Genomic DNA, 57426 nt, shown 5'->3' on the forward strand with positions numbered 1-57426 from the left:
GGGCCGCGACCTCAAGGCGGTCCTGGACGCGGCCGCCCCCGAGGGGCCGCTGGTGCTGGTGGGGCACTCGATGGGCGGGATGACGGTGATGGCGCTGGCCGACCAGTACCCGGAGCTGATCCGCGACCGGGTCGTCGGCGTCGCCTTCGTCGGTACGTCCTCGGGCCGGCTCGGCGAGGTCAGCTACGGGCTGCCGGTGGCGGGGGTCAACGCGGTGCGCCGCATCCTGCCCGGCGTGCTGAAGGCGCTGGGCTCGCAGGCGGAGCTGGTGGAGCGGGGGCGGCGGGCCACGGCCGACCTCTTCGCCGGGATGATCAAGCGCTACTCGTTCTCCTCGAAGGACGTGGACCCGGCGGTGGCCCGGTTCGCCGAGCGGATGATCGAGGGGACGCCGATCGACGTGGTCGCCGAGTTCTACCCGGCCTTCGACGACCACGACAAGGAGGCGGCGCTCCAGATCTTCGCCGAGGTGCCCGCGCTGGTCCTGGCCGGCGACCGCGACCTGGTCACGCCCAGCTCGCACAGCGAGTCCATCGCGGACCTGCTGCCCGACGCCGAGCTGGTCATCGTGCCCGACGGCGGGCACCTGGTGATGCTGGAGCACCCGGAGACGGTCACCGACCGCCTGGCGGACCTGCTGGTGCGGGTCGGCGCGGTGCCGGAGGCGACTAACGTTGGCTCGTATGGAAGCACCGCACAGCCAGGCCACTGACGCCACCACCAGGCTCACGCTCGACTCCCCGGCCGAGATGCAGGAGTTGGGCCGCAAGATCGCCAAACTGCTCCGCCCGGGCGACCTCGTCCTGCTCACCGGCGAGCTCGGCGCGGGCAAGACGACACTGGCGCGCGGCCTCGGCGAGGGCCTCGGGGTGCGCGGCGCGGTGACCTCCCCCACCTTCGTGATCGCCCGGGTCCACCCGTCCCTGACCGGCGGCCCGGCCCTGGTGCACGTGGACGCGTACCGGCTCGGCGGCGGTCTGGACGAGATGGAGGACCTCGACCTCGACGTCTCGCTGCCGGAGTCCGTGGTGGTCGTGGAGTGGGGCGACGGCAAGGTGGAAGACCTCTCCGACGACCGGCTGCACGTGGTCATCGACCGGGTGGTCGGCGAGACGGACGACGACCGCCGGGTGGTGACCGTGAACGGTCTGGGTACGCGATGGGCGGGCGCCGGGATCGACGGCCTGTAGCCGCCTGGCGCGGGGCGGGGCGCGTGGGACACGTACGTTCCGACAAGCCGTCGGCAAAATGTTGCGCGGGTCCCGCCGGGCGTGGTCACATGGTAGGAGAGACCTGGTTAGGTCTACCTAACCACGCCTTCTCCAGGAGCCGGGAGGCCGCCATGACCGTGTCGGAGCGCGAAGCGCAGCCGCGGCGTACGCAGGGTGTGTCCATGAGCGATCTGCTGGCCTCCTGCGCGGCGGCGAACGCCGTCTCGACCCCGCCGAAGCGGGCGGAGCAGGACGCGGCGGAGCCGGAGGCGTCGGCCGAGGAGAGCGGCCCACGGCGCGACGCCGCCTGACCCGTATCACTCGTTCGGGTGTTTCTCGCGGTAGGTGAGCGTGCGCTCTACTGCACCACGACGATCTTCGAGCCGATCGTGGCGAACGTCCACAGCGCGTTGCCGTCCTCGCGCTTCATCCGGATGCCGCCGGTGCGCTTGCTCGGGTCGGGGCTGGCCACCTTGCCGTTGACCGCCGCGCTGAAGCCGATCGTGACCGAGTCGACGGTGGCGAACCGTACGACGTGCTCGATCTGCACCCCGTCCGAGCCGGGCACGGACGCGGCCCGCGAGGTCACCGCGTAGTTGCCGGGCCTGGGGCTGACCGTCGACGGCATGACCTCGAAGGTCTTGGGCGGCAGGCCCTTGAGCGTCTTGGTGCCGACCAGCCAGACGCGCTTGGCGCTCAGCGAGTACACGACGCGCGGGCCGACGCCGGAGTTCTCCGGCAGCGCCGTCACGTTCTTCGACGGCACCTTGCCCTTGGGGGGCACCGCCGACGAGGAGCTCGGCGCGGGCGAGACGGTGGTGCCCGGCGCGGCCAGATCGGCCTTCGACGGGGAGTTCGCCGACGCCTGATAGGCGAGGAAGCCGACCACCGCGAGCGCGGCCGCGGTGAGCCCGGCCACAAATCCCGAGCTGCTCCTTGCCACCTGGCTCGCCCCTTTCGTACGTACAGGCATACGGATGTGTACAAGCCTGCGGTCATATCTGCGGCTGACGGTAGCAGCCGGGGGCGGCGGGGGCGGGACGCCGTGCCCCCGGCGCCGTGGCCGTAGGCTGTTCGCGTGCTCTTGCTCGCCGTTGATACCGCCACCCCCGCCGTGACCGTCGCCCTGCACGACGGCACGGACGTCGTCGCCGAGACCAGCCGGGTGGACGCCCGGCGCCACGGGGAACTGCTGCTGCCCGCCGTCCACCAGGTGCTCGGGGACGCCGGGCGCACGCTCGACGCCGTCACCGGCCTGGTCGTCGGGGTCGGCCCCGGCCCGTACACGGGACTGCGCGTCGGTCTGGTGACGGCCGCGACCTTCGGCTCGGTACTCGGGGTGCCCGTCCACGGCCTGTGCACGCTCGACGGCCTGGCCTACGCCTCCGGCATCGAGGAGCCGTTCGTCGTCGCCACCGACGCGCGCCGCAAAGAGGTCTACTGGGCCCGCTACGACGACTTCCGCACCCGGGTGAGCGAGCCGTCCGTGGACCGGCCCGCCGACATCGCCGAGCAGGTCGCCGGGCTGCCGGTGGTCGGCGCGGGCGCGCTGCTCTACCCCGAGGTGTTCCCGGACGCGCGCGGCCCCGAGCACCAGTCGGCGGCGGCGCTGGCCGCGCTGGCCGCGGAGAGGCTCGCGGCGGGCGAGGAGTTCCTGGCGCCGCTGCCGCTGTATCTGCGCCGCCCGGACGCGCAGGTGCCCAAGAACTACAAGGTGGTCACTCCCCAGTGAGCGTGGTGCTCCGCGAGATGCGCTGGTGGGACATAGAACCGGTGCTCGCGCTCGAACACGACCTGTTCCCCGAGGACGCCTGGTCGGCGGGGATGTTCTGGTCGGAGCTCGCGCACGCCAGGGGCCCGGGCGCCACCCGGCGCTATGTGGTCGCCGAGGACGGGGCGGGCCGGCTGGTCGGCTACGCGGGACTCGCGGCCGCGGGCGGCCTCGGGGACGTCCAGACCATCGCCGCCGCCCGCGACCAGTGGGGCACGGGCCTCGGCGCCCGGCTCCTGACCGACCTGCTCAAGCACGCCACCGCCTTCGAGTGCGACGAGGTCCTGCTCGAAGTACGCGTGGACAACACCCGGGCCCAGAAGCTCTACGAGCGCTTCGGCTTCGAGCCCATCGGATTCCGGCGGGGCTACTACCAGCCGGGCAACGTCGACGCGCTCGTGATGCGCCTGATCGTCCAGGAACACAACCGAGGAACAGAAGAGACTGACTGATGGCTGACGAACCGCTGGTACTCGGCATCGAGACCTCCTGCGACGAGACCGGCGTCGGCATCGTGCGCGGCACGACGCTGCTCGCCGACGCCGTCGCGTCCAGCGTGGACACCCACGCCCGGTTCGGCGGCGTGGTGCCCGAGATCGCCTCGCGCGCGCACCTGGAGGCGATGGTCCCCACCATCGAGCGCGCCCTGAAGACGGCCGGCATCTCCGCCCGGGACCTCGACGGCATCGCGGTGACGGCGGGCCCGGGCCTGGCGGGCGCGCTGCTCGTCGGCGTCTCGGCCGCCAAGGCGTACGCGTACGCCCTGAACAAGCCGCTGTACGGGGTGAACCACCTGGCCTCGCACATCTGCGTCGACCAGCTGGAGCACGGGCCGCTGCCCGAGCCCACGATGGCGCTGCTGGTCAGCGGCGGCCACTCCTCGCTGCTGCTGGCGCCCGACATCACCGCCGACGTCCGCCCCATGGGCGCGACGATCGACGACGCGGCGGGCGAGGCCTTCGACAAGATCGCGCGCGTGCTCGACCTGGGCTTCCCCGGCGGCCCGGTGATCGACCGGCTCGCCAAGGAGGGCGACCCGACGGCGATCGCGTTCCCGCGCGGCCTGAGCGGCTCGCGCGACCCGGCGTACGACTTCTCCTTCTCGGGGCTGAAGACGGCCGTGGCCCGCTGGATCGAGGCGAAGCGGAACGCGGGCGAGGAGGTGCCGGTGCGGGACGTGGCCGCCTCCTTCCAGGAGGCCGTGGTCGACGTCCTGACCCGCAAGGCCGTCCGGGCCTGCAAGGACGAGGGCGTGGACCATCTGATGATCGGCGGCGGGGTCGCGGCCAACTCGCGGCTGCGGGCGCTCGCCCAGGAGCGGTGCGAGAAGGCGGGCATCCGGCTGCGGGTGCCCCGGCCCGGTCTGTGCACGGACAACGGCGCGATGGTGGCGGCGCTCGGCGCGGAGATGGTGGCGCGCAACCGGCCCGCCTCGGACCTGGATCTGTCGGCGGACTCCTCGCTGCCGGTGACGGACCCGCATGTGCCGGGCGCGGGCCACTCCCACGACCACGACCATGTGCACGAGGTCAGCAAGGAGAACCTGTACCCGTGACGGTCGCCCTGATGTGGGAGGCGCGGGCGGTCCAGGGCCGGGGCGGGGACCTCCTCGCCTGGGCCCGGGCCCAGACGCTGCCGTACGCGCCGGTGCGCCGGGAGGTCTTCGCGGCGCCGCAGGACCGGGTGCTCGTGATCACCTGGTGGGACGCGGCGTACGACGCGGAGCTGCCCGAACTGCCCGAGCCGGACGGGGAGTTGGTGGCCAGACCCGTCCACCGCTGGCGCTTCGAGTCACTCGGCGTGGAACCTCCGGCCTGAATTCTGCATCGATCTGTACGCAGGGGGCGTATCGGTCGGCGGTTCGGGGTTGGTTCACACAGTGGGTAAGAAGAGCGCGGCAGCGGCGGCACTGGTCCTGTCCGGGGTGCTGCTCGCCACGGGCTGCTCGTCCGGCGGCGGCTCCGGGGCGGGCCCCGCCAAGACCGGCGGCGCTGCGGCGCCCACGCCCTCCGCACCGGCCTCCGGGCCCGCCGGGGGCGCCGGGGACGGCCCCGCGAGCGCGGCCGCGTACCAGAAGTGGGGCCTCAAGCCGCTGCCCGCCGCCCCGGCGCCGCCCGCGCGCAAGCCGGTGCAGCCGAAGCCGGGCGAGGTCCCGGTGATCAGCGACATCCCCACCAAGGAGAAGGTCGTCTTCCTGACCTTCGACGACGGGGCCGAGAAGGACCCCAGGTTCGTGGAGATGATGCGGGACCTGAAGATCCCGTTCACGATGTTCCTCACCGACGCGGCGATCAGCGGGAACAAGGGCTATTTCAAGCCGCTCCAGCAGCTCGGCAACGCGATCCAGAACCACACCCTGACGCACCCCAACATGCGGACCGAGAGCGGCGACCAGCAGCAGCGCCAGATATGCGGCCAGCAGGAGAAGCTGGCCAAGGAGTACGGCAAGGCGCCCCGGCTCTTCCGGCCGCCGTACGGCAACTGGAACGAGGCGACGCGCGCGGCGGCCAAGGCGTGCGGGATCCAGTCGATCGTGCTGTGGCGCGAGTCGATGCAGATCCAGAACATGCAGTACCAGCGCGGCGACAAGAAGCTCCACCCCGGCGACATCGTCCTGGCCCACTTCCGGGGCAAGAGCGAGCTCAAGGGCCACACGATGACCGAGATGACGGCGAACATGCTCCGCCACATCCAGGAGCAGGGCTTCGCGGTGGCGCGCCTGGAGGACTACGTCTAGAAAAAAGTGGGGCGGAATTCCTCCCGCCGTGTCGAATCCGGGCCGGGCCGTTCGACGTAAGGGTGAGAGGCGGGGAAACGGCCCCGTCGCCACGGGGCGACAGCCCCGCCGCCACCCTTCCGGACTTCCGGACGCCACGAGGAGAACACCATGCCGCGCTACCTGTCCATGATCCGCGTCAACGAGGCCGACGCCCCCGCCGAGGGCCCCAGCGCCGAGCTGATGGAGCGGATGGGCCACCTGATCGAGGAGATGACCAAGGCCGGGGTGCTGCTCGACACCGCCGGGCTCACCCCCACCGCCCAGGGCACCAGGATCACCTGGGCGGGCGGGCGGCTTTCGACGACCGACGGCCCGTTCACCGAGTCCAAGGAGGTCGTCGGCGGCTACGCGCTCCTGCAGTGCAAGGACAGGGCCGAGGCGATCGAGTGGACCAAGCGGTTCCTGACGATCCACGAGGAGCACTGGACGGTCACCTGCGAGCTCCGCGAGATCGCCGAGGGCTGACACCGCGTCCCCGGCCCGGCGCCGATTGCCGTCGGGCCGCGCGGGTGCTCTCATGACTGCCCGTGAGCACAGAAAAGGACGCGGTCGAGGCCGTCTTCCGGATCGAGGCCCCGCGCGTCATCGCGGCCGTCGCCCGGATCGTCAGGGATGTCGGCATCGCCGAGGAGCTGGCGCAGGACGCGCTGGTCGCCGCCCTGGAGCGGTGGCCGGAGACAGGGGTTCCGGACAACCCGGGCGCCTGGCTCACGGCCGCTGCCAGGCACCGGGCCGTCGACCTGGTGCGGCGCCGCGAGACGTACGCGCGCAAGCTCGCCGAGATCGGCCGCGACCTCGACGAGGCGGCGGTGGAACCGGAGTTCGCGGCCGCCGAGGACCCGGACGCGATCGACGACGACCTGCTGCGGCTGATCTTCACCGCCTGCCACCCGGTGCTCTCCACCGAGGCGCGCATCGCCCTGACGCTGCGGCTGCTCGGCGGGCTGACGACGGACGAGATCGCCCGCGCCTTCCTCGCCCAGGAGCCGACGGTCGCCCAGCGGATCTCCCGCGCCAAACGGTCGCTGGCCGGGGCGGGGGTGCCGTTCGAGGTGCCGTACGGCCCGGAGCGCGCGGCGCGGCTCGCGTCCGTCCTCGAGGTCATCTACCTCGTCTTCAACGAGGGGTACGCGGCGACGGCCGGTGACGACCTGGTGCGCCCGGCGCTGTGCGAGGACGCGCTGCGGCTCGCGCGGGTGCTGGCCGCTCTGATGCCCGAGGAGCCCGAGGTCCACGCGCTGGCCGCGCTCCTGGAGATCCAGGCGTCGCGCATCAGCGCGCGCACGGACGCGACCGGCGCCCCCGTACTGCTCGCCGACCAGAACCGCTCCCGCTGGAACCGGCTGCTGATCCGGCGCGGCTTCGCGGCGCTGACCCGCGCGGGCGAACTCGGCGGCGCCCCCGGCCCTTACGCGCTCCAGGCCGCCATCGCCGCCTGCCACGCGCGGGCCGCCTCGTACGAGGAGACCGACTGGGCGGCGATCGCCGCGCTCTACCGGCGGCTCGCGGCGATCGCGCCCTCCCCGGTGGTGGAGCTGAACCGGGCGGTCGCCGTGTCGATGGCCGAGGGCCCCGGGGCGGGCCTGGCGATCGTGGACGCCCTCGCCGCCGACCCGGCCCTGCGCGCCTACCACCTGCTGCCGAGCGTCCGGGGCGACCTGCTGGAGCGCCTCGGGCGTACGGAGGAGGCCCGCGCGGAGTTCAGCCGCGCGGCGGAGCTGACCCGCAACGAGCGCGAGCGGGAGCTGCTGCGGGCGCGCGCGGCGGGCTGAGGCGGGGCGGCGGCCCCGGCCCGGCGATGAGTTTCCCCGGCGGCCCCGGCCCGGCGATGAGTTTCCCCGGCGGCCCCGGTCTACCTTCCACACCCGCCGGCAGCCGCGCCGGCGGGCCGGTCGAGAGGGAGGCAGCACCCATGTCCGCTCAGAAGATCACGACGTTCCTGTGGTTCGAGGACAAGGCCGAGGAGGCCGCGCGTTTCTATGTCTCCGTCTTCGGCGGGGACTCGCGGATCGTGGAGACCACGCGGTACCCGGAGGCCGTCCCGCACCAGGGCGGCTCGGTCATGACGGTCGTCTTCGAGCTGGCCGGCCAGCAGTACACGGCACTCAACGGCGGCAAGCAGGACTGGTCCTTCAACGAGGCCATCTCGCTCTCCGTCGACTGCGGCTCCCAGGAGGAGGTCGACGACCTCTGGGCCAAGCTGACCGCCGACGGCGGCGAGCCGGGGCCGTGCGGCTGGCTGAAGGACAAGTACGGCCTGTCCTGGCAGATCGTGCCGAGCTATCTGAGCGAGCGGATGAGCTCGGACGACCGGGCGGCGGTGAACCGGATGGTGGACGCGATGATGAAGATGGGAAAGCTGGACGTGGCGGCGCTGAAGGCGGCGTACGAGGGGGAGTGACGGGCTCACGGCCGGTGCAGCAGCTCCACCACTCCGGCCAGGTCCTCCTCGCCGTGCCCGTCCGCGACGCGGCGGCGCATCAGGTCGAAGAGCGGGGCGAGCAGTTCGGTGCTCACGCCCTGGGCGCGGCCGAGGCCTTCGAGCGTGTCCTGGGCGGCGACCTGCATGGCGAGGTTGGAGCCGGTCGACGCGTACGAGCCCTTGACGGCCTGGGCCGCCATCTCGGGCAGGACGCCCGTCATGGCGTGCAGCCACGGGACGAGCAGCGCGGTCGTGAACTCCTCCACGTCCGCGCCCGCCGACCGCACCAGCGCCGCCGACTGGAGGAACCCGGCGAACATCCCGTACATGCCGGTCAGCAGCGCCAGGTCGTGCAGCGGGGCGCGGCCCGCGTCGTCGCCGAGGTAGACGGCGCGGCCGAAGACCTTCAGCACCTCGCGGTGCGCCTCGAAGGCGGGCGTGGAGCCGCTGTAGAGCACGAGGGCCTCGGGTCGGCCGATCATCGCCGGGACGGCCATGATGCCGCCGTCGAGGTAGTCGGCGCCCAACGACCGTACCTTGTCGGCCAGTTCGCGGGCCTCGTCGGGCGACCCGTTGGTGAGGTTGACGACGAGGCGCCCGGGCAGGTCGTCCCGGGCGGCGTCCACCAGGGCATGCACATCGGCGTATCCGAGGACGCAGAGGACCACCACGTCGGCGGCCCGGGCGGCCTCGGCGACGCTCCCGGCCCGCTGCGCCCCGCGTTCGACGAGCGGGTCGGCCTTGGCGGGGGTGCGGTTCCAGACGGTGGTGGGGTGCCCGGCGGCGAGGAGGGCGTCGGCGAGGGCGGTGCCCATGGCGCCCAGGCCGACGACGGAAACGGAACTCATGGAGGAGGTCTCCTTGGCGGGGGTTGGTGAGGCGGCGCGATCGCCGTGGGTTCCGAGTCTCATGCGCGGCACCTGGGGCGACAAGTACCGACTTTTAAGTGCGTACTTACCGAAAGGTGCGTACGGGGGCGGAGTCGAGGAGCCGGGCCGCCGGTAATCTCGTGCACATGTCACCCCGCACGCCCCTGCCGCCGCCCCCGCCCCCGGTCGGGCTCCGTGCCTGGCCCGACCGGAACGCCCTGCTCGTGGACCGTGCGGGCGTGCTGAGCGACCTGGTGGCACGGCAGTTGGGGCCGGGGCGGATCGCGGCGCACTGGGGCTGGGCGGTGCTGCTCGCCACGGGCTGGGCGTTCGTGGGGACGGCGGTGAGCGCGTTCACCGAGTCGCTGGACGTGCTGTCGATGCTGTTCGGTGTGATCTGCCTGGTGATCGGTCTGGGGGCGGTGGTGCCGACGGCGGTGGCGATGGTGGCGGGCCTGCGCAAGGACGCGAGGATCCGCCAACTGCTCGTCCAGTGGGCCGCGTTGGACCGCCACCCGGCGGACGCCGGGCTGCGGGCCCCCGGCCTGAGCCTGGCGTGGCTGCTGCCGGGCGGGCTGATGTGCGCGCTGGGCCTGTTCGTGTGCGTGACGGTCCCGGCGGCTGCGCGGCCGGGCCACGACACGTACGGCATGGTGGTCCTGACGATGGGCCTGGGCCTGGTGTGCTGGCTGACGGGCCTGATCGCCGTCACCAAGGCGCTCGCCCACCGCCGCTGGGCCCTACGACTCCTGCCGTCGGCGCACCTATCCTGAACGCACGTGCGTACGCCGCGCGGTCTCAGGGGGAAAGGCGACAAAAATGGAATGGTACTGGTGGGTCCTCATCGTCTTCTGGATGGGAGGCTTCGGCTGGGCGGCCGACACGGGCCGCACGGCCCTGCGCACCCGCCACGAGCGCAAGCTCGAACGCCTGGAGGCGGCCAAGCGCGAACGCCTCGCCCTTGAGGCGGCCAACCGCCCCCCGGAGCCGGTCTGCGGCTGCACCCACCACCTCGCCAAGCACGACAAGCAGGGCAAGTGCCATGAGCGGGTGGAGATCCCGGTCGCCTGGGACGAGTCCAAGCACCCGGTCCGCTACGAGTCGGGCCAGTGCAACTGCCAGCAGTACGTGGGGCCGCAGCCGCTGTCCCAGGTGTACGCCGAGGAGCTCACGGACCTGGCGTAGCCAGCAGGTCCGCGACCGCGCTCAGCCACGCTCCCGGGCCGTAGGGGGCCGGTGGGTCGACTTCCATGCCCAGGGCTGCCAGCGCCTCGGCGCGGGCGGTGTCGTCCCGGAGTCGGCGAGGCCCACATCGGGCACCGGGTAGAACCCGCCCAGGCGAAGGCGCAGTCGGCCCGGCGGGTTCTTGGCGTACTCGCGCAGCTGGGCCTCGGTGGTGGCCAGGGCCCAGGGGCGGGTGTGCCAGGTGTGGCGCAGGCATGTTGTTCTCCGTACGGCTCACGAGTGCTCCCGGCGCATGTGGTCGTCCACGGCTCCGAGCAGTTCGCGCAGGGCGTCCGGTGAGCTCCAGGGGATGGCGGGCAGCAGGTTCTCCCGCTGCGCCGCCGCGTCCGGGAAGAGGACGAGGGCGCGGTGGGCCTCGGCGACCCAGGGCGCCAGGGAATCGGAGCAGAAGGGGTGCTCCGCCGCGATGTACGCCCGCACCGCGTCCGCGACCGTGGCGGATTCCAGGTCGTCGGTCAGCTGCGCGGTGAATCTGGCGAGATGAGGGAACGCCAGACCGGCTTCCCACGAGTTCATGGGGAGTTCGCCGTACTCGGGCGGAAGGTCCCGGTCCAGAATGCGTACGATCCCGGCGAGCGTATGCAGGTATTCCGCCGGGTCGGTGCCTTCGGAGGCGGCCGAAAGCTTTTCCGTGAATTCCTGGGGGACGTCGCCCAGCGCCTTCCTCTCCAGGAGGTCCCCGAGGAAGTCGAGAAGGGCCGCCCCGGTTCGGACCGGGCAGTTCTGGTCCGCCGTCCGCGAGGCGGCGACCAGCCGGGCGTATCGTCGGATCTCGTCGTCCAGGGACAGCGCCCCCTGGGACGCCTGCACCCTGATGGCCAGGTCGAGGAGGTGCGCCACCGGGCCGCCGGTGAACAGGGCCGCCGTGTACGACTGCACGTGACTGCTGCCTTCGCTGCTAGGGGATCGGCATGGACTTCGAGGTCCTGCTCGCTGAAGCCGTCCCGGCTCAGCCGGACCGCCTCCTCGATGACCTGGATGACCTCACGTATCCGCACGGCGTCCTTGGCCGCCCCGGTGCAGATCCCGGTACGCCGAGCCGGCCGGGCCGCGCCGGCCCGCCTCGATCCGGTCGACGATCCCGTCCATGCGGCGGACCTGGCGGTCGAGATGGCGCAGCATCTCGTCCAGGTCGCCCGCCAGCTTCGTCAGCCCGTCGTCCTCGGGCACGCCGAGGTCGGGCCGCTGCCCCCTGGTCCCATGTCCACCACCCCCGTCTCCTTTCACCTTGACAACGACCTCTGACAGCTCCGCAGTTGCGAAGTGGAGGTGATGTGACGAGGGTTACGCCGATGGCGCTACGCAGGTCAGCCCTGCGGAACCGGCCTGCCGATCAGCATCGTCGGAGCCCCCGCCACCCGGGTCAGGAACACCGTCGCCGAGGCCCGGCCCTGGAGCTTCATCTTGCGGCGGAGTTCCTCCGGTTCGACCGCCGAGCCGCGCTTCTTGACGGTGAGGACGCCGACGCCGCGCTCCCGCAGCAGGGCCTTCAGCTTCTTCATGTTGAAGGGCAGTTCGTCGGTGATCTCGTACGCGGTGGTGAACGGGGAGGCGTACGGCTCGTCGCTCGTCACGTACGCGATGGTCTCGTCGACGAGGCGGCCGTCGCAGGCCGCGACGATCTCGGCGACCAGGTGGGCGCGGATGACCGCGCCGTCCGGCTCGTGGAGGTAGCGGCCGACCGGGCCCACCGGCGGTGCCGGCAGGGGTGCGGGGGTCCACAGGGTGGCCTCGGCGGGCAGGAGCGTGGCGCGGACCGAGCCGGGGGTGCGGGTGCCCGTGCCCCGAACCACAGCACCGCCTCCTTCACGTCGCCGCCGTCCGAGATCCACTCCGCCTCGGCCTCGGGCGGGACCGACTCGTGGGGGATGCCGGGGGCGATCTTCAGGGCCGCGAAGGGGGCCTTCAGGGCCGCGCCGACCGCCCAGGACAGGGGAGGCGAGTACGCCTCGGGGTCGAAGACGCGGCCTCGGCCACCCCGGCGCGCCGGGTCCACGAACACCGCGTCCCACCCCGACGTGTCCACGTCCGTCACGTCCGCGCACCGCACCTCGATCAGCTCCGCGAGGCCCAGCGCCGCCGCGTTGGCGCGGGCGACCTCGGCCGTCAGCTCGTCGCGGTCCACCGCGAGGACGGAGATGCCCGCCCGGGCCAGCGCCAGCGCGTCGCCGCCGATGCCGCAGCACAGGTCCGCCACACTCCGTACGCCCTCGGCGGCGAAGACCCTGGCGCGGTAGGCGGCCACCGAGGCGCGGGTGGACTGCTCGACGCCGTTGGGCGTGAAGAACATCCGGTACGCGTCGTCCGCGCCGAACTTCGCGACCGCGCGCTGGCGCAGCCGCGCCTGGGCCAGCGCGGCCGAGACCAGCTCGGGGGCGTGGGTGCGGCGCAGCCGGGTCGCCACCGCCAGCTCCTGGGCCGGGTCGTAGTCGCGGAGCGAGTCCAGCAGGCCCGTGCCCTCGGGGGTGAGCAGGGCGCGGAAGGTGTCGAGGTCGTTCACCCGCCCCATTGTGGGCCAGGCGGGGGACGGTACGCGCCCGGTGGCGGGTGTCGCCCCCGGTCTGCTGCGTCGCACTGACAGGATGCGGCGGCATGCAGCTTGTACGACAAAAGGAACATTTTCGGCGTGGTGGCAGGGCGAAAGCGCCGCTCGTTCTGGTGGCCGGGCTGGTCGTCGCCGCGCTCGCCTCCGGGTGCGCCGACGAGGAGGCCCCCGCCGCCCGGCACGGCGGCAAGGCGGCCGCCGGACCGCAGGCCTACGGCAACCACGCCGCCCGCGCCCTCGCCGGCTACTCCGCCCAGCTCAAAGAGGCGCAGGCCGCGCGGGTCGCCGCCGCGAAGAAGTGGAAGCTGGCCAAGGTGCCGCTGGCCGCGCCCGCGCCGCCCGCCGTCAAACCGAAGATCACCAACCGGCCCGGGTTCGAGACGGACGGGGGCGACGCGCTGCCGCCCGTCTTCACGACCGTGCCGACCAAGGACCGGATCGTCTTCCTCACCATCGACGACGGGGCCGAGAAGGATCCCGCGCTGCTGAAGATGATGCGGGAACTGCGCATCCCGTACAGCGCATTCCTCAGCGACTACCTCGTCCGCACGGACTACCCGTACTTCAAGCGGATGCAGGGTCTTGGCGTCACGCTCAACAACCACACGCTGAACCACCGCTATATGCCCGGGCTCTCCTACGAGGAGCAGCGGCACGAGATCTGCGACCAGCAGGACAAGATCGAGAAGTGGGCGGGGAAGCGGCCCCGGCTGTTCCGGCCGCCGTACGGCAACTACAACGAGGACACCCTGCGCGCGGCCCAGTCGTGCGGGGTCAAGGCGGTGCCGCTGTGGGCGGCGGAGGCGTTCCCCGACCACATGGAGTGGCGCGAGTGGGACCGGGATCTGCACCCCGGGGACATCGTGCTCACGCACTTCCGGGGGCCGGGGGACTGGAAGGGGACGATGCCGGACATGATCCGGCAGGTGATGAAGGTGATCACGGACAAGGGGTATGCGGTGGCTCGGCTGGAGGACTACGTCTGAGGCGGTGGCCGGGCGGGGTGGGGGCGAGGGTGGGTTTCCCGGGGGTTGCGGCCCCGGCCCCCGGACGTCGTTCGTCTGCGGACCGTAGATGGCTGGTCGCGCAGTTCCCCGCGCCCCTGAAAATGCCGCTGCGCGGCAATCCCCCGGGCGCCCCGAAGAGGCGCATCCAGGGGCGCGGGGAACTGCGCGACCGGTTGGGGACGGCCCGCAGACAAAGACCGGGCATCACCACCCCGCCCGCCGCCCCGCCGCGTCGCTCACCCGGATCAGCAACGCCACCATCACCCAGTTCGCCACCAGCGACGAACCCCCCTTCGCCAGGAACGGGAGGGCCTTGCCCGTGAGGGGGATCAGGCCCGTCACGCCGCCGACCACCACGAACACCTGGAGGGCCAGCGCCGCCGCCAGCCCCGTGGCCAGGAGTTTGCCGAACGCGTCGTGGGCCGCCAGGGCCGTCCGCAGGCCCCGCTGGGCCAGCAGGCCGTACAGCAGGAGCACCGCCATCACCCCGGCCATGCCCAGCTCCTCCCCGACCGTCGTCAGGATGAAGTCGCTGCGGCCCGCGAAGCCGACCAGCTCGGGGTGGCCCTCGCCCAGGCCAGTCCCGGTCATCCCGCCGCTGCCGAAGCTGAAGAGGCCCTGCGCCAGCTGGTCGGAGACCAGGCCAGGCGGGCGCCTGTCCGGTGGCAGGAAGACGTCGAAGGGGTGCAGCCAGGCCACGATCCGGCCCTTGACGTGCGGCTCGGTCGAGCCGACCACGTACGCCCCGACCGCCGCCATCAGCACCCCGCACACGATCCAGCTGGTGCGCTCGGTCGCCACGTACAGCATGACCACGAAGAGGCCGAAGAAGATCAGCGACGTACCCAGGTCGCGTTCGAAGACCAGCACCAGCAGGCTCAGCACCCAGATCGCCACCAGCGGCGCCATCTGGCGGCCCGGCGGCAGCCGGACGCCCAGGACCTTGCGGCCGGTGAGCGCCAGCGAGTCGCGGTGGACCACCAGATAGCCCGCGAAGAACACCGTGATCATGATCTTCACGAACTCGCCGGGCTGGAGCGAGAACGGGCCCAGATAGACCCAGCGCTTGGCGCCGTACGTGTCCGCCCCGAAGAACGACGGGGCCATCAGCAGCACGAGCGCCACCGCCATCGAGACGTAGATGTAGCGCTGGAGGCGGCGGTGGTCGCGCAGCAGCGCCACCGTCAGCAGACAGCCCGTCAGCCCGATCACCGTCCACACCAGCTGTCCCGACGCGGTGGGCGCCGACTTGAACGCCTTCGCGTACGCCGGGTCGAGCCTGTACAGCAGCACCAGGCCGAGCCCGGACAGGAGCACCGCCAGCGGCAGGATCAGCGGGTCCGCGTACGCCGCGAACCTGCGTACGGTCAGATGCCCGGCCAGCGCGATCAGCGTCATGCTCACCGCGAACTCGGCGGTGGCGCGCGGGATCGTGCCGGTCAGCGCCGCCGAGACACAGGCGTGGCCGCCGACCGTGACGACCACGACCAGCGCGAGCAGCAGCGCCTCGGTGCGGCGGCGCGCGGACGCGAGCGCCCGCCCCGGCTCCGCCTCGGCGTCCGGGCCCCCGCTGTCGCCGTCCGTACGGGAGCCCGCTCCCGTATCCGTACGCATCGTCCTCATCGGCCCGACATTAGGGAGCCTTTCGCCCGGATGGCGAGGGTTCTCCCGAAGAAGCCGTGTCGTGAAGTCCACAGGTGTGCGGACGAACCGGGCAGGTGGATTCTTCGTCGGCGGGGGGCCCGCGGGGCCGCTCACCACCGTCGGAATTCGGCCGCCACGGCCTGCAGCTTGGCACTCCGCTTGACCGAGTGCTAATCGCCGCCCTAGTCTCGGCTCTGGCACTCCCCACCGGAGAGTGCCAACACAGCGACGGGCAGGTCCGGCACCCGCGACGACGGATCCACCTGGTCGCCACCCAAACAGTTAACCCCGTGAGATCTCCGAAGGGGGAGACCGGACCGTGACGACCGCCAGCTCCAAGGTTGCCATCAAGCCGCTCGAGGACCGCATTGTGGTCCAGCCGCTCGACGCCGAGCAGACCACGGCCTCCGGCCTGGTCATTCCGGACACCGCCAAGGAGAAGCCCCAGGAGGGCGTCGTCCTGGCCGTGGGCCCGGGCCGGGTCGAGGACGGCAAGCGCGTCGAGCTCGACGTCGCCGTCGGTGACGTCGTGCTCTACAGCAAGTACGGCGGCACCGAGGTGAAGTACAACGGCGAGGAGTACCTCGTCCTCTCGGCTCGCGACGTGCTCGCGATCATCGAGAAGTAATTCATCTCGAAGCGAATGCTTCTGAGCTGCGCCCCTGGCCACCCCGCTGACAGCCGGGCGGCGAGGGGCGCAGTTTTCGTAACCCCGAGTTTCCGAGAGGGCTGAACCGCTCCCATGGCGAAGATCCTGAAGTTCGACGAGGACGCCCGTCGCGCCCTTGAGCGCGGCGTCAACAAGCTTGCCGACACGGTGAAGGTGACGATCGGCCCCAAGGGCCGCAACGTCGTCATCGACAAGAAGTTCGGCGCCCCCACCATCACCAACGACGGTGTCACGATCGCCCGCGAGGTCGAGCTCGACGACCCGTACGAGAACCTGGGCGCCCAGCTCGTGAAGGAGGTGGCGACCAAGACCAACGACATCGCGGGTGACGGCACCACCACCGCCACCGTGCTGGCCCAGGCGCTGGTCCGCGAGGGCCTGCGCAACGTCGCCGCGGGTGCCTCCCCGGCCGCCCTGAAGAAGGGTATCGACGCCGCGGTCAAGGCCGTGTCCGCCGAGCTCCTCGAGACCGCCCGTCCGATCGACGACAAGTCCGACATCGCCGCCGTGGCCGCGCTCTCCGCGCAGGACACCCAGGTCGGCGAGCTCATCGCCGAGGCGATGGACAAGGTCGGCAAGGACGGTGTCATCACCGTCGAGGAGTCCAACACCTTCGGCCTGGAGCTGGAGTTCACCGAGGGCATGGCCTTCGACAAGGGCTACCTCTCGCCGTACATGGTCTCCGACCAGGAGCGTATGGAGGCCGTCCTCGACGACCCGTACATCCTGATCAACCAGGGCAAGATCTCATCGATCCAGGACCTGCTGCCGCTCCTTGAGAAGGTCATCCAGGCCGGCGCCTCCAAGCCGCTCCTGATCATCGCCGAGGACGTCGAGGGCGAGGCCCTGTCGACCCTGGTCGTCAACAAGATCCGCGGCACGTTCAACGCCGTGGCCGTCAAGGCCCCGGGCTTCGGCGACCGCCGCAAGGCGATGCTCCAGGACATGGCCACCCTCACCGGTGCCACCGTCATCGCCGAGGAGGTCGGCCTCAAGCTCGACCAGGCCGGTCTGGACGTGCTGGGCTCGGCCCGCCGCGTCACGATCACCAAGGACGACACGACCATCGTCGACGGTGGCGGCAACCACGAGGACGTCGTCGGCCGCGTCGCGCAGATCAAGGCCGAGATCGAGTCCACGGACTCCGACTGGGACCGCGAGAAGCTCCAGGAGCGCCTCGCGAAGCTGGCCGGCGGCGTGTGCGTGATCAAGGTCGGCGCCGCCACCGAGGTGGAGCTGAAGGAGAAGAAGCACCGTCTGGAGGACGCCATCTCCGCGACCCGCGCCGCGGTCGAGGAGGGCATCGTCTCCGGTGGTGGCTCCGCGCTCGTCCACGCCGTCAAGGTCCTGGAGGGCAACCTCGGCCTGGCCGGCGACGAGGCCACGGGTGTCGCGGTCGTCCGCCGCGCCGCCGTCGAGCCGCTGCGCTGGATCGCCGAGAACGCCGGTCTCGAGGGCTACGTCATCACCTCGAAGGTGGCGGAGCTGGAGAAGGGCAACGGCTTCAACGCCGCCACCGGTGAGTACGGCGACCTGGTCAAGGCCGGCGTCATCGACCCGGTCAAGGTGACGCGCTCCGCCCTGGAGAACGCCGCCTCCATCGCCTCCCTGCTGCTCACGACCGAGACCCTGGTCGTCGAGAAGCCGGCCGAGGAAGAGGGCGACGCCGGTCACGGCCACGGTCACGGCCACAGCCACTGACCTGGTGTGATGCGCTGACGCCCCGCGTCGGCTGATGTCGTACGACGTGTGAGGGCCCCTGTCCGCCGCTATCGGCGGACAGGGGCCTTCGCCGTGCCCGCCCGGGGTCAGCCGAGCGCGCCGAGCTGCTTCATCAGGCCCAGCGCGTCCTCGTGCCACCAGCCCTCCTGGATCCTGCCGTCCTTGCAGCGGAAGACCGTGGTGCCGGTCATGGTGCACACCTTGCCGGTGGGGGCGATGCCCATGAAGTCGCCCTTGTGGGTGCCCGTCCAGGTCCACAGGGTGACCACGTCGTCGCCCTCGCAGATCTGCCGGTCGAGCGAGAAGGTGAACTCGAACGCGTTCCGCCACGAGCTCACGTCCTGGCGGATGACGTCGGCCCCGACGACGGTCTCCTCGTCCTTGATGATGTCGTGGTCGGCGTAGTCGGCCGCGAACACCTCGTCGATGGCGTTGAGGTTGCCCCCGACGGCGATCTCGTGGAAGAACCGGCGGACAGTTGCGGCGTTCAACTGCTCGTCGCGGACCACATCGAGGTCGGTGAAGGTGGGCATGCCGTCGCAGAGAGCCACCATCTCCTCGAAGATACGGTTCGTCTCCGGGAGCTTGGAGTTCGCCATGGCCTCGTCGTACGAGGGGAATTCGACGACCTCGACGAAGTGCGACCCGTCGGAGCGGTCCTTGCCGATGAGGCCGCGGGTGGCCGTCCGCTTGCCCTTGGTCTGCTCGACCCACTGGTCCATGAGCCGGTCCAGGTCGTCGTACCGGTCGGTCTTGAAGTCGATTATCTGTGCGAATTTCATGGCGTCTCCCTGGGCTGCGGTCCGCATGGGAATACGTCCAGTTTAGGTGGTTTTATCTCATGCCGAGTGGCCCAGGGCCGCCGCGTGGACCGGGTCCGCGAAGGGTTCACCGGCCGCGAACCGCTCCACCTCGTCCAGTGCCAGGTCCGCCATCCGGTGCAGCTCGTTGCCGAGCGAGCCGGCGATGTGCGGGGTGAGGAGGACGTTGGGTAGGTCGTACAACGGGCTCTCGCGGGGCGGGAGTTCGGGCTCGGTGACGTCCAGTACGGCGTGGAGGCGGCCGGAGAGGAGCTCGCCGAGCAGGTCGGGCCCGTCCACCAGGGAGCCGCGCGCGGTGTTGATCAGGGTCGCCCCGTCGGGCATCGCGGCGAGCTGACGGGCGCCGATCATGCGCTCGGTGGCCGGGAGCTGCGGCGCGTGGACGGAGACGACGCCGCTGCGGGCGCACAGCTCGTCCAGGCCGACGAGCTCGACGCCCAGCCGGGCCGCCTCGGCCCCGTCGACGTACGGGTCGTGCAGCAGCACCCGGAAGTCGAACGGGCGCAGCAGCTCGATCACCCGGCGGCCGATCCGGGAGGCGCCGACCAGACCGACCGTGCGCCGGTAGTTGCCGGTGCCGTCGCTCTCGCGCAGCCAGTCGTGCGGGGCGCGCAGCTCCGCGTACCGCCGGGCCGAGGCCAGCACGCGCTTGCCCGCGAAGAGGATCGCGGCCAGCGTGTACTCGGCGACCGGCAGCGCGTTGGCCGCCGCCGCCGAGGTCACCGTGATGCCCCGGTCCCAGCACGCCTCGGTGATGTGGTGCTTCACCGACCCGGCGGCGTGCACGACGGCCCGCAGCCGGGGCGCCGAGGCCAGCACCTCGGCGGTCAGCGGCGGCGCGCCCCAGCAGGTCAGCAGCACATCGGCCTCGGCGAGCGCCGCCGCCACGGCCGGTGCGGGCGCGACGAGCTCGTGGGCGACGAGGTACGGGTCGGTACGGGCGAGCGCGGCGAGGCGGGTGCGGTGCCGCTCGGCGAGCAGGCGCTCGGCGATCCCGGGGCCCATGGCGAGGAGGACGGCGGGGCGGTTGTCAGTGGTGTGGTGCATGGTGGAACTCGGGCTCCTCACGGGGGCGTTGTCCATGGGTAACCGGCTGTGCGTCCGTCCGGTCACTTGACGCCGCCCGCCGTGAGACCCGCCTTCCAGTGCCGCTGGAGGGCGACGAAGGCGACGACGAGGGGGAGGACGGCGAGGAGGGAGCCGGTGACGACGAGGGGGTAGAAGGAGGGCTCGGCGTGGGTGTTGGAGTTCCACGCGTACAGACCGAGGCTCAGCGGGAAGAGCTTCTGGTCCGAGAGCATCACCAGGGGGAGGAAGAAGTTGTTCCAGATCGCGGTGAACTGGAAGAGGAACACGGTGACGAACCCGGGCATGACCATCCGCAGCCCGATCGACCAGAAGGCGCGCAGCTCGCCCGCCCCGTCGATCCGCGCCGCCTCCAGCGCCTCGTCTGGGATATGGCTCGCGCTGAACACCCGGGAGAGGTAGACCCCGAAGGGGTTCACCAGGACCGGGACGAGCACCGACCAGTAGGTGTTGACGAGCCCCGTCTCGCTGGCGAGCAGATACATCGGCAGCGCGAGCGCGGTGGACGGCACGAGCACGCCGAGCAGGACCACCCCGAACAGCTTCTCCTTGCCCCGGAAGCGGTACTTGTCGAAGGCGTACCCGGCGGCGGTGCTGATCAGCGCGCAGACGAGCGCGCCCCCGCCCGCGTACAGCAGGGAGTTGAGGTACCAGCGCAGATAGACGCCGTCGTGGTAGGACACCAGCTCGGAGAGGTTGTGGCCGAGGTCGAAGCCCTCGAAGGAGAAGGCGTCGCCGGAGAGCAGTCCGCCGGTGTCCTTGGTGGCGGCGGTGACCAGCCAGACGAGGGGGAAGAGCGTGTAGGCGGCGGAGAGCAGCAGTACGCCGTTGACCGCCGTCTTGGAGAGCCAGCGTCCGGGCGCGGGCGCCGCTTTCGTACGGACGGTCGCGGCGGTACGGGGAGCGGGCCCGGCGGGTGCGGGTGCGGGTGCGGGTGCGGGTTCGGGTTTCGCGGTGGGGCCGGTGGGGCCGGTGGAGCCGGTGGTGGCCGGGGAGGTCATGTCCGCGCCCCCTTCCGGGTGGTGAGGCGGGTGACGACGAAGGAGAGCAGCGCAGCGGTGAGGGCGAGCAGGACGGCCGCGGCGGCGGCGAGGCCGTAGTCGTTGCGGGCGAAGGCCGCGGTGTAGGCGTACATGGTGGGCGTCCAGGTGGAGGTGACCGCCGAGCCGGAGCCCTGGTTGAGGATCAGCGGCTCGGTGAACAGCTGGAGCGAGCCGATGACGGTGAACAGCGCGACCATCCCCAACGAGGCCCTCACCAGCGGGATCTTGATGCTGAACGCGGTGCGCCAGGCGCCCGCGCCGTCCACCGTGGCCGCCTCCAGGACGGACCGGTCGATGGCCTGGAGGGCCGCGTAGAAGATCACCATGTTGTAGCCGAGCCACTCCCACAGCGCGATGTTGACCACGGAGGGGAGGGCGCCGCCGGGGGAGAAGAAGCTGAAGCCGAGGCCGCCGGAGTCCATGGCCCGCACGACCGGGCTGAGGCCGGGGGTGTAGAGGTACACCCAGATCAGCGCGGCGATGATGCCCGGCACGGCGTGCGGCAGGAAGAGCGCCAGCTGGAAAAAGCGGCGGGCCCGGGCCAGCCCCGAGTCGAGCAGCAGGGCGAGGGCGAGCGCCCCGCCGACCATCAGGGGGATGTAGACGGCGCAGTAGCCGAGCAGGATCCAGAAGCCGTCGCGGAAGGCCCGGTCGCCCAGGGCGGCGGTGTAGTTGTCGAGCCCGCTGAAGACGGACTCGGCGCCGCCGAACCCCAGCCCCGACTGCTTCTCGGTGAACAGGCTCAGCCAGAGGGCGTATCCGACCGGCACCACCGTCACCGCGGTGAACAGGACGAAGAAGGGGGCGAGCAGGACGCCCGCGGCGGCGCCCGTGCGGCGACTGGTCCGGGGCTTGGCGGCCACGGTCAGCCCTCGACCTTCAGCCCGCGCTTCTTCAGCTCGGCCACCGTCGCGTCATGGGCCGCCTTCACCGCGCCCCTGACGGTGACCGAACCGCCGGGGACCTTGCCGAACTGGTCCTTGAGCGTGGTGTTGGTGGTGCCGGTGGTTGGGCCCCAGCTCCAGCGGGGGTTGATCGAGGCACCCGCCGCGTCGAACAGGCCGTAGATGTCCTGGCCGCCGTAGAACCCGGCGTCGAAGGCCTTCTTGGCGGCCGGGCGCAGCGAGACGTCGGCGGGGAAGGCGCTGGACGTGCCCGGGGCGATCCGCGCCCTGACACCGTCCTCGCTGGTCGACATCCAGGTGGCGAACTCGACGGCCGCCGCGGCCTTCCTGCTGCCCTTGGTCACCGCCCAGGTGGAGCCGCCGAGCATCCCGCTGGCGGGCTTGCCGTCCCAGCTGGGGACCGGTGCGATGCCCCACTTGCCGCTCTGGTCGGGCAGGGTCGACTTGAGGACGCCCGCGCCCCAGGAGGCGCCGAGGTAGCCGACGGTCGAGCCGTCCTTGAGCGCGGCCGTCCACTCGGGACTGAAGGAGACGGCCGTCTGCACGAGCTTGTCGTCGATCAGCCCCTGCCAGTAGTCGGCGACCTTGCCGGTGGCGGCGTCCGAGGTGTCGATCTTCCAGGTGTCGCCCTCGGCCTTGAACCACTGGGCGCCGGCCTGCCAGGCCATCGCCTCGAAGGTGGTGGGGTCGTCCGGCATGAAGGTCGCGATCCGCGCCTTCGGGTCGGCCTCCTTCGCCTTCTCGGCAGCGGTACGGAACTCCGCCCAGGTCTTCGGCACCTCGATCTTGTACTTCTCGAAGAAGTCCTTGCGGTAGAAGTACGTCTGGGGCGTGGCGTCGAACGGTACGGCCCAGCTCTTGCCGCCCAGCGTGGTGAGGTCGACCGCCTGCGGCAGGAACTTCTTCCTCAGGTCGTCCGGCAGGTACGGGCCGATTTCCTGGAGCGCACCCTGGCTGACGAACTCGGGGAGCATCGGGTACTCGACGGCGACCAGGTCCGGGGCGTTGCCCGCCTTCACGGCGTTGGAGATCTTGGCGTAGCCGCCGGCGTTGCCGGACGGTATCTCCTCGAACGTGACCCGGATGTTCCTGTGCGAGGCGTTGAAGGCGTCCACGACGTCCTTCGACCCCTTCTGCCACGCCCAGAAGGTCAGGCTGACGGGCTTGTCGGCGGTGCCCCTGCCCGCGTCGGAGGAGTCGCCGTCTCCGCCCCCGCATGCCGTGAGCAGGGCGAGGGCGGTGACGGCGGAGAGCGCGGAGGCGGCGGCGTTCGATCTGGTCCAACTGCGGCTCACGGGACGGCTCCTGAACGTGAGGGGACGAGGCGATGGCCGCGATCCTTGAGCCGGTCCTGACCGAAGTCAAGAGCGAAAGTTCGATTGATCGAAAAATGATCGAACCGGGAGTTGGAGAGGGTAGAGGTCTAGACCACTTGCCGCACGGGGCTCGCCGAGCCGCCGGTCGCGCCTGCCCCCTGCCCCCCGCACGAGGACCGCACCCGCAGCCGGGGCAGCAGGTCCACATGGCGGCTCGGCTGCCCGTCCGGCCCCGCCGGGGTCCCGCGCAGCCGCTCGATCAGCAGCTGCGCCGCATACCGCCCCACCTCGTGCTTGGGCGGCGCCACCGCCGTCAGCGGGATGTCCGCGAGCGCCGCCACCTCGTCGTCGTACGCCACGAGCGCCAGGTCCTGCGGCACCCGCACGCCCAGCTCGCCCAGCCGCTGGGCGATCCGGATCGCGTCCACGTCGTTGTGGACCAGGGCCGCCGTCGCCTCCCCGGCGCGGACGGCCGCGAGCAGCGCCCGTACAGCCGCCTCGAACCCCGCCGGATCCGCCTCTGCCGGGACCGAGTCGATCACCGGGCACGGCGCCGCGAGCCCCAGCGCGTCCAGCGCCTGCCGGTACCCGGCGCGCACCGCCAGCGCCGTCGGGCTGTCGGCCCGCGCCACCAGCAGCGGCGCCCGGTGCCCGAGCCCGGTCAGGTGCCGTACGGCGAGGAGCACCCCGTGCCCGTGGTCCGAGCAGACCCGGTCCAGGTCGTCCAGGGCCCCGCCGGGCACCCCGCGCCGCTCCAGGAGCACGGTGGGGACGGGCAGTTCGGTGATCCACCGCCCGTGCTCGGCCGGGTCGTGCGGCTCCTTCCAGCCCGGCGCGACCAGCAGCCCCTCCGCCCCGGCGGCCAGCAGCCCGGCGGCCCGGGCCGCGTCCTCCTGCGGCCGGTAGTCCGAGATCCGCAGGATCAGCCGCGCCCCCGCGGCGGCCGCCGCCTCGTGCGCACCCCGGATGACCTCGGCGAAGTAGTACGTGGCGGTGGGCGCGATCATGCCGAGCACCACCTCGCGGCCGCCGCCGGGGCCGCCCGGCGCGGGTGCCCCGGGCGTGCCCTCCTGGTGCGGCCAGGAGACCTTGCCGTGCACCCGGTCGAGCAGGCCCCGTACGGCCAACGCCTCCACGTCCCGCCGCACGGTCACGGGGGAGACGCCCAACTGGCCCGCCAGGTCGGAGACCCGGGCCGAGCCGCGCCGGCGCACCAGCTCCAGCAGTCGGTCGTGACGTTCAGCAGCACTCTCTCGCACGGCGGCAGTCCCCCTCGCAGTGTGGCTCGCAGTGTGGCGACCGGTCTCCCGGGGCCACGACCCTAATGCACCGTGATCGAACGCCGAGAGTTTCGATCAATCGGTCCGACTCCATTGACGTTCGATCAGCCAGAGCCCTACATTCCGGACTCCGGAACCGCCCGACGACGCCGGCTGACACACGCCGACCGACCGGCACCGCAGGCCGGTGCGCCCGGCGTCCAGGCGACCGGTGGCGACGCGATGGGGGGAGCCACCATGCCGACACCGCCGGTGAACCGTGAGCTCGGCAACCATGAACCCGGCGACCACGAGTTCGGCAACCAGCAGCCCAGCAACCACGAGCTCAGCCCCTGCACCGGCTGGACCCGTGCCCACTGGGAGCGCACGGCCGACCAACTCCTGCTCGCCGTACGCCCGTACGCCTCACCGCGCCACGGCCTGATCAACCTGCCCGGCGCGCGCCCGAGCCGGTCCGGTCCCCGCTCCGACGGCCTCGAAGGGTACGCCCGCACCTGGCTGCTCGCCGCGCTGCGGATCGCGGGCGCGCACGGCGACGACCCGCACGGCCACCTCGACCGCTACGCCGAAGGCCTGGCATCCGGCACCGAACACCCGCTGCCCACGGGGGAGTTGGGCAGCGGAGCACTCGACGCGTGGCCCCGGATGGCCGAGGTGCGCCAGGCCGTCGTCGAGTCCGCCTCCGTCGCCCTCGGGCTGCGCCTCACCCGCCCCTGGCTCTGGGACGGGCTCGACGACCGCGTGCGCGAGCGCGTCGTCGACTGGCTGCTGCCCGCCCTCGGCCCCTCGCCCGTCGACAACAACTGGTGGTTCTTCGGCCTCACCGTCGCCGGATTCCTCCAGGACGCCGGGATCGAGACCGACCGCGCCGCGGCTACCGTCGAACGCGCGCTGGAACACGTCGATCAGTGGTACCTCGGCGACGGCTGGTACAGCGACGGCCCCAACCGCTCCTTCGACCACTACAACGGCTGGGCGCTCCACTTCTATCCCGTCCTGCACGCTCATTTGGGTGACAACCGGGAACTCCTCGACCGCTACGGCCCCCGGCTGCACGCCCATCTCGACGCGTACACCCGGATGTTCGGAGCCGACGGCGCCCCGATGCCGTACGGGCGCTCCCTCACCTACCGTTTCGCCGCCGCCGCGGCCCCCTGGCTCGGCGCGCTCACCGGCCACACCCCGCTCACCCCGGGCGCCACCCGCCGCCTGGCCTCCGGCGCGTTGCGGTACTTCACGGGCCGCGAGCCCGGCCGGGGCGCGGTCGGCGGGCGGGGCGCGGTCGACGGGCGGGGGCTGCTCACCCTGGGCTGGCACGGCCCGTACCCGCCGATCGTGCAGAGCTATTCGGGCCCGGCCTCCCCGTACTGGGCGGCGAAAGGATTCCTCGGTCTCCTCATGCCGCCGGAGCACCCGGTGTGGACGGCGGTGGAGGAGCCGCTGCCGGTGGAGAAGGGGGACGCGGCGGTGGTCCTGCGCGCGCCCAACACCCTGATCCAGTCCACCGCTTCGGACGGCCTCGTACGCCTCCACAACCACGGCACCAACAGCCACGTCGGCACCGAGGAGGACCCCTGCTACGCCCGGTTCGCGTACTCGACGCGCACCGGCCCGGCCTCGGCCGGTGTGCGCGACAACCACTTCGGGCTCGTCCTGGACGACGGCACCGTCACGGCCCGGGGGCCCGCCGAGCCCGTCGGCCACGGTCCCGGCTGGGCCGCCTCCGCCACGCGGCCGCTGCCCGGCGTACGGATCGTCTCGGCCACCCTCGTCCACGGCCGCGCCGAGGTCCGCGCCCACCTCGTCGACGGGGTCCCGCCCGGCACCCGGGTGCGCCAGACGGGGTGGGCCGTCACTCACTCGGACGAGACCGGCCAACTCCACGCCGTCGAGGGGTACGGGCCCCACGCGCGCGTAGTGGAAGCCGGATCCACCCTGTTCGGCCCGCGCGCACGCGTGGCCGTCCTCGACGGGGCCACCGGGGACGGCCCGTCCGTCTTCGTCGCGCTCGCCTCGCTCACGGGAGAGGAGCGCCCGGCCCCGGTGTCCGACCTGGTCACGGCCGTCCGGGTCGAGGGGCACACGGTCCGGGTGACCTGGAGCGACGGCACGGCGTCCGAGCTCACGCTCGGCGTGGACGGCCTGCCCGAAGGGACCGATCGCCTTACTGAGGGCCGTACTTGCGGCCCGTCCGGGACGTGACGCCGCCCAGGAGGCCGCGCGGGGCCAGCTTCACCACGCCCATCAGCGCCTTGTAGCGCGGGTCCGGGATCGACAGCGTCTTCCCGCGCGCGAGGTCCGAGAGCGCCGCCGTCACCAGCTTGTCGGCGTCCAGCCACAGCCAGCCGGGGATGTTGTCGGTGCCCATCCCGGCCCGCTGGTGGAACTCCGTCCGTACGAAGCCCGGGCACAGCGCCATCAGCCGCACCCCGGACCCCGCCAGGTCGCGCGCCGCGCCCTGGGTGAACTGCACGACCCACGCCTTGGAGGCGCCGTAGGTCCCGCGCGGTACGAACGCGGCGACCGAGGCGACGTTGACGACCCCGCCGCGCCCGCGCTCGCGCATCCCCTCGGTCGCGGCCGACGTCAGCCGCAGCACCGCCTCGATGTGCACCTTCAGCATCTTGAGCTCGTCGGCCATGGACACGTCCAGATAGCGGCCCTTGTTGCCGAACCCCGCGTTGTTGACCAGCAGGTCGACCGGCTTGCGGGGCTCCGCGAGCCTGCTCTCGACCGCCGTGATGCCGTCCTCCGTGGACAGGTCGGCGACCAGCACGTCGACCTCCACGCCGTGCCGGTCGTGCAACTCGGTGGCCTGCTCCCGCAGCCGCTTGCCGTCACGGGCCACCAGCACCAGGTCGTGCCCGTCCCTGGCCAGCCGCCGCGCGAACGCGGCCCCGATTCCCGCCGTAGCTCCCGTAATCAGTGCAGTCGTCATACGCGCACGTTAATGCCCACAGGTGACAGCGGTGTGACGCCCTGTCCGGTCAGGAAGCCGGCCGGGCGGCCTGCCGCTCCATGTACTTGCGTACGGTGTCGTGGCGCTCCGGAGGCATCGCCTCGCCCGCCGCCAGGGTGCGCGGCAGCAGCTCCCGTTCGGTGGTGAAGGCGCGGAACCAGAACGCCGCCGACACCTCGTGCGCGGGCCGGTGGACGACCTCGATCGCGTCGCCCGCGCGGATCTCGCCCTCCTCGATCACCCGGAGGTAGGCACCGGGCGCCTGGGCCTGGGTGAACCGCTTGACCCACCCCTGCTCGCCCAGGGCGCCCGCGAACGTACGGCACGGAATGCGCGCGCAGGAGACCTCCAGGACCACGTCCGCCCCTATCCGCCAGCGCTCGCCGATCCGGGCGTCGCTGACGTCGACGCCGTACGTGGTGAGGTTCTCGCCGAAGATCCCGCCGGGCAGCTCGCGGCCCAGCTCCTTCTCCCAGGCGTCGAGATCCTCGCGCGCGTAGGCGTAGACCGCCTGGTGGTCGCCGCCGTGGTGGCGCGTGTCGCACACGTCGTCGCCCGCGACCCCGCTGGCGCCCACGCCCTTGGGGCCGGGCCGGAAGATGCGTACGGGGCCCTCCACCGGGCGCTTGCCGATGCCGGTGAGCCCGCCCTCGGCGTCGGTGTAGTCGACGGCCGTGGCCCGCCCCGCGTTCACAGACAGAAGCTTCATGAGGCGCACGCTAACCCGAACTGTCTCAAAGCAGCTACCCGATATCCCGCGTGATCTCCAAGTAGCCCTTATGCTCGCAGAGTGATCGAGGCCCGTCATCTCCGCGTCCTGCGCGCCGTCGCCGCCACCGGCTCCTTCTCGGCCGCCGCGCGCGAGCTCGGCTGCACCCAGCCCGCCGTCAGCCAGCAGATGAAGGCCCTCGAAACGTCCGCGGGCACCCCGCTGCTCATCCGCACCGGCCGCGAGACCCGGCTCACCCAGGCCGGCGAGGTCCTGGTGCGGCACGCCTCCGGCATCCTCGCGGGCCTCACCGCAGCCGAGGAGGAGGTCGCGGCCATCGCGGGCCTGCGCGCGGGCCGGGTCCGGCTCGTCTCCTTCCCCAGCGGCTCCTCCACCCTGGTGCCCAGCGCGCTGGCGGCGCTGCGCGCCGCCCACCCCGGCACCCGCGTCTCCCTGGTCGAGGCCGAGCCGCCGCGCTCGGTGGAGATGCTGCGCGAGGGCGACTGCGACATCGCGCTCGCCTTCCGGTACGGGGCGGCCACCGCGGAGGAGTGGGACGACCTGGTCGTACGGCCGCTGCTGATCGACCGCCTGGTCGGGCTCGTCCCCGAAGGGCACCGGCTGGCCGAGAGCGGCACGGTCGACATCCGCGACCTCGCCGAAGAGCCGTGGATCGCGGGCTGCCCGCGCTGCCGGCGCCAACTGGTCGATGTCTGCGAGGAGTCCGGCTTCACCCCGCGCATCGACTTCGCCACCGACGACTACCCGGCCGTGATCGGCCTGGTCGGGGCCGGGCTCGGGGTCGCGGTGCTGCCGGAGCTGGCGATCGCCTCGGTACGCCCGAAGGGCGCCCGTACGGTCACGGTGGAGCCTGCCGTGGAGCGCGAGATCGTCGCGCTCACGCTGCCCGACCTGGCCAGGGTCCCGGCCGTCGCGGCCACCCTGGACCAGCTGGCCGGAGCGGCCGCCCGCAACTGAGCGCCGGGCGGCCGGGCGCGTGCCCCCGCTCAGAGGTTGCGCCATCCGGCGCAGGAACGTTTCTGCGAATCCGGGGCGCCTCGGCGCTAGCCGTGGCCCCGCTCGCCCGGCGCTCCCGCGCCCGCCGCCGTCACCAGCCGGTTGCGCGCCCTGCCCATCAGCTCTTCGCGCTCGTCCTCGGTGAGTCCGCCCCATACGCCGTAGGGCTCGCGCACCGCGAGGGCGTGCGCGGCGCACTGGGCGCGTACCGGGCAGCGCATGCACACCTCTTTCGCCGAGTTCTCGCGCGCACTCCTGGCCGCGCCGCGTTCGCCCTCCGGGTGGAAGAAGAGGGAGCTGTCGACCCCGCGGCATGCGGCGAGGAGCTGCCAGTCCCACAGATCGGCGTTCGGTCCGGGAAGGCGGGAGAAATCTGCCATTGCTCATGTCCCCTTGAAGCCGTGCCTGAGGTGGATGGGCCGGGTACCCCGGATCACTGGGGTGTACCGACGAACGTACATCTACGGTGTTAGTAGATGTAAATATGACTCATTGCGAATCTAGCCACAGACACCAGGAAAAGGGAAGAAAAGCCGCTAAATGGGGCATAGCTCCAAGCGAACGACGGGTGAGCCGCGATGCGCGCCCGGCGCACACGCTTCCTCACGTAGAGTGCCGAAGGTGCCCGTCCGACCCGTAACTCTTTCGAGTGACCGTCGTTGAGAGTGCGGAGCGGTTGAAAGAACAAGCGCTCGGGCAGGTGTCCGAGAGCGTCAATCGCACAGGTGACGATACGTAACCAGCCTGGAGGCTCAAGGTGACGCGCATCAGCTGCGGAGGGCGGCCATGACATCCGTCCTCGTCTGCGACGACTCCCCGCTTGCCCGAGAGGCGCTCCGACGTGCGGTAGCGACCGTGCCGGGCGTCGAGCGTGTGACGACGGCGGCCAACGGCGAGGAAGTCCTCCGCCGCTGGGGTGCCGACCGCTCGGACCTGATTCTGATGGACGTACGCATGCCCGGTCTGGGCGGCGTGGAGACCGTCCGGCGGCTGCTGTCCGCCGACCCGGGCGCCCGCATCATCATGCTGACGGTCGCCGAGGACCTCGACGGGGTGGCGCTCGCCGTCGCCGCCGGCGCTCGCGGCTATCTGCACAAGGACGCCTCGCGCGCGGAGCTGCGCGCGACCGTCACGCAGGCGCTCGCCGACCCGACCTGGCGGCTGGCGCCGCGCAGACTGCGTTCGGCCGAGATGGGCGCGGCGCCCACGCTCACCGCGCGCGAGATCCAGGTGCTCGAAGGCATGAGCCACGGCCGGTCCAACGCCGAGATCGGGCGCGAGCTCTTCCTCTCGGAGGACACCGTGAAGACGCACGCCAGGCGGCTGTTCAAGAAACTCGGTGCCTCGGACCGGGCACATGCGGTGGCACTCGGCTTCCGCTGGGGCCTGGTGCGCTGACCGGCCCGCGGAGCGGTCCGCCGGATCCCCGTCCGTCGTCGGCGGGCGGGTCCGTACCCCCGCTCCGAGGAGCGGCGTGTGACGCTTCGCGCGCGATGCCGCATCCTTGAAGGTGTGGAGTTCCTCGGGGACGAGTCGGTCGAGCGGGAGGGGAGGGCGCAGGAGATGACTTCCGGCGCACCTGCTCATAACGCTTCGGTGCACAACTATGGACGCGGTGCCACGGATTCTGCGACGCCGGGGCACCATGGATCGATGCGCGACGACGAGCCAACGGTGATCGGTGCACTCGTTCACCGTGCCGTCGACGGCGACGAACAGGCCACGCACGATCTCCTGGCCCATGTTCACCCGCTCGCGCTGCGCTACTGCCGCACCCGGCTGAACCGTCTGCCGGGTGATGCTCGCCACTTCGTGGAAGACCTCGCGCAGGAGGTCTGCGTCGCCGTGCTCATGGCGCTGCCGCGCTATCGGGACACCGGCAGGCCCTTCGAGGCGTTCGTGTTCGCCATCGCCTCGCACAAGGTCGCCGACCTCCAGCGGGCCGCGATGCGCCACCCGGGCTCCACGGCGGTCCCCTCGGACGAGATGCCCGAGCGGCCCGATGACTCGCTGGGCCCCGAGGAGCGCGCACTGCTCAGCAGTGACGCCGAGTGGGCCAAGAAGCTGCTCGCCAACCTGCCGGAGAACCAGCGCGAACTGCTGGTGCTGCGGGTCGCCGTCGGCCTCACCGCCGAGGAGACCGGCCAGATGCTCGGGATGTCGCCGGGCGCCGTCCGGGTCGCCCAGCACCGGGCGCTCAGCCGTCTGAGGGCGCTCGCCGAGCAGTAGGCCGCACCCCGTCTCACCGTCTCAGGTACACCCATCCCACCTCACGTACGTGTGAACGTACAAAGAATTCGGTTGATCTTGTTCATGGAATGAGACACCGCGCCAGCCCGTTAGCATGGACATCCGCACCGATCAAGGCCATGGGGAAGGTGTCATGACTGCAAACGTCGACGGAGTGCCCGACAAGTTCGCGATGCTCGGGCTGACATACGACGACGTGCTGCTGCTGCCGGGCGCGTCCGACATGGCGCCCGACCAGATCGACACTTCCTCGTACCTCTCGAAGAACGTGAAGGTGAACGTCCCGCTGCTGTCCGCGGCGATGGACAAGGTCACCGAGGCGCGCATGGCCATCGCGATGGCCCGCCAGGGCGGCGCCGGCGTCCTGCACCGCAACCTCTCGATCGAGGACCAGGCCAACCAGGTCGACCTGGTCAAGCGCTCCGAGTCCGGCATGGTGACCGACCCGATCACCGTCCACCCGGACGCGACGCTGCGCGAGGCCGACGAGCTGTGCGCCAAGTTCCGCATCAGCGGCGTCCCGGTCACCGACCCGGCGGGCAAGCTGCTCGGCATCGTCACCAACCGCGACATGGCCTTCGAGTCCGACCGCTCGCGCCAGGTGCGCGAGGTCATGACCCCGATGCCGCTGGTCACCGGCAAGGTCGGCATCTCCGGTGTGGACGCGATGGAGCTGCTGCGCCGCCACAAGATCGAGAAGCTGCCGCTCGTCGACGAGGCCGGCATCCTCAAGGGCCTCATCACGGTCAAGGACTTCGTCAAGGCCGAGAAGTACCCGAACGCGGCCAAGGACAAGGACGGCCGGCTGGTCGTCGGCGCCGCCGTCGGTGTCGCGGGCGACGCCTACGAGCGCGCCCAGGCGCTGATCGAGGTCGGCGTCGACTTCATCGTGGTCGACACCGCCCACGGCCACTCCCGGCTGGTCGGCGACATGGTCGCCAAGATCAAGTCGAACTCGGCAGGCGTCGACGTCATCGGCGGCAACATCGCCACCCGCGACGGCGCCCAGGCGCTGATCGACGCGGGCGTCGACGGCATCAAGGTCGGCGTCGGCCCCGGCTCCATCTGTACGACCCGTGTCGTCGCCGGTATCGGCGTCCCGCAGGTCACCGCCATCTACGAGGCCTCGCTCGCCGCCAAGGCCGCGGGCGTCCCGGTCATCGGCGACGGCGGCCTGCAGTACTCGGGCGACATCGCCAAGGCCCTGGTCGCGGGCGCCGACACGGTGATGCTCGGCTCGCTCCTGGCGGGCTGCGAGGAGTCCCCGGGCGAGCTGCTCTTCATCAACGGCAAGCAGTTCAAGTCCTACCGGGGCATGGGCTCGCTCGGTGCGATGCAGTCCCGCGGCGACCGCAAGTCCTTCTCCAAGGACCGCTACTTCCAGGAGGGCGTCGCCTCCGACGAGAAGCTGGTCCCCGAGGGCATCGAGGGCCAGGTTCCCTACCGCGGCCCGCTCTCCGCGGTCGTCCACCAGCTGGTCGGCGGCCTGCGCCAGTCGATGTTCTACGTCGGCGGCCGCACGGTCCCGGAGCTTCAGACGAACGGCCGGTTCGTCCGGATCACCTCGGCGGGCCTCAAGGAGAGCCACCCGCACGACATCCAGATGACGGTCGAGGCGCCGAACTACACCAAGCGCTGACCACGCCCACGCGCGCGTGGACGGAGTGAGGGGCGGCCCCGGTTTTCCGGGGCCGCCCCTCGCCCGTATGTCGGGGACACGCATGTCGGGGATACTGGGACGGCAGACGTAGAGGGAAAGGCCCACACAACGTGACTGAGATCGAGATCGGGCGCGGCAAGCGCGGCCGCAGGGCGTACGCGTTCGACGACATCGCCATCGTCCCGAGCCGGCGCACCCGGGACCCGAAGGAGGTCTCGATCGCCTGGCAGATCGACGCCTACCGGTTCGAGCTGCCGTTCCTGGCCGCCCCGATGGACTCCGTCGTGTCGCCGCAGACCGCGATCCGCATCGGTGAGCTCGGCGGTCTGGGCGTGCTGAACCTCGAAGGCCTGTGGACCCGGTACGAGGACCCGCAGCCGCTGCTCGACGAGATCGACCAGCTGGACGAGGCCGCCGCGACCCGCCGCCTCCAGGAGATCTACGCGGCCCCGATCAAGGAAGAGCTGATCGGGCAGCGCATCAAGGAGGTGCGCGACTCCGGTGTGGTCACCGCGGCCGCGCTCTCGCCGCAGCGCACGGCGCAGTTCTCCAAGGCCGTGGTGGACGCGGGTGTCGACATCTTCGTCATCCGCGGCACGACCGTCTCGGCGGAGCACGTCTCCGGCGCGGCCGAGCCGCTCAACCTGAAGCAGTTCATCTACGAGCTGGACGTCCCGGTGATCGTCGGCGGCTGCGCCACGTACACCGCGGCCCTGCACCTGATGCGCACCGGCGCGGCCGGCGTCCTGGTGGGCTTCGGCGGCGGCGCCGCGCACACCACGCGCAACGTGCTCGGCATCCAGGTCCCGATGGCCACCGCCGTCGCCGACGTGGCCGCGGCCCGCCGCGACTACATGGACGAGTCCGGCGGCCGGTACGTGCATGTGATCGCGGACGGCGGCGTCGGCTGGTCCGGCGACCTGCCCAAGGCGATCGCCTGCGGCGCGGACGCCGTGATGATGGGCTCCCCGCTGGCCCGTGCCACGGACGCGCCCGGCAAGGGCCACCACTGGGGCATGGAGGCCGTCCACGAGGACGTGCCGCGCGGCAAGCTGGTCGACCTGGGCATCGTGGGCACCACCGAGGAGATCCTCACCGGCCCGTCGCACATCCCGGACGGCTCGATGAACTTCTTCGGCGCCCTGCGCCGCTCGATGGCCACCACCGGCTACAGCGAGCTCAAGGAGTTCCAGCGCGTCGAGGTGACGGTGGCGGACGCGCAGCACAAGCGCTGACGCCCTACGTACTACGTACGTGAAGGGGCCCGGACCGTTTCGACGGTCCGGGCCCCTTTCGCGTGTGGGGACGCGGCGGTTACGCGGCGGCCTTCTTGGAGCCGGAGAACGCGGCGATCGCGGCGATCGCGAAGAACAGGAACGTCATCGGGTCGGCGTCGGACTTCCAGGCCTCGTTCACCACGTCGAGGTGCTGGAACAGCAGCTCCGAGAGGCTGACGGGGAAGTGCTTGGAGATGAGGATGGCCTCGCCGACCAGCTGGCCCGCGTAGACGGAGCCGAGGGCGAGGACCGCGCCGAGCACCGGCAGGGCGGGGTTGCGCCCGCCGACCTTGCCCGAGGCCCAGCCGATCAGGAAGCCGACACCGACGGCCGCGTAGCCGATCTCGTGCTTGGTGGCGCCGACGATCGCGCCGTAGACGCCCGCGCAGACGACGGCGGCGGCGATGGCGGTCAGCAGCCCGCCGGCGAAGTTGTCGCGGACCGGTGCGGGCGGCGGGACCGGGGCGTACCCCGGGAACTGGGGCTGGGGCTGCTGCTGCGGCGGCGGAAAGGACTGGCTCATCTTCGGATCCCCCCGAGGTAAGTGGACGCACGAGCCCGTGAATGCGCACGGCTGTGCGATCGGGCGACCCGAAGAGTAGCAACCGGTGGGTGTGCCGGTGACCGGATTTCAGAGTCGGTGGGCGGCGCCCCCCGGTGTGACGCCCCGGGTGTCGAGCAGCAGCTGGGCCTTGACCGAGAGCCCCTGGAGGTCGTACGTGCGGTGGTGCTGGAGCAGCACGGTCAGGTCGGCGTGGGCGGCGGCCTCGTAGAGCGAGTCCGCGCGCGGTACGGGCTGGTCGCGCACGCGCCAGTCCGGGACGTGCGGGTCGTGGTAGCTCACCGCCGCGCCGAGGTCGATGAGCCGCCCCGCGATCTCGGCGGCCGGGGAGCCCTCCAGATCGGCGAGGTCGGGCTTGTAGGTGACGCCGAGCAGCAGTACGCGCGCGCCCCGGGCGGACTTGCCGTGCTCGTTCAGGAGCGTGGTGGAGCGCTGGATGACGTACTGCGGCATGTGCGCGTTGATCTCCCGGGCCAGCCCCACCATCCGCAGGCCCGTGTACGGCAGCGGGGTCGGGTCCAGTGGGACGCCGTGGCCGCCGACGCCCGGCCCCGGGCGGAACGCCTGGAAGCCGAACGGCTTGGTCTCGGCGCACCGGATCACGTCCCACAGGTCCACGCCCATGTCGTGGCAGAGCACGGCCATCTCGTTGACCAGCGCGATGTTGACCGCGCGGTAGTTGGTCTCCAGGAGCTTGGCCATCTCGGCCTCGCGGGTGCCGCGGGCGCGGACCACCTTGTCGGTGATCCGGCCGTAGAACGCGGCGGCGGACTCGGTGCAGGCGGGGGTGAGACCGCCGATGACCTTGGGGGTGGTGGCGAAGCCGTGCGTGCGGTTGCCGGGGTCGATACGGCTGGCGGAGTAGGCGAGGTGGAAGTCGCGCCCGGCCCGCAGCCCCGAGCCCGCTTCGAGCAGCGGACGCAGGAAGTCCTCGGTGGTGCCGGGGTGGGCGGCGGACTCCAGGATCACGGTGGTGTGCGGGCGCAGCCGGGCCGCGAGCGTACGGGCCGCGTCGGCGACGGCGCTCAGGTCCAGGGTCCGGTCCGCGCCGAGCGGGGTGGGGGCGCAGATCACGGCGGTACGGACCCGGCCGAGCTCGGCCGGGTCGGCGGCCGTCCTGAAGCCGCCCGAGAGCATCCGGCGCAGCTCGGCGGCGGTGAGGGAGCCGTCGACCGGGGGGCGCCCGGCGCGGAGTTCGGCCAGGACACGGGGGTCGGTGTCGTGGCCGACGGTCTCGATGCCCGCGGCGGCGGCGGCCTGGGCGAGGGGCAGGCCGAAGTGGCCGAGTCCGATGACGGCGAGGTCTGCGGGCATGCGGGTGACCGTCCTTCCCATAACCGGAGGGGACATGGAGCGCAAGCCCTGTGGACAGAACGGGCGGACGCAATGTCAGACTAAGAGTAAATATGACCGTTATGCCGTATTGCGGGCCCGGGGTTGTCCGAGTGTTGTCCACAGGCGGTGGCCGATGTCGGTGGTCGCGTCCAGAATCGAGTGTGTGAGCCAGACCACCCCGATCAACGGGAGGCACCCGTGAGGACAGCGACACTGGGACCGGTGCAGCGCGCCGAGGCGCTCGCCGCGATGGCCGAGCGCGAGCTCGACGTGCTGGTCGTCGGCGGCGGGGTGGTCGGCGCGGGCACCGCGCTGGACGCCGCGACCCGAGGGCTCTCGACCGGCATCGTCGAGGCGCGGGACTGGGCCTCGGGCACGTCCAGCCGGTCGAGCAAGCTGATCCACGGCGGGCTGCGCTATCTGGAGATGCTGGACTTCGCGCTGGTCCGGGAGGCGCTGAAGGAGCGCGGGCTGCTCCTGGGGCGCCTCGCCCCGCACCTGGTGAAACCGGTCCCGTTCCTCTACCCGCTCCAGCACAAGGGCTGGGAGCGGTGGTACGCGGGCTCGGGCGTGGCGTTGTACGACGCGATGTCGGTCTCCTCCGGCCACGGCCGGGGCCTGCCGGTCCACCGCCACCTCTCGCGCCGCGGTGCCCTGCGGGTCGCACCCTGCCTCAAACGGGAAGCGCTGGTCGGCGCGTTGCAGTACTACGACGCGCAGATGGACGACGCCCGCTTCGTGGCCACACTGGTGCGGACGGCCGCGAGTTACGGGGCGCAGGCCGCCAATCGGGCCCGGGTGACCGGGTTCCTGCGCGAGGGCGAGCGGGTGGTCGGGGCGCGGGTGCGCGACGTCGAGGGCGGCGGGGAGTACGAGATCCGCGCCAAACAGATCGTCAACGCGACGGGGGTGTGGACGGACGACACCCAGGCGATGGTCGGCGAGCGCGGCCAGTTCCACGTCCGGGCCTCCAAGGGCATCCATCTGGTGGTGCCCAAGGACCGGATCCACTCCACGACCGGGCTCATCCTGCGCACCGAGAAGTCGGTGCTCTTCGTGATCCCCTGGGGGCGCCACTGGATCGTGGGCACGACCGACACGGACTGGGACCTGGACAAGGCCCACCCCGCCGCCTCCAGCGCGGACATCGACTACCTCCTCGAACACGTCAACTCGGTGCTCGCGGTGCCCCTGACCCGGGACGACGTCCAGGGGGTGTACGCGGGCCTGCGCCCGCTGCTCGCCGGGGAGTCGGACGCCACCAGCAAGCTCTCCCGCGAGCACACGGTGGCGCACCCGGTGCCGGGGCTCGTGGTCATCGCCGGCGGCAAGTACACGACGTATCGCGTGATGGCGAAGGACGCGGTGGACGAGGCGGTGCACGGCCTGGACCAGCGGGTCGCGGCCTGCGTCACCGAGGACGTGCCGCTGCTCGGCGCGGAGGGCTACCGGGCGCTGTGGAACGCGCGCGCGAGGATCGCCGCGCGCACCGGGATCCATGTGGTCCGCGTGGAGCACCTGTTGAACCGGTACGGCTCGATGACCGAGGACCTCATCGAGCTGATCGTGGCCGACCCGTCGCTGGGGGAGCCGCTCGGCGCGGCGGAGGACTATCTGCGGGCCGAGATCGTCTATGCCGCCTCGCACGAGGGCGCCCGCCATCTGGACGACGTCCTGACCCGGCGCACCCGCATCTCCATCGAGACCTTCGACCGGGGCACCCTGTCGGCCCGGGAGTGCGCGGAGCTGATGGCGCCGGTCCTCGGCTGGGACGCGAAGCAGATCGAGAAGGAGGTGGAGCACTACGAGAAGCGGGTGGAGGCGGAGCGCGAGTCGCAGCGCCAGCCGGACGACCTGACGGCGGACGCGGCGCGGCTGGGGGCGCCGGACATCGTGCCGATCTAGGGAGAAACCGGGACGCCGGGCCTGTCCTGGGGCGGGGCCGGGCAGAACTCGGCGTCGAGCAGCGAGAGTTCGAGGGAGGGTCTCATGGAGATGTCCGTGTTGATACGGAAAACAGCGGTGTGGCGGCCGTCGGCGGTGGTCGCCGCGCGGACCAGGCTGCCGGATATATGCCCGTTGTGGCCCCAGACGGTGAGGCCGCAGGAGAGCCGCTGCGGGTAGAGGCCGAGGCCGTAGACGCCGTGGGTGGCGGCGGTGTCGAGCAGTTCGCGCTGCTGGGGCGCGGGCAGCAGGCCACCGCCGAGCAGGGCCGCGTAGAAGCGGCTCAGATCGGAGAGCGTCGATATGAGTTCACCGGCGGCGCCCGCCGCGCGCGGGTCCAGGTCGGTGACGTCGCGGCCGTCGGGGGAGTACGCGCGGCTGTGCGGGGCGGGGAGCGTGGTGCGGGCACCCGGGAAGGAGGTGCCGGTGAGACGGAGGGGGGTGATGATGCGGCGTTCGGCCTCGGCGGCGTATGTACGGCCGGTGACCTGCTGAACGACCATGCCGAGGACGACGTAGTTGGTGTTGGAGTAGGCGTAGGTGCCCAGCGGCCCGGGGGAGTGGGCGAGGGCGGTGCGGACGGCTTGTGAGGGGGTGAGTGGAACCGGGACGGTGCTGTCGGCCGTGTAGGGGAACAGACCGCTGGTGTGGGAGAGCAAGGAGCGCAGGGTGAGGTGGCGGCCGTCGTTTCCATGGCCGCGTATCAGGCCCGGCAGATGCTGTTCCACCGTGTCGTCGAGGCGCAGCCTGCCCTCGGCGGCGAGCTGGAGCACCACCGTCGCGACGAAGGACTTGGTGACGCTGCCCGCCCGGAAGCGGTCGTCGCGGCCGAGCCCGGATCCGGCCGTACCGAAGCGGGTGCGGTGGCCGTCGTCCGTGAGCAGGGCGGCGGCCGGGGTACCCGTGTCGGTGACTAGCCGCGCCAGCGCTGTGGCCTGCGGGTCTTTCAGGCCGGTGCGGTCCGGGCGGGCCGGCTCGCCCGGCAGGACCGGTGTGCCCAGGCCGCAGAGCACCACGGCCAGGGGCATGGCGAGCAGCGCCCGGAGTGTCGGCATGGTGGTGGTCCCCCTTCCGGAGCCATCTTGGCGGACGGCGGACCCGGGACAATCATTGGTCCCGACGTGAGAGACAATGGACGCTCTGCCAGGGCGGGTGCCGCTCCCCCGGGGGCCAACCCCCGGACCCCCGGCAGGAGAAGCAGGTCGGAGCGGTGAACCGGGCCGCCTCACGAGGCAAGTTGCGGGAGCCGTCGGCCGGAACGCGGTCGGTGGGGGCGCGGATCAGGGATCGCAGAGGGGACGCATGTCGGAGGCGGAGCAGTCGCGGGAGCCCCAGCGGGACGAGCGGAAGGAGTCCGGCGGGAAAGCCGAGGGACGACTCCTGGCCGATCGGTACCGGCTCGGGGATGTGCTCGGCCGTGGCGGCATGGGCACGGTCTGGCGTGCCGTCGACGAGACGCTGGGCCGTACCGTCGCCGTCAAGGAGCTGCGCTTTCCCAGCAGCATCGACGACGACGAGAAGCGCCGGCTGATCACGCGCACCCTGCGTGAGGCCAAGGCGATCGCCCGGATCCGCAACACCAGCGCGGTCACGGTCTACGACGTCGTGGACGAGGACGACCGGCCGTGGATCGTCATGGAACTCGTCGAGGGCAAGTCGCTCGCCGAAGCGGTGCGCGAGGACGGGGTGCTGACGCCGCGCCGGGCCGCCGAGGTCGGGCTCGCCATCCTCGACGTGCTGCGCTCCGCCCACCGCGAGGGCATCCTGCACCGCGATGTGAAGCCGTCCAACGTGCTCATCGCCGAGGACGGCCGGGTCGTGCTCACCGACTTCGGCATCGCCCAGGTCGAGGGCGACCCCTCCATCACCTCGACGGGCATGCTCGTCGGCGCGCCCTCGTACATCTCGCCGGAGCGCGCCCGCGGCCACAAGCCCGGCCCGGCCGCCGACCTGTGGTCGCTCGGCGGCTTGCTCTACGCGTGCGTGGAGGGCGTCCCGCCGTACGACAAGGGCTCCGCTATCGCGACGCTCACCGCGGTGATGACCGAGCCGGTGGACCCGCCGACCAACGCGGGACCGCTCCTGGAGAAGGTCATCTACGGCCTGCTCGCCAAGGACCCCGAGCAGCGGCTCGACAACGAGGCGGCGCGGGCGCTGCTCACCGAGGTGCTGCACGCCCCGGAGCAGGCCGTGCGGGCACCGGAGCCGGTGTCGTCCGAGGTGACCCGGGTCGTCGCGCTGCCCCCCGTGCCCGGCGAGCCCAAGGGCGACGCGGGTGCCAAGGCGAAGGAGGTGGCCGACGCGGCCGCCGACCGGATGCGCGGCGCGTTCAAGTCCGTGCGGAACGCGGCTGCGGCCGCGCAGACCACGGCCAAGGAGAAGGCGAAGGACAAGGCGGCGGGCAGAGCGGCCGCCAAGCCGGTCGCCGCGGCCGGGTCCGTGCCCGTCGCGCCCCCGGCACCGTCCGGGCCGCCCGCGCCGGTGCGGGCCCCGCTCACCGATGTCGTCCCGCGCCGGACGCTGGTGATCATCGCGGTCGTCGCGGCGCTGGCCGTGCTCGGGACGGTGCTCGCGGTCGCGTTCAGCGGCGGCGACGACGACAAGGGCAAGGGTGGCAAGGGCGACAACAAGGCGTCCAGCGGCGTAACCGCGGGCGGCGACGGCAGCGGCAAGGGCAAGACCGGCGGCACCCAGGGCACGGGCACCGGCCAGCAGCAGGGCCAGGGGCAGACCCAGACCCAGGGCCAGAGCGGCGGCAAGACCCCCGCGTCCCCCCAGACCCCCGGGTCCGGGGCCACGTCCGGGTCCGCGTCCGGGGGCAACGGGGCGGGCGCCAACCTGCCCAGCGGGTACTCCATGCTCACCGACGCCGACTTCCACTTCTCCATGGCCATGCCCGCCGGGTTCCACCGTACCGGCATAGCCGGGGCCAACTCCGGCGGCATATACAGCGCCAACGGCGGCTTCCCGCGCATCCAGGTCGACTTCAACGCCAAGCCGACCGACGACGCCCGGCGGGCCTGGCTGGAGCTGGCCGGCGCGGTCGCCGGGAGCAGCAGCAACTACCACCTGCTCGGCATACAGAAGGTCGACTACAAGGGGTACCCGACGGTCGCCGACTGGCAGTTCGAGCGCGACCAGGGCGGCGAGCGGGTACGGATACTCAACCGCGGCTTCAAGGTCGACGGTTCGCACGGCTACGCGATCATGGTCACCTGCAAGACGGCCGAGTGGGACACGGACGCGTGCGTGACGCTGCGCAAGACGGCGTTCGACACGTTCAGCCCCAAGGACTGAGCAGGCCACGTATCGTGAGAGCTCGCGGACCGTACGCAGCCATAATGGGCCGGTAATCGACCGGAATTGACGGTTTCGCGGGAACAGCGCGCTGTGGGGAGGCGTCGTGGACGACTACGCGGGTCGGGTGCTCGCCGACCGCTATCGGCTGCCGCTGCCTTCCTCCGACGAGTACGAGCCCGTCGAGACCCGGGCCTTCGACACCTACAGCGGACAGGAAGTCCTGGTGCGGCAGGTGCCGTTGCCGGAGGTCGTGGACGCGGAGGTGCAGGGCGCGGACGGGCGGTACGGGGACGGGTACGGCTCCGGAGCCGCGCGGCGGCCCGCCGACCCCGCGCTGCGGCGGGCGATCGAGGCTGCCCAGGCGGCCGCGCAGATCCCCGACCACCCCCGGCTCGACCAGGTCTTCGACGTCTTCGCGGAGGACGGCTCGCTGTGGATCGTCAGCGAGCTCGTCATGGCCAGGCCGTTGGCCGCGCTGCTTGCCGAGCAGCCGATGGCGCCGTACCGGGCGGCGGAGGTCGCCTCCGACGTACTGACCGCGCTGCGCGTGCTGCACGCGCACGGCTGGACGCACCGCAACATCACCGAGCGCACGGTGTTGATATGCGACGACGGCCGCGTAATGCTGACCGGCCTGGCGGCCGGCGCGGCGGAGGAGGCGCTGTGCGGCTATGTGGTGGTGCCGCCACCGCCGGGCGAGGAGAGCGACGACTTCGGCGTACCGGGGGAGGCGGGCGCGGCTGACCCCGCCGAGTCCGAGTGGCCGGGTGCCCAGGACCCCGCGTATGCCCCGGACTCCCGGCATTCGGCGGACTCCCCGTATGCCCAGGACTTCGAGGGCTCCCCGGGCTCCCCGGGCTCCCCGGGCTCCCCGGGCTCCCGGGACTTCGGCGGTCCGGACGCGCCCGGCGCCCCCTACAGCGCCCCCGACCGCTCCGACCGCTCCGACCGCTCCGACCGCTCCGACCGTCCCACCGGGGCTCGCCCCGACGCGCGCCTGGGCCCGGCCGCCCAGGCCGCCCCCACGCCGCACCCCGCCCCCCTGCCCTCGACCAGGGCGCCCGCCCTGCCCGCGGGGTGGTCCCCGGCGGGGCCGAGCGGCGACGAACAGGGCGGTGGCCCCTCGGGGGTCACGCGGGCCGGGGCCATCGCGGCGTACCGGGCCGGGGCGCGGGCCGCCGCGCGCGTGGACGACGCCTCGGCCGCGCTGCCGGGGCCGCGTTCCGAGCTCGCCCAGGCCGAGTTGGAGGGGGTCTGGCGCGACCCAGCGGACCAGGGCATGTACGACCCGGTGAGCGGGACGCGGGTGCCGCGTTCGCCCGCGGCGGGAGCGGGGACGTCGGCGGCCAGTCCGTACGCCGTGGAGGAGGGCCCGGACTCGGGGCGCACGAGGCGTGCGTACGACCCGGTGACCGGCCGCTGGGTCCCCCGCCCCGCGCAGGCCCGCGCGACGGACCCGCAATCCGAGAGCTCCGGCCGTCAGGCGTCGCAACTGGGCCCGGCCCACCCCACGGACTCGTACACCGAGGCCTCCGGCCGTCAAACGCCACAACTCGGTCCCGCCCACCCCACGGACCCGCACCCCCACGCCCAACTCCCCCGCCTCGAAGCTCCGCACGCCGCGCAGCCCACGCACGCCGCGCAGCCCACGCACGCCGCGCAGCCCACCCACGTCGCGCATCCCACCCACTCCGCCCAGCCCACACAGTCCGCGCACCCCGACCCGTCGTCCCGTACCGATCGGCACCCCCGTCCCCCCGCCACCACCGGGCCGCCGCCCTCCGCCGAGCCGCGGCCCGCGCTTCCGCATGCCGTGGGGGCCGGGGCCGAGGCGTTGCGGGCCGATGCGCAGCGGCAGACGCATGTCAGCGCGCCCGTGCACGTCCGGGAGGGTGGCTGGGAGGCGGTCGTGCCGCAGCGGCACGGCAATGGGTACCGGGGACCCGCCACGCGGCTCGCCGCCGAGCGGGCGCGGCAGACGCGGATCGCCGTCGTCGGGGCCGTCACCGAGCGGTGGGCGCCCGAGCAGGCCGGGCCGGTGCACGAGAACTGGCGGCTGGCGCCGCCGATCGGGCCCGCCACCGATCTGTGGGCGCTGGGCGCGCTGCTCTTCCGGGCCGTGCAGGGGCACGCGCCGTACCCGGAGGAGAGCGCCGTCGAGCTGGTGCAGATGGTGTGCGGCGAGCCGCCCGCGTTCGCCGAGGAGTGCGGTCCGCTGCGGCCGGTGGTCGAGTCGCTGCTGCGCCAGGACCCCACCGAGCGCCCGGACTTCGAGGAGCTGCGCGGCTGGCTGCGCTCGATCGTGCGGTCCGCGCCGGAGCCGGACGCGGGCTCCGAGATCGTCCCGCTGCCCGCGCCCGACGCGACCCGGCTGCCGATCGTGCGGCGCCGGGGCGAGCTCGTCCGGCGCCGCCGCGCGGGCCGCTCGGCCTCCGGCGAGCACGGCCGCCACCGCCAGCAGCGCCGTACGCAGCCCCGCAGGCCCGACCGGCGAGCCGCGCCGGACCTGGCCGACTACGCCCCGCCCAGGCCCGCCCCCAGGTCCACGCCCAAGTCCCGCCAGTCCACCCCGCGTCCACGTACGCGCGCGCCCCGTTCGCTGGGCCGCACCCTCGTCCTGCTGGTCCTGTTACTCCTCGCCGCGGCGCTCGCGTACGCCGTGTTCTTCATGCCCAAGGCCGGGACGAAGGACGAGGGCAAGGCCGACAACGGGGGCGCCCCGTCCGCCCGTACGGGCACGAGCGCGCCGCCGGCTACGCCGGAGCCCAGCACCTCCGGCCGCACCGGTACGCCCTCGGCGCCGCGGACGCAGACCACCGCGCCCGGCGGACAGCCGCCCGCCAAGGGGTATGTGCTGCGCGACGACCCCGAGGGGTTCCGGACCGCGGTCGATCCGTCGTTCCAGCGGCGGCCCATCAACGACGCCGGACAAGTCCGTTATGTCGGCGGCGACTTCACTCTCCTCGTGGTGCCCGGCCGGGACGCCGTCAAGGACGTCGGCGACGACCCGCTCGCCTACCAGCGGGACAAGGAGCGCGAACTCCAGCCGTTCCGGGACTCGGCGTGGGCCACCGCGACGGGGTTGCGGCGGGTCGACATCGGCCGGAAGGTCACCGCCGAGGGGCAGTTCACCTGGCGCGACAGCACCGGCCGTACGGTTTACGTCCGCAATCAAGTCATGATCATAAATGGCCGGTATCACGCGGTCGTCGTCATCGGCCCGGAGCCGCAGCGGGACAAGGTGACGGAGATCTATACACAGGCCACGGCCGCCTACAGCGCCACTCGTTGACGCTTCATAGGTTGCCTCAGACACATACCTCCTGGTAGGTGCGCCGCAAGGTGCCCCCGAGGTTCCCTGGCCGGAATCCGCTCCGTAACCTTGCCCCTTAAGAACCGGCCGGGCGGGGGACGTGGAACAGAACCAGAGCAAGAGCGGGCAGGGCGCGGAAGCGGTGGCGACAGGGCTGCTGCTGGCCGGGCGCTACCGGCTCGGCGACACCATCGGCCGGGGCGGCATGGGCAAGGTCTGGCGCGCCCACGACGAGGTCCTGCACCGCACGGTGGCCGTCAAGGAGCTGACCGCCGCGCTGTACGTGGCGGAGGCGGACCGCGTGGTGTTGCACGCGCGTACGCAGAAAGAGGCGCGGGCCGCGGCCCGCATCACCCACCCCGGCGTGGTCACCGTCCACGACGTGCTCGACCACGACAACCGCCCCTGGATCGTGATGCAGTACGTCGACGGGCCCTCGCTCGCCGACGCCGTGAAGGCCTCCGAGACCGGGCGGATCGAGGCCCGCGAGGCTGCCCGCATCGGACTGCACGTCCTGGGCGCGCTGCGCGCCGCGCACGCCGCGGGCGTGCTGCACCGCGACGTCAAGCCCGGCAACGTGCTGCTCGCCCGGGACGCGCGCGTGCTGCTCACGGACTTCGGGATCGCCGCCATCGAGGGCGACGCCACGATCACCCGGACCGGTGAACTCGTCGGCTCCATCGACTATCTGGCGCCCGAGCGGGTACGAGGAGGACAGCCCGGTCCCGCCTCCGACCTGTGGTCCCTCGGCGCCACGCTCTACACGGCCGTCCAGGGCCAGTCGCCCTTCCGCCGCTCCTCGCCCATCTCCACCATGCAGGCGGTGGTGAACGAGGAGCCGCCGCCCGCCACGCACGCGGGCGCGCTGGCGCCGGTGATCACCGCCCTGCTGCGCAAGGAGCCCGAGGACCGCCCCTCGGCCGAAGAGGCCGAGCGGATGTTCCTGGAGGCGATGGAGGGACGCGAGCCCAAGGCGGCGCACGAGTACGTGCCGACCCGTCAGGTCTCCGAGTCCGAACTGCGGGCGGCCACCGCCCCGGTGGGCACCTCCGGGACGGTCCGCACCCCCGCCCCCGAAGCGGTCGCGCCCCCTCCGGCGCGCCCCGCCCGGAGAAAGCGCGGGCGGACCGTCGCCCTGGTCGTCGCGCTGGCGGCCGTCCTCGGCGGCGCGGCGGGTCTGGCGGCCCTGAAGTACCGCGACAGCGGCGGTGACTCGGGGACCACCACCACGACCCAGTCGCCGGGCGTCAAGCCGGGCAAGACGCCCAAGAGCGACGCGTCCGTGCCCGACGGCTGGAAGCGGGTGAAGGACCCGGCCGGGTTCAGCCTCTTCGTGCCCGAGGGCTGGAAGCGCCAGATGTTCGGCAAGGAGACCGACTACACGCCGGACAACGGACGTCACTACATACGTGTCAGCGTCGGCAAGCCCGACTTCGAGAACCCGTACACGCACCAGCTGGACCTGGAGAAGACGCTCAAGAAGCGGGTGCCCACGTACCAGCGGGTGATGCTGAAGCCCAACACCTTCCGGGACCAGGTGAACTCCTCGCTCTGGGAGTTCACCTTTGTGGAGAAGACGCGCTTCCCGGGCAGGCGGCACGCGATCGACCAGATGTACTTCGCCGACAACGGCAGCGTCGAGTACGCGATCTACATGTCCGGGCCGGAGTCCGACTGGGACACCACCCGCGAGCAGTTCGACACGGTGCTGCGCGGCTGGCGGCCGCCGCCGAACTGACCGGCGCGCGGGCCGCGCCGCGCGCCCGCCCTCGCCTCCCGTGCCCGCCCCCGCCCCCGCTTTCCGCGCCCGCCCGGTCGATTCCGTCTCGTGACCTCGCGCCCCGCTGCGGCGCGGCCCCGTGCGGCATGATGGCCACAGGACCAATGAGCGAGGGGAAGCGGTGCCCGCACCAGCCAGTGATCCGCGTGGTGGCGCGGCCGAGGACCGTCTCATCGCCGGACGTTACCGGCCGACGGCCCGGCTCGGCCGTGGCGGCATGGGCACCGTCTGGCGCGCCACCGACCAGCTCCTGAACCGCCAGGTCGCCGTCAAGGAGCTGCACCCCGACGGCGGCGCCCCCGCCACCGCCGCACTGCGCGAGGCCCGCGCCGTGGCGCAGTTCAAGCACCCGCACGTCATCGTCGTCCACGACGTCGTCGAGCAGGACGGGCGCTCGTACATCGTGATGGAGCTGGTCGAGGGCGGCTCGCTCGCCGACCGGCTGCGCGGCAGCGGCCCGGTCGACGCCCGCGAGGCGGCCCGCATCGGCATCGCGCTCCTCGGCGCGCTCAGCACCGCGCACCGCCAGGGCGTGCTCCACCGCGACCTCAAGCCCGCCAACGTCCTCCTGGAGGAGGGCACCGGCCGGGTCGTCCTCACCGACTTCGGCATCGCGCAGCTGCCGGGCTCCACCACGATCAGCGAGGAAGGGGCGTTCGTCGGCTCGCCCGAGTACACCTCGCCGGAGCGGATGCAGGGCGCCGCCGCCGGGCCCGAGTCCGATCTGTGGTCGCTCGGCGCGCTGCTGTGCGCCGCCCTGAGCGGCGAATCACCCTTCCACCGGGACTCGTTGGGCGGGGTGCTGCACGCGGTGGTCTTCGACGAGATCCGCCCGCCCGAGGCCGCCACCCCGCTGCTGCCGGTGGTGCGCGGCCTCCTGGAGCGCGACCCCGGGCGCAGGCTCGCCGCCGACGAGGCGCAGGAGCTGCTGCGCGCGTACGTGGCGACCGGGTCCACTCCCGTCGCGCCCCGGCACTACACGCCCACCGAGCGGGTCGCCGTGGCGAAGCCGGCGGGCGGCTCCCGGACCAGGACCGCGCTGATCGCGGCCGCCCTGGTCGTCCTCCTCGGCGGCGCGGGCGCGACCGCCGCGATGCTGCTCAGCGGCGACGACGAGGGCGGACGGGCGCAGGCCGCAGCGGGCGGCGGCGCCACCACGGCGACAGTCACCGCGTCGGGGTCCGCCTCCGCCTCCGCCTCGGTGGAGCCGGGCCCGCCCGGCCCCACGGTGACGGTCACCCGGGCCGGCGAGCCCGTCCCGGTGGGCACGGCACCCGTCGGGTACCGGCATGTGCGCGACCCCGACGGCTTCGGCCTCACGGTCCCGGCGGGCTTCGTCCGTACCACCGACGACCGACGCGTCTTCTATGTGTCGCCGGACGGGGCCTTCCGGCTCGGCATCCGGCTGCAGAACGCCGTCTCCGGCGGCCCGCTGGGCGTGATGCGCAACGCCCACGCCAACGGGCCCGACACCAACCCCGGTTACCGGGGCGGCAAGGTCGTCGCCACCACCCACCAGGGCCATGACGCGGCGCTGTGGGAGTTCAGCTGGAACGGCTTCACCACCCGCGAGGGCCCCCGGCACACCTACGACGAGTGCTGGGACGAGAACGGGAAGATGTACGACGTGTGGGTCTCGGCGCCGCTGGCCCGGCTCGACGAGGCCAAGCGGCACTTCGACACGGCACTCGACTCCTTCACGCCGTCGGCCTGATCCGCCCCCGTCCGCCGGTGGCCGTGTCACGGGTCCGCATCCCCTCGCCCGCCCCGGTTGGTGTCGGCACGGGCCGTTAGACAGGATGTGTGCATGACGAACGATGGGGGACGGGCGAACGAGCCCACCAGTTACGGCCTCCGGCCGCCGCGGCCCGGACCGCAGCAGCCGCCGGTGCCGGAGCAGCCGGCCGTACCGCGGCAGTACGAGCCGACGCAGGAGGTCGGCGGGGACGCGCGGCCGGAGTCGGGCGCCGGCCGGCTGCTCGGCGGCCGCTACCGGCTCGTCGACCGCCTCGGCCACGGCGGCATGGGCACGGTCTGGCGGGCCCACGACGAGGTGGTGGACCGTGAGGTGGCGGTCAAGGAGCCGCGCGTTCCGGACCACTTGGGCGAGCGCGAGCGGAACACGGTCCATCTGCGGATGCAGCGCGAGGCGCGGGCCGCCGCCCGGATCGACCACCCCTCCGTGGTCACCATGCACGACGTGGTCGTCGAGGACGGCAAGCCGTGGATCGTCATGGAGCTGGTGCGCGGCCACTCGCTGGCCGACCGGCTCCAGGAGGGCACCCTCGACGTGCGCGAGGCGGCCCGGATCGGGCTCGCGGTGCTCGGCGCGCTCTCCGCGGCGCACGAGGCGGGCGTCCTGCACCGCGATGTGAAGCCCGCCAACGTCCTGCTGGGGCGCGGCGACCGGGTCGTGCTCACCGACTTCGGCATCGCCCAGGTCGAGGGCGAGCAGGGCCTCACCGAGACGGGCGCCTTCGTCGGCTCGCCCGAATACATCGCCCCGGAGCGGGTGCTCGGCCAGCGGCCGGGCCCGGAGTCCGACCTCTGGTCGCTCGGCGTGGTGCTGTACGCGGCGGTCGAGGGCGTCTCCCCGTACCGGCGCAGCAACACCCCCGCCACCCTCCAGGCGGTCCTGTCCGCCGAGCCGCAGATACCGGCCAGGGGTTCGGGCGCGTTCGGCACGCTGGTGATGCAACTGCTGCGCAAGGACCCGGCGGCGCGGCCGGGACCGGCCGAGATCCGCCAGACCCTGGAGTCGGTCGCCCACCCGGCGCCCGCCTCGCTCGCCGCGACCCGGCTGCTCGCCGACGCGGGCGCGGCCGAGGGGCTGCGCGCCTGGGTCCCGCCGGTGCTCGCCCGCAGCCGGCGCGCCCGGTACGGGCTGGGCGGCGGGGCGCTGGCGGTGGCGGCGGCGCTGGTGCTGGTGCTCGTCCAGCCCTTCCGCAGCGAGGGACTCCCGTCCGGCTGGCAGGTGCGGCCGGAGAACGAGGTGCTCAACGCGGATGTGGCGGTGCCCGGCGACTACCGGCGGGTGCAGTCCGACAAGACGGACGCGCTCTGGTACTACGACCCCAGCGGGATCTTCGAGATCGACTTCTGGCGCACCGACACCGACAGCGACAAGGAGGCGATCGGGGGCTCGGCCGCCGCCTGGGAGGCGCACTACAAGGAGGGCGGCGACCAGAAGACGGAGATGCGGGACGCCGAGGTGGACTCCAGTGCCGTCAAGTTCCAGGGCAAGGACGCCACCGAGCTGGTCACCGACTTCACCCCGTACAGCACGTCGACGAGCGTCGTCGACCCGTACCGCTTCACGTACTACGAGCTGCTCGTCCCCGGGAAGGGCTCGGTCTACTGGAGGATGCGGGTCAAGGCACCCGCCGACGGGCAGGCCGCGAAGGACGGCGCGAAGCTGTTCGCACAGGTGCGTGACGGGCTCAAGATCCGTGACCTATAAGGGCACAACGCGCTGATCAGCGCTTATGTCGCCAGTAGCCGCTGGCGCGGTGGTGAGGGTTCCGAAAAGTGTTACCGGCGGGTACCCAAACCGCCGTGCCCGGCATACGCTCGCCCCATGACGGACTCGCAGGCCACGCCCACCAGCACCCGTACGAACCCGGTCGCCGCCGCCCCGGCGGGCGCCCGCACCGCCGCCGATGTGGTCACCCCGGAGGTGGTCGCCAAGCTCACCCGGGGAGTGGCCGGCTCCGGTCGTACGGCCAACCACACGCCGTTCACCGGCGAGAAGCTGGCGGACCTGCCCGAGTCCACGCCCGACGACGTCGCCGGGGCCTTCGCGCGGGCCCGCGCCGCCCAGCCCGCCTGGGCGGCGGTCCCGGCACGCGAGCGTGCCGCCGTGCTGCTGCGCTTCCACGACCTGGTCCTGGACCGCCAGGCCGAGGTCCTCGACCTCATCCAGCTGGAGACCGGCAAGGCCCGTCTGCACGCGCACGAGGAGGTCCAGGCCGTCGCCGTGGCCGCGCGCCACTACGGCCGCAAGGCGCCCGCGTATCTGCGCCCCAAGCGGCACACCGGAGTGGTGCCGACCCTCACCAAGGTCACCGAACTGCGCCAGCCGCGCGGGGTGGTGGGGCAGATCGCGCCCTGGAACTACCCGTTCGAGCTGTCCGTCGGCGACGCGCTGCCCGCCTTCGTCTCCGGCAACGCGGTGGTGATGAAGCCCGACACCGAGACCGCGCTCACCGCGCTGTGGGCCCGTGACCTGCTCATCGAGGCGGGGCTGCCCGCCGAGCTGTTCCAGGTGGTGCTGGGCGAGGGCCCGGTGGTCGGCCCCGAGGTCGTCAAGCACGCCGACTACGTCTCCTTCACCGGCTCCACCCGCACCGGCCGCGAGGTCGCCCAGGGCGCCGCGGCCCGACTGGTCGGCGTCTCGCTGGAGTTGGGCGGCAAGAACGCGATGCTGGTGCTGCGCGACGCCGACGTGGAGAAGGCGGCCGCGGGCGCGGTCCGCGCCTGCTTCTCCTCGGCGGGCCAGCTCTGCATCTCCATCGAGCGGCTGTACGTCCACGAGTCGGTCGCGGACGACTTCGTGGAGCGGTTCGCCGCCCGTACGAAGGCGATGCGGCTCGGCAACTCCCTCGCGTACGGCGCCGACATGGGCTCGCTGGTCGGCAAGGCCCAGCTGGAGACGGTGACCCGGCACGTCGAGGAGGCCGTCGCCAAGGGCGCCCGGTTGGTCGCGGGCGGCGTCGCCCGCCCCGACATCGGCCCGCTCTTCTACGAGCCGACGATCCTGGACGGCGTCGAGGCCCCGATGGCCGTCTGCACCGAGGAGACCTTCGGCCCGGTCGTCTCGATCTACCGGTTCACCGACGAGGACGAGGCGGTCGAGGCCGCCAACGCGACCCCGTACGGCCTCAACTCCTCGGTCTGGACGACGGATTCCAAGCGCGGCCACGAGGTCGCCGCCCGGCTGCGCACCGGCACGGTCAACATCAACGAGGGGTACGCCCCGGCGTACGGCAGCGTCCAGTCGCCGATGGGCGGCATGAAGGACTCCGGCCTCGGCCGCCGCCACGGCTCCGAGGGCATCCTCAAGTACACCGAGGCGCAGACCGTCGCCCAGCAGCGGATCCTGCCGCTCGCGCCGTCCTTCGGGATGGACGACGAGAAGTACGCCGCGTTCATGAGCCGCAGCCTCAAGGCGATGAAGGCCCTGCGCCTGCGCTGACCCCCCGCCCGTTCCCCGTCCCCCGCCCTTTCTGTTTCGTACGAGGAGAGCCGATGCCCCAGGAGACGCGCGCCCGGAACGAGGAACCCCAGCCGGACGACGAAGCGGCCTACGACTACGACGTCCTGGTCGTCGGCTCCGGATTCGGCGGCTCGGTGACGGCCCTGCGCCTGACCGAGAAGGGCTACCGGGTGGGCGTCCTGGAGGCGGGCCGCCGCTTCACGCCCGCCACGCTGCCCAAGAACTCCTGGGACATCAAGAACTACCTCTGGGCGCCCAGGCTGGGGATGTACGGGATCCAGCGCATCCATCTGCTCGGCAACGTGATGGTGCTCGCGGGCGCGGGCGTCGGCGGCGGGTCGCTGAACTACGCCAACACCCTCTACGTACCGCCGAAGCAGTTCTTCGACGACCCGCAGTGGAAGGACATCACCGACTGGCAGGAGGAGCTGGCCCCGTACTACGAGCAGGCCAAGCGCATGCTCGGGGTCCGGCTCAACCCGACCATGACGCCCTCCGACGTCCACCTCAAGGCGGCCGCGCAGCGGATGGGCGTGGGCGACACCTTCCACATGGCGCCGGTCGGGGTGTTCTTCGGCGACGGGCAGGACGCGGACGGCACGGCGAAGGCGAAGCCGGGGGAGTCGGTCGCCGACCCGTACTTCGGCGGGGCGGGCCCGGCCCGCAAGGCGTGCACCGAGTGCGGCGAGTGCATGACGGGCTGCCGCCACGGCGCGAAGAACACCCTCAACGAGAACTACCTGTACCTCGCCGAGAAGGCGGGCGCGGTGGTGCACCCCATGACGACGGTCGTCTCGGTCACCGACGACTCGCAGGGCGGGTACGCGGTCGCCACGCTGCCCACCGACAACCGCAGGAAGGACGCGGGGCGCCTCTTCAAGGCGCGGCGCGTGGTCATCGCGGCCGGGACCTACGGCACCCAGACCCTGCTGCACCGCATGCGCTCCGGCGGCCAGCTCCCGTACCTCTCCAAGCGGCTCGGTGAGCTGACCCGCACCAACTCCGAGGCGCTGGTGGGGGCGCAGACCGACAACCGCCGCTACCGCAAGGCGCACGGCGCCGCCAAGGCCGACTTCACCCGTGGCGTCGCCATCACGTCCTCGGTCCACCCCGACGAGAACACCCACATCGAGCCGGTCCGCTACGGGCGGGGCTCGAACGCGATGGGCGGCATGTCGATCCTCCAGGTGCCGTACGCGGAGGGCTCCTCCCTGGCGCTCGGCTGGCTGGCGAACGCGGTCAAGCACCCGACGCTGCTGGCCCGTTCGCTCAGCAACCGCCGCTGGTCGGAGCGGACCATCATCGGCCTGGTGATGCAGTCGCTCGACAACTCGCTGACGACGTATCTGAAGCCGGACGGCGTCGGCAAGGGCCTGCTCACCGCCCGCCAGGGCCACGGCGCGCCCAACCCGAAGCAGATCCGGGCGGCCTCCGAGGCGGCGACCGCGCTGGCCGCCGAGATCAACGGCTTCGCCGGTTCGAACGTCGGCGAGCTGATGGGCACCCCGCTGACCGCGCACTTCCTGGGCGGCTGCCCGATCGGGGCATCGGCCGACGAGGGCGTGATCGACCCGTACCACCGCCTCTACGGGCACCCGGGGATCTCGGTGGTCGACGGCGCGGCCGTCTCGGCGAACCTGGGCGTGAACCCGTCGCTGACGATCACCGCACAGGCCGAGCGGGCGATGTCGCTGTGGCCGAACAAGGGCGAGGCCGACCCGCGCCCGGCCCAGGGCCGGCCCTACGTACGGGTCGAGGCCGTGGCACCGAAGGCTCCGGCGGTCCCGGCGGACGCGTTCGGCGCGCTGCGGCTGCCGTTCCTGGGGATGCCGGCGGTCCCGCCGAAGAACGCCGAGTAGGCCAACTTCGGCCAAACGGAGAAGCGAGGAGCGCTGCACCCCCCTCCGAGTGCAGCGCTCCCCGCTCGTCCGCGGGCCGCGCGCCAAACAGGCGGGGCCGCTGGTTCCGCATGATTGACCTGCCAATCCTGTCAATGGTTGTCCCAGGACTCACAGGATTCTTATGTGCTCCCTGTCACACCGGTGGCGCGGAGCCGTTCGAATCGCGCCAAAAGCGGAGGACGGGGCAACCGGGGGGGCACCGGCCGCGCCCGGAATGCACGAAGGGCCCCGCATCGGACCATCCGTCCTGGGGACGGCCCGCGGGGCCCTTGGCCGTCAGCACCGACGTCAGGGCAGCGTCGGTGCTGCGGGGAGCGGCGCCGGGGGTAGCGCCGCTGGTGGCCGAGCGCCGGGTGGCCGACCCGGCGCGCAGGGGGCGCGCGGGTGGTTTCGACCACTGGCAGTCGCTCTGCGCAGTGATGGGGGGACTTGTCTCTGCATCGTGAGGGATGGGCTGCGGGCCGCGCAACCGTTTGGACCGGATGCGGCCGGCCCCGGGCGTCCCCGGAGCCGACCGCTTTTAAGGGTGACCGGGCTGCTGTCCCCTGCCGACCGGTCACGCGCGCTGGGGCGAGGTCCCACGACGTGCCGTCAGCACGTCACACGCCCCAGCGGAGCCACGCGTGGTTTTTTCGGGCCCGCCCCTGGCTGGCACGGACACCCTGACCAACGAAGTGGGGCACCGGCCGGTCACGGCGCCGGACGGGTGAGGCTGCGCCGGATCAGATCAGGCCCCGGCACAGCTCCAGCATCGTCATCGCGAGCGCGGTGCCGGGCTTGCCCAGCGCGTCGCGGTAGTGGGCGAGGACCTCCATCTCGCGGTTCAGGTTCACCCGGCGCCCACCGGAGGCGATCCGGGACTCCTGGATGACGGCCGAGACGGCCATCCGTTCCTGGATCAGACCGATGATGCGGTCGTCGAGCGCGTCGATGCGCTCCCGGGCGCCGGTGATCAGGGTGGCGGCCTCGTCGGTACGGGCGCCGCTCGCGGCGACAGCCGCTGATGTCTGGGTGGTGGTCATGGTCGGGGCTCCTCGTTCTGGGGGAGGTGCCCCGGAGCGGCAAGGCCCGGAAACGACAGAGCGCCCCGGGCCTTGTCGGCCCGGGGCGCCTGGGAAGTCGCTTGTCAGTTGCTCAAGCAGCACGACCATGGCAGCCGGACGGGCCGGTGCCATAGGTAAAGACGAAGGTCTGGTGCTTGAGCATGCGCACAGTATGGACCGGCGCCGCCGGGCGGGGCCAATCCCGGTTCGGATGGTGAGACGAAAGGTCCCGCCGCGCGCCCCGGTAGAATCGACAAATACCGACCCCCTCCCTTCGCCGGAAGGCCGCCAGTGTCATCAGCGTCCCCAGCTGCCGCGCCCGCCCCCAACCCGGACGTAGTCCTCGTTGTCGACTTCGGCGCCCAGTACGCCCAGCTCATCGCCCGCCGCGTCCGTGAGGCCCGGGTCTACAGCGAGATCGTGCCCAGCACGATGCCCGTGGCCGAGATGCTGGCCAAGAACCCGAAGGCGATCATCCTGTCGGGCGGCCCGTCGTCCGTGTACGCGGAGGGCGCCCCGCGCCTGGACCGCGCGCTCTTCGAGGCCGGCGTCCCCGTCTTCGGCATGTGCTACGGCTTCCAGCTGATGGCCCAGACGCTCGGCGGCACGGTCGACGACAACGGCGCGCGCGAGTACGGGCGCACCCCGCTGCACGTCAGCAAGGTCGGCTCGACGCTCTTCGAGGGCACGCCCGCCGAGCAGTCGGTGTGGATGTCGCACGGCGACGCCTGCTCGGCCGCGCCCGAGGGCTTCACGGTCACCGCGTCCACGGACGTCGTACCGGTCGCGGCCTTCGAGAACGACGAGAAGAAGCTGTACGGCGTGCAGTACCACCCCGAGGTGCTGCACTCCACGCACGGCCAGCAGATCCTGGAGCACTTCCTCTACCGCGGCGCGGGCATCGAGCCGAACTGGACGACGCACAACGTCGTCGAGGAGCAGATCGCCCTCATCCGCGAGCAGGTCGGCACCAAGCGCGCGATCTGCGGTCTGTCCGGCGGCGTGGACTCCGCGGTCGCCGCGGCCCTCGTCCAGAAGGCCATCGGCTCCCAGCTGACCTGCGTGTACGTCGACCACGGCCTGATGCGCAAGGGCGAGACCGAGCAGGTCGAGAAGGACTTCGTGGCCGCCACCGGCGTCCAGCTGAAGGTCGTCGACGCGCAGGAGCGATTCCTCACCGCGCTGGCCGGGGTCTCCGACCCGGAGACCAAGCGGAAGATCATCGGCCGCGAGTTCATCCGCGTCTTCGAGCAGGCGCAGCTGGAGATCCTCCAGGAGGACGGCCCCGAGGTCGCCTTCCTCGTCCAGGGCACGCTGTACCCGGACGTCGTGGAGTCCGGCGGCGGCACCGGCACCGCGAACATCAAGTCGCACCACAACGTGGGCGGCCTGCCCGACGACATCGAGTTCGAGCTCGTCGAGCCGCTGCGCAAGCTGTTCAAGGACGAGGTCCGCATGGTCGGCCAGGAGCTCGGCCTGCCGGAGGAGATCGTCCAGCGCCAGCCGTTCCCCGGCCCCGGCCTGGGCATCCGTATCGTCGGCGAGGTCACCAAGGACCGCCTGGACCTGCTCCGCGAGGCCGACGCCATCGCCCGCGAGGAGCTGACGGCGGCCGGTCTGGACCGAGAGATCTGGCAGTGCCCGGTCGTGCTGCTCGCGGACGTCCGCAGCGTCGGCGTCCAGGGCGACGGCCGCACCTACGGCCACCCGATCGTGCTGCGCCCGGTCTCCTCCGAGGACGCCATGACGGCGGACTGGACGCGTATGCCGTACGACGTGCTGGCGAAGATCTCGACGCGCATCACCAACGAGGTCCCCGACGTCAACCGCGTCGTCCTCGACGTGACGAGCAAGCCGCCGGGCACGATCGAGTGGGAGTGATCCCGTATTGGTCGATCGGCGCCGCCGCACCGGATTCCCGGTGCGGCGGCGCCGTCGTATCCGCTGCCGCACGACCCTGTTCACCTGCCGAACCGCGCGGTAACTTCCGGCCATGACCGCCTACCCACAGCTCCCGGCCCCCGCTCCGGTACCCGTCGACCGGCTCCACTTCGCCCTGCCGCCCGTCCACGCCACCCCGGCCGAGGAGCGGCAGCACCGCAAGGAGCGGCTGGCGGGGGCGCTGCGGCTGTTCGCGCGGGCCGGGTGCGAGGAGGGGGTCTCCGGGCACATCAGCGCGCGCGACCCGGAGTTCGAGGACTGCTACTGGGTGAACCCCTTCGGCGTACCGTTCGCGCGGGTCACCGCGGGCGAGCTGGTCATGGTCAACGGGGAGGGCCAGGTCGTCGAGGGCCGCTACCACGTCAACCAGGCGGCCTTCGCGGTCCACGCCCAGGTGCACCGGGCCCGCCCCGAGGTGGTCGCGGTCGCGCACACCCACTCGGTGCACGGGCGGGCGCTGGCGGCGCTCGGCGATCTGATCGAGCCGTACACCCAGGAGGCGTGCGCCTTCTTCGAGGACCACGCGCTGTTCGACGCCTATACGGGAGTGGTCGTCGACGCCGAGGAAGGGCGCCGGATCGCGGCCGCGCTCGGCCCCTACAAGGCGGTGATCCTGCGCAACCACGGGCTGCTGACCGTGGGGGACTCGGTGGACGCGGCGGCCTGGTGGTTCCTTTCGATGGAGCGGTGCAGCGAGGTGCAGCTGGCCGCGCGGGCCGCCGGGAAGCCGGTGCCGATCGAACGCCGGGACGCGGTCGCCACCCGCGACCAGCTGGGCAGTGACCTGGTCGCGTGGATCAACTACCAGCCGCTGTGGCGCCAGATCAGTGAGTCGGAGCCCGAACTCCTGTCGTAGTACGTCAATTTGATGGTGCGTCAATCAC

50 protein-coding genes and 1 pseudogene (1 of these 51 only partly in view) are annotated in these 57426 nt (G+C 72.2%); 32 read left to right on the top strand and 19 right to left on the bottom strand.

The genetic code is table 11. The annotated features are described in order from the left end of the window. From BX283_RS24345 to BX283_RS24355, 3 genes are all read left to right on the top strand, one after another. On the top strand, positions 1-712 hold the 3' portion of the coding sequence (locus tag BX283_RS24345) for an alpha/beta fold hydrolase (RefSeq protein WP_101389622.1). Its footprint begins 500 nt before the window's first position; 712 of the gene's 1212 nt are visible here — the last part of the coding sequence; the start codon falls outside the window, past its left edge; its stop codon occupies positions 710-712. Continuing rightward, positions 684-1190 carry a tRNA (adenosine(37)-N6)-threonylcarbamoyltransferase complex ATPase subunit type 1 TsaE gene (tsaE, locus tag BX283_RS24350; RefSeq protein ID WP_101389623.1) on the top strand — a complete coding sequence of 169 codons (507 nt, stop codon included), beginning with the start codon at positions 684-686 and terminating at the stop codon, positions 1188-1190. The genes BX283_RS24345 and tsaE overlap by 29 nt, the downstream gene beginning before the upstream one ends. 152 nt (positions 1191-1342) lie before the next feature. Further along, positions 1343-1522: a hypothetical protein gene (locus tag BX283_RS24355; RefSeq protein ID WP_101389624.1), complete on the top strand. Its 180-nt coding sequence runs from the start codon at positions 1343-1345 to the stop codon at positions 1520-1522. A gap of 47 nt (positions 1523-1569) precedes the next feature. On the opposite strand, the gene BX283_RS24360 is transcribed toward BX283_RS24355, so the two are convergent. Continuing rightward, on the bottom strand, positions 1570-2130 hold the full coding sequence (locus BX283_RS24360; protein ID WP_257583740.1) for a hypothetical protein: 561 nt from the start codon (positions 2128-2130) through the stop codon (positions 1570-1572). 159 nt (positions 2131-2289) lie between these two features. Here BX283_RS24360 and tsaB point away from each other — a divergent pair, with 159 nt between their 5' ends. From tsaB to BX283_RS24400, 8 genes are all read left to right on the top strand, one after another. Then, entirely contained in the window at positions 2290-2943 is a 654-nt protein-coding gene (gene tsaB / locus BX283_RS24365) for a tRNA (adenosine(37)-N6)-threonylcarbamoyltransferase complex dimerization subunit type 1 TsaB (protein WP_101389626.1), read from the top strand. 17 nt (positions 2944-2960) lie between these two features. Further along, positions 2961-3434: a ribosomal protein S18-alanine N-acetyltransferase gene (gene rimI, locus BX283_RS24370; RefSeq protein WP_101392549.1), complete on the top strand. Its 474-nt coding sequence runs from the start codon at positions 2961-2963 to the stop codon at positions 3432-3434. After that, positions 3434-4537 (top strand): tRNA (adenosine(37)-N6)-threonylcarbamoyltransferase complex transferase subunit TsaD, encoded by a 1104-nt coding sequence (tsaD, locus tag BX283_RS24375; protein ID WP_101389627.1) that lies wholly within the window; start codon positions 3434-3436, stop codon positions 4535-4537. The genes rimI and tsaD overlap by 1 nt, the downstream gene beginning before the upstream one ends. Continuing rightward, positions 4534-4800: a hypothetical protein gene (locus BX283_RS24380; RefSeq protein ID WP_101389628.1), complete on the top strand. Its 267-nt coding sequence runs from the start codon at positions 4534-4536 to the stop codon at positions 4798-4800. The genes tsaD and BX283_RS24380 overlap by 4 nt, the downstream gene beginning before the upstream one ends. A gap of 61 nt (positions 4801-4861) precedes the next feature. Further along, positions 4862-5719, top strand: coding sequence for a polysaccharide deacetylase family protein (locus tag BX283_RS24385; protein ID WP_257583744.1), 858 nt, complete (start codon positions 4862-4864; stop codon positions 5717-5719). A 150-nt stretch (positions 5720-5869) separates the two neighbouring features. Beyond that, entirely contained in the window at positions 5870-6226 is a 357-nt protein-coding gene (locus BX283_RS24390) for a YciI family protein (RefSeq protein ID WP_101389630.1), read from the top strand. Between the two features lie 62 nt (positions 6227-6288). After that, complete coding sequence (locus BX283_RS24395; protein WP_373979285.1) at positions 6289-7533, top strand: RNA polymerase sigma factor; 1245 nt, start codon at positions 6289-6291, stop codon at positions 7531-7533. 140 nt (positions 7534-7673) lie between these two features. Then, positions 7674-8162 carry a VOC family protein gene (locus tag BX283_RS24400; RefSeq protein WP_101389632.1) on the top strand — a complete coding sequence of 163 codons (489 nt, stop codon included), beginning with the start codon at positions 7674-7676 and terminating at the stop codon, positions 8160-8162. A gap of 5 nt (positions 8163-8167) precedes the next feature. Here the strand turns inward: BX283_RS24400 and BX283_RS24405 are convergent, their stop codons facing one another. Next, positions 8168-9031: an NAD(P)-dependent oxidoreductase gene (locus BX283_RS24405; protein ID WP_101389633.1), complete on the bottom strand. Its 864-nt coding sequence runs from the start codon at positions 9029-9031 to the stop codon at positions 8168-8170. A 167-nt stretch (positions 9032-9198) separates the two neighbouring features. Here BX283_RS24405 and BX283_RS24410 point away from each other — a divergent pair, with 167 nt between their 5' ends. Both BX283_RS24410 and BX283_RS24415 read left to right on the top strand, forming a co-directional pair. Then, positions 9199-9825 (top strand): hypothetical protein, encoded by a 627-nt coding sequence (locus BX283_RS24410; protein ID WP_101389634.1) that lies wholly within the window; start codon positions 9199-9201, stop codon positions 9823-9825. Positions 9826-9871: 46 nt separating this feature from the next. Next, the gene (locus BX283_RS24415; protein WP_101389635.1) at positions 9872-10237 is read left to right on the top strand and encodes a hypothetical protein; all 366 of its coding nucleotides are present in this window, start codon (positions 9872-9874) and stop codon (positions 10235-10237) included. A gap of 273 nt (positions 10238-10510) precedes the next feature. Here the strand turns inward: BX283_RS24415 and BX283_RS40730 are convergent, their stop codons facing one another. The 3 genes and pseudogenes from BX283_RS40730 to BX283_RS24435 form a co-directional block, all read right to left on the bottom strand. Further along, positions 10511-11176 (bottom strand): hypothetical protein, encoded by a 666-nt coding sequence (locus tag BX283_RS40730; protein ID WP_180356958.1) that lies wholly within the window; start codon positions 11174-11176, stop codon positions 10511-10513. Between the two features lie 105 nt (positions 11177-11281). Then, on the bottom strand, positions 11282-11467 hold the full coding sequence (locus BX283_RS24430) for a hypothetical protein (protein ID WP_373979286.1): 186 nt from the start codon (positions 11465-11467) through the stop codon (positions 11282-11284). A gap of 137 nt (positions 11468-11604) precedes the next feature. Further along, a pseudogene (locus BX283_RS24435) lies at positions 11605-12806 on the bottom strand (methyltransferase domain-containing protein). Positions 12807-12889: 83 nt separating this feature from the next. Between BX283_RS24435 and BX283_RS24440 the strand changes: the two are divergent. Continuing rightward, entirely contained in the window at positions 12890-13828 is a 939-nt protein-coding gene (locus BX283_RS24440) for a polysaccharide deacetylase family protein (protein ID WP_101389637.1), read from the top strand. A 225-nt stretch (positions 13829-14053) separates the two neighbouring features. Here the strand turns inward: BX283_RS24440 and BX283_RS24445 are convergent, their stop codons facing one another. Continuing rightward, entirely contained in the window at positions 14054-15472 is a 1419-nt protein-coding gene (locus BX283_RS24445; protein ID WP_257583749.1) for an FtsW/RodA/SpoVE family cell cycle protein, read from the bottom strand. Between the two features lie 340 nt (positions 15473-15812). Here BX283_RS24445 and groES point away from each other — a divergent pair, with 340 nt between their 5' ends. Together groES and groL are read left to right on the top strand one after the other, a co-directional pair. Continuing rightward, complete coding sequence (gene groES / locus BX283_RS24450; RefSeq protein WP_101389639.1) at positions 15813-16121, top strand: co-chaperone GroES; 309 nt, start codon at positions 15813-15815, stop codon at positions 16119-16121. A gap of 114 nt (positions 16122-16235) precedes the next feature. After that, positions 16236-17864 carry a chaperonin GroEL gene (gene groL / locus BX283_RS24455; RefSeq protein WP_101389640.1) on the top strand — a complete coding sequence of 543 codons (1629 nt, stop codon included), beginning with the start codon at positions 16236-16238 and terminating at the stop codon, positions 17862-17864. A 107-nt stretch (positions 17865-17971) separates the two neighbouring features. On the opposite strand, the gene BX283_RS24460 is transcribed toward groL, so the two are convergent. The 6 genes from BX283_RS24460 to BX283_RS24485 all read right to left on the bottom strand — a co-directional run bounded on the left by BX283_RS24460 (position 17972) and on the right by BX283_RS24485 (position 24315). Next, positions 17972-18667 carry an ester cyclase gene (locus BX283_RS24460; RefSeq protein WP_101389641.1) on the bottom strand — a complete coding sequence of 232 codons (696 nt, stop codon included), beginning with the start codon at positions 18665-18667 and terminating at the stop codon, positions 17972-17974. A gap of 57 nt (positions 18668-18724) precedes the next feature. Further along, positions 18725-19753, bottom strand: a complete 1029-nt coding sequence (locus tag BX283_RS24465; RefSeq protein ID WP_101389642.1) for a hydroxyacid dehydrogenase — start codon at positions 19751-19753, stop codon at positions 18725-18727. Positions 19754-19815: 62 nt separating this feature from the next. Beyond that, on the bottom strand, positions 19816-20793 hold the full coding sequence (locus tag BX283_RS24470) for a carbohydrate ABC transporter permease (RefSeq protein WP_101389643.1): 978 nt from the start codon (positions 20791-20793) through the stop codon (positions 19816-19818). After that, positions 20790-21698 (bottom strand): carbohydrate ABC transporter permease, encoded by a 909-nt coding sequence (locus BX283_RS24475; RefSeq protein WP_101389644.1) that lies wholly within the window; start codon positions 21696-21698, stop codon positions 20790-20792. Before BX283_RS24475 ends, BX283_RS24470 begins: the two co-directional genes overlap by 4 nt. 2 nt (positions 21699-21700) lie before the next feature. Beyond that, complete coding sequence (locus tag BX283_RS24480) at positions 21701-23035, bottom strand: ABC transporter substrate-binding protein (protein WP_101389645.1); 1335 nt, start codon at positions 23033-23035, stop codon at positions 21701-21703. Positions 23036-23163: 128 nt separating this feature from the next. After that, a complete protein-coding gene (locus BX283_RS24485) occupies positions 23164-24315 on the bottom strand; it encodes a substrate-binding domain-containing protein (RefSeq protein ID WP_101389646.1) in 1152 nt (383 codons plus the stop codon). 258 nt (positions 24316-24573) lie between these two features. Between BX283_RS24485 and BX283_RS24490 the strand changes: the two genes are divergently transcribed. Next, on the top strand, positions 24574-26538 hold the full coding sequence (locus BX283_RS24490) for a DUF2264 domain-containing protein (protein WP_101389647.1): 1965 nt from the start codon (positions 24574-24576) through the stop codon (positions 26536-26538). Here the strand turns inward: BX283_RS24490 and BX283_RS24495 are convergent. Next, positions 26501-27274: an SDR family oxidoreductase gene (locus BX283_RS24495; RefSeq protein WP_101389648.1), complete on the bottom strand. Its 774-nt coding sequence runs from the start codon at positions 27272-27274 to the stop codon at positions 26501-26503. The genes BX283_RS24490 and BX283_RS24495 overlap by 38 nt on opposite strands. A 49-nt stretch (positions 27275-27323) precedes the next feature. Beyond that, positions 27324-28004: an MOSC domain-containing protein gene (locus tag BX283_RS24500; protein WP_101392550.1), complete on the bottom strand. Its 681-nt coding sequence runs from the start codon at positions 28002-28004 to the stop codon at positions 27324-27326. Between the two features lie 81 nt (positions 28005-28085). Here BX283_RS24500 and BX283_RS24505 point away from each other — a divergent pair, with 81 nt between their 5' ends. Further along, positions 28086-28982, top strand: a complete 897-nt coding sequence (locus BX283_RS24505) for a LysR family transcriptional regulator (protein ID WP_101389649.1) — start codon at positions 28086-28088, stop codon at positions 28980-28982. Positions 28983-29068: 86 nt separating this feature from the next. On the opposite strand, the gene BX283_RS24510 is transcribed toward BX283_RS24505, so the two are convergent. Then, positions 29069-29401, bottom strand: coding sequence for a WhiB family transcriptional regulator (locus BX283_RS24510; RefSeq protein WP_101389650.1), 333 nt, complete (start codon positions 29399-29401; stop codon positions 29069-29071). A 406-nt stretch (positions 29402-29807) separates the two neighbouring features. On the opposite strand from BX283_RS24510, the gene BX283_RS24515 reads away from it, so the two are divergent. The 4 genes from BX283_RS24515 (at position 29808) to BX283_RS24530 (ending at position 34166) form a co-directional block, all read left to right on the top strand. Beyond that, positions 29808-30419 (top strand): response regulator transcription factor, encoded by a 612-nt coding sequence (locus BX283_RS24515; RefSeq protein WP_003948568.1) that lies wholly within the window; start codon positions 29808-29810, stop codon positions 30417-30419. 255 nt (positions 30420-30674) lie between these two features. Continuing rightward, positions 30675-31250, top strand: a complete 576-nt coding sequence (locus tag BX283_RS24520) for a sigma-70 family RNA polymerase sigma factor (protein WP_067163238.1) — start codon at positions 30675-30677, stop codon at positions 31248-31250. Positions 31251-31404: 154 nt separating this feature from the next. After that, on the top strand, positions 31405-32910 hold the full coding sequence (guaB, locus tag BX283_RS24525; RefSeq protein ID WP_101389651.1) for an IMP dehydrogenase: 1506 nt from the start codon (positions 31405-31407) through the stop codon (positions 32908-32910). A gap of 131 nt (positions 32911-33041) precedes the next feature. Then, positions 33042-34166 carry a GuaB3 family IMP dehydrogenase-related protein gene (locus BX283_RS24530; RefSeq protein ID WP_067163242.1) on the top strand — a complete coding sequence of 375 codons (1125 nt, stop codon included), beginning with the start codon at positions 33042-33044 and terminating at the stop codon, positions 34164-34166. Between the two features lie 79 nt (positions 34167-34245). On the opposite strand, the gene BX283_RS24535 is transcribed toward BX283_RS24530, so the two are convergent. After that, positions 34246-34731: a hypothetical protein gene (locus BX283_RS24535; protein ID WP_257583750.1), complete on the bottom strand. Its 486-nt coding sequence runs from the start codon at positions 34729-34731 to the stop codon at positions 34246-34248. A gap of 108 nt (positions 34732-34839) precedes the next feature. Beyond that, positions 34840-36084 carry a nucleotide sugar dehydrogenase gene (locus BX283_RS24540; RefSeq protein ID WP_101389652.1) on the bottom strand — a complete coding sequence of 415 codons (1245 nt, stop codon included), beginning with the start codon at positions 36082-36084 and terminating at the stop codon, positions 34840-34842. A gap of 219 nt (positions 36085-36303) precedes the next feature. Between BX283_RS24540 and BX283_RS24545 the strand changes: the two genes are divergently transcribed. After that, entirely contained in the window at positions 36304-38010 is a 1707-nt protein-coding gene (locus BX283_RS24545) for a glycerol-3-phosphate dehydrogenase/oxidase (protein WP_101389653.1), read from the top strand. Here BX283_RS24545 and BX283_RS24550 read toward each other — a convergent pair. Next, positions 38007-39104: a serine hydrolase gene (locus BX283_RS24550; protein WP_101389654.1), complete on the bottom strand. Its 1098-nt coding sequence runs from the start codon at positions 39102-39104 to the stop codon at positions 38007-38009. The genes BX283_RS24545 and BX283_RS24550 overlap by 4 nt on opposite strands. A 247-nt stretch (positions 39105-39351) precedes the next feature. Between BX283_RS24550 and BX283_RS24555 the strand changes: the two genes are divergently transcribed. The 7 genes from BX283_RS24555 (at position 39352) to BX283_RS24585 (ending at position 53516) form a co-directional block, all read left to right on the top strand. After that, a complete protein-coding gene (locus tag BX283_RS24555; RefSeq protein WP_101389655.1) occupies positions 39352-41346 on the top strand; it encodes a serine/threonine-protein kinase in 1995 nt (664 codons plus the stop codon). A gap of 106 nt (positions 41347-41452) precedes the next feature. Beyond that, positions 41453-44641: a protein kinase gene (locus tag BX283_RS24560; protein WP_101389656.1), complete on the top strand. Its 3189-nt coding sequence runs from the start codon at positions 41453-41455 to the stop codon at positions 44639-44641. A gap of 178 nt (positions 44642-44819) precedes the next feature. After that, positions 44820-46400: a serine/threonine-protein kinase gene (locus BX283_RS24565; RefSeq protein ID WP_101392552.1), complete on the top strand. Its 1581-nt coding sequence runs from the start codon at positions 44820-44822 to the stop codon at positions 46398-46400. 163 nt (positions 46401-46563) lie between these two features. Continuing rightward, entirely contained in the window at positions 46564-48156 is a 1593-nt protein-coding gene (locus BX283_RS24570; protein WP_306822818.1) for a serine/threonine-protein kinase, read from the top strand. Positions 48157-48249: 93 nt separating this feature from the next. After that, positions 48250-49902 (top strand): serine/threonine-protein kinase, encoded by a 1653-nt coding sequence (locus BX283_RS24575; RefSeq protein WP_101389657.1) that lies wholly within the window; start codon positions 48250-48252, stop codon positions 49900-49902. 117 nt (positions 49903-50019) lie between these two features. Further along, a complete protein-coding gene (locus BX283_RS24580) occupies positions 50020-51636 on the top strand; it encodes a succinic semialdehyde dehydrogenase (protein ID WP_101389658.1) in 1617 nt (538 codons plus the stop codon). Positions 51637-51689: 53 nt separating this feature from the next. Continuing rightward, a complete protein-coding gene (locus tag BX283_RS24585; RefSeq protein ID WP_101389659.1) occupies positions 51690-53516 on the top strand; it encodes a GMC oxidoreductase in 1827 nt (608 codons plus the stop codon). Between the two features lie 764 nt (positions 53517-54280). On the opposite strand, the gene BX283_RS24590 is transcribed toward BX283_RS24585, so the two are convergent. Further along, positions 54281-54580 (bottom strand): chorismate mutase, encoded by a 300-nt coding sequence (locus BX283_RS24590; RefSeq protein WP_101389660.1) that lies wholly within the window; start codon positions 54578-54580, stop codon positions 54281-54283. A gap of 312 nt (positions 54581-54892) precedes the next feature. On the opposite strand from BX283_RS24590, the gene guaA reads away from it, so the two are divergent. Both guaA and BX283_RS24600 read left to right on the top strand, forming a co-directional pair. Next, positions 54893-56482 (top strand): glutamine-hydrolyzing GMP synthase, encoded by a 1590-nt coding sequence (gene guaA, locus BX283_RS24595; protein WP_101389661.1) that lies wholly within the window; start codon positions 54893-54895, stop codon positions 56480-56482. Positions 56483-56594: 112 nt separating this feature from the next. Further along, positions 56595-57398, top strand: coding sequence for a class II aldolase/adducin family protein (locus tag BX283_RS24600; RefSeq protein WP_101389662.1), 804 nt, complete (start codon positions 56595-56597; stop codon positions 57396-57398). Positions 57399-57426 lie beyond the last annotated feature (28 nt).

The organism is Streptomyces sp. TLI_146 (assembly GCF_002846415.1).
GTDB lineage: Bacteria > Actinomycetota > Actinomycetes > Streptomycetales > Streptomycetaceae > Streptomyces.

Bases quoted from the DNA above. Each gene is read 5' to 3' on its own strand.
- tsaE (WP_101389623.1), top strand. From the start codon at position 684: ATGGAAGCACCGCACAGCCAGGCCACTGACGCCACCACCAGGCTCACG.
- BX283_RS24355 (WP_101389624.1), top strand. From the start codon at position 1,343: ATGACCGTGTCGGAGCGCGAAGCGCAGCCGCGGCGTACGCAGGGTGTG.
- rimI (WP_101392549.1), top strand. From the start codon at position 2,961: ATGCGCTGGTGGGACATAGAACCGGTGCTCGCGCTCGAACACGACCTG.
- tsaD (WP_101389627.1), top strand. From the start codon at position 3,434: ATGGCTGACGAACCGCTGGTACTCGGCATCGAGACCTCCTGCGACGAG.
- BX283_RS24390 (WP_101389630.1), top strand. From the start codon at position 5,870: ATGCCGCGCTACCTGTCCATGATCCGCGTCAACGAGGCCGACGCCCCC.
- BX283_RS24400 (WP_101389632.1), top strand. From the start codon at position 7,674: ATGTCCGCTCAGAAGATCACGACGTTCCTGTGGTTCGAGGACAAGGCC.
- BX283_RS24405 (WP_101389633.1), bottom strand. From the start codon at position 9,031: ATGAGTTCCGTTTCCGTCGTCGGCCTGGGCGCCATGGGCACCGCCCTC.
- BX283_RS24410 (WP_101389634.1), top strand. From the start codon at position 9,199: ATGTCACCCCGCACGCCCCTGCCGCCGCCCCCGCCCCCGGTCGGGCTC.
- BX283_RS24415 (WP_101389635.1), top strand. From the start codon at position 9,872: ATGGAATGGTACTGGTGGGTCCTCATCGTCTTCTGGATGGGAGGCTTC.
- BX283_RS24440 (WP_101389637.1), top strand. From the start codon at position 12,890: ATGCAGCTTGTACGACAAAAGGAACATTTTCGGCGTGGTGGCAGGGCG.
- BX283_RS24445 (WP_257583749.1), bottom strand. From the start codon at position 15,472: ATGAGGACGATGCGTACGGATACGGGAGCGGGCTCCCGTACGGACGGC.
- groL (WP_101389640.1), top strand. From the start codon at position 16,236: ATGGCGAAGATCCTGAAGTTCGACGAGGACGCCCGTCGCGCCCTTGAG.
- BX283_RS24460 (WP_101389641.1), bottom strand. From the start codon at position 18,667: ATGAAATTCGCACAGATAATCGACTTCAAGACCGACCGGTACGACGAC.
- BX283_RS24465 (WP_101389642.1), bottom strand. From the start codon at position 19,753: ATGCACCACACCACTGACAACCGCCCCGCCGTCCTCCTCGCCATGGGC.
- BX283_RS24470 (WP_101389643.1), bottom strand. From the start codon at position 20,793: ATGACCTCCCCGGCCACCACCGGCTCCACCGGCCCCACCGGCCCCACC.
- BX283_RS24490 (WP_101389647.1), top strand. From the start codon at position 24,574: ATGCCGACACCGCCGGTGAACCGTGAGCTCGGCAACCATGAACCCGGC.
- BX283_RS24495 (WP_101389648.1), bottom strand. From the start codon at position 27,274: ATGACGACTGCACTGATTACGGGAGCTACGGCGGGAATCGGGGCCGCG.
- BX283_RS24500 (WP_101392550.1), bottom strand. From the start codon at position 28,004: ATGAAGCTTCTGTCTGTGAACGCGGGGCGGGCCACGGCCGTCGACTAC.
- BX283_RS24510 (WP_101389650.1), bottom strand. From the start codon at position 29,401: ATGGCAGATTTCTCCCGCCTTCCCGGACCGAACGCCGATCTGTGGGAC.
- BX283_RS24515 (WP_003948568.1), top strand. From the start codon at position 29,808: ATGACATCCGTCCTCGTCTGCGACGACTCCCCGCTTGCCCGAGAGGCG.
- BX283_RS24520 (WP_067163238.1), top strand. From the start codon at position 30,675: ATGCGCGACGACGAGCCAACGGTGATCGGTGCACTCGTTCACCGTGCC.
- guaB (WP_101389651.1), top strand. From the start codon at position 31,405: ATGACTGCAAACGTCGACGGAGTGCCCGACAAGTTCGCGATGCTCGGG.
- BX283_RS24535 (WP_257583750.1), bottom strand. From the start codon at position 34,731: ATGAGCCAGTCCTTTCCGCCGCCGCAGCAGCAGCCCCAGCCCCAGTTC.
- BX283_RS24540 (WP_101389652.1), bottom strand. From the start codon at position 36,084: ATGCCCGCAGACCTCGCCGTCATCGGACTCGGCCACTTCGGCCTGCCC.
- BX283_RS24550 (WP_101389654.1), bottom strand. From the start codon at position 39,104: ATGCCGACACTCCGGGCGCTGCTCGCCATGCCCCTGGCCGTGGTGCTC.
- BX283_RS24555 (WP_101389655.1), top strand. From the start codon at position 39,352: ATGTCGGAGGCGGAGCAGTCGCGGGAGCCCCAGCGGGACGAGCGGAAG.
- BX283_RS24575 (WP_101389657.1), top strand. From the start codon at position 48,250: ATGACGAACGATGGGGGACGGGCGAACGAGCCCACCAGTTACGGCCTC.
- BX283_RS24580 (WP_101389658.1), top strand. From the start codon at position 50,020: ATGACGGACTCGCAGGCCACGCCCACCAGCACCCGTACGAACCCGGTC.
- BX283_RS24585 (WP_101389659.1), top strand. From the start codon at position 51,690: ATGCCCCAGGAGACGCGCGCCCGGAACGAGGAACCCCAGCCGGACGAC.
- BX283_RS24590 (WP_101389660.1), bottom strand. From the start codon at position 54,580: ATGACCACCACCCAGACATCAGCGGCTGTCGCCGCGAGCGGCGCCCGT.
- BX283_RS24600 (WP_101389662.1), top strand. From the start codon at position 56,595: ATGACCGCCTACCCACAGCTCCCGGCCCCCGCTCCGGTACCCGTCGAC.